Below are 57,671 nucleotides of genomic sequence, written 5' to 3' on the forward strand. Positions count from 1 at the left end.
TCCTCACCCAGGACGGCTACACCCCGGTCCCGGGCGCTACGCGGTTCCCCAACGCGAAAGCGGTCCTCGACTCCCTCATTCCCGAGAACGGCGCAACGACACGACCAATTTGATTCTTTACGCTTCCCACATGCAGCAAACGGACTACCTCACCTGGAGCATGGAGAAGGATCCCGCGCTCCGGTCGACGATCGTGGCCGTCGTCCTGCTCGACGCCTCACCCGACTGGGACCGCCTGTGCGAGATGATGGAGCGCGGCACCCGGGAGGTGCCCAGCTTCCGGCATCGCGTGGTCGAGGTGCCGTTCGGTCTCGCGCCGCCGCGATGGGTCGCGGATGCGAACTTCGACCTGTCGTGGCACATGCGCCGGGTCTCCCTTCCCGGACCGGCGAACTTCGACGACGTCCTCGAGTTCGCCCGGACCACGGCCATGGCCGCGTTCGACAAGGACCGGCCGTTGTGGGAGATGACGGTGGTCGACGGACTCGCCGGCGGTCAGGCCGCGCTGCTGATCAAGGTGCATCACGCCCTCACCGACGGAATCGGCGGTATGCAGATCACCGCGCGGCTGGTCGACTTCGACCGCGACGGCACGCCCCGCGAGCCGGCCCCGGCACCGCCCGCCCCGGAATCACCGGACAGCCTGGACCTGGCCGCCGAGGCGATCGGCTGGGACTGGTCCCAGCTCCGCGGACTCGCGGGCCGCGGGCTGGCCTCGATCTGGCCGACCACCCGGGCGGTGGTCACCAACCCGATCGGCTCCGTCCGCAACGCCGCGGGGGTTGCGGCGTCCGTCGCCCGCTACCTGCGCCCGATCCTGCGGCTCGAATCGCCGGTCATGACGGAACGCACCCTCAGCCGCCGGCTCCATGTGATCGACGTCCCGCTCGACCAACTGCGCGACGCCGCCCACCGCGGCGGCGCCACCCTCAACAGCGCCTTCCTGACCGCGGTCCTCGTCGGCCTCGCGGAATACCACCACCGCCACGGATCCGACGTCGACGAGCTGCGGGTCACGATGCCGCTGAGCATCCGCACCGAGCAGGACACCCTCGGCGGCAACCGGATCAACCTCGCGCGTTTCCCGCTTCCCGTGCGCTCCGACGATCCCCTCACGCTCATGCAGGAGGTGAACAGGATCGTCGAAGGCTGGCGCCACGAGCCGGCGGTGCCGATGGCGCAGACCCTCGCCACCCCCCTCAATCTGCTCCCCCCGGCGGTCGTCGGCGAGATGCTCAAGCACGTCGACTTCCTCGCCTCCAACGTGCCGGGTTCGCCGGTGGCGCTGTACGTGGCCGGCGCGAAGGTGGAACGGTACTACGCCTTCGGTCCCACCCTCGGCGCGGCGTTCAACGTCACTCTGATGTCGTATCTGCACACGTGCTGCGTCGGGTTCACCCTCGACACCGGGGCGGTCCCCGACCTCGACGTGTTCGACGACTGCATGCGCGACGGATTCCACGCCGTCCTCGAAGCCTGACCCGCCGGTAGGCTGGACGGTGACCGTCCAGTCCGCCGGAAGGGACCGCCGTGGAACTCCTGCTGATCGTCGCCGTCCTCGTCGCCGTCGTGGTCCTGGTGTCCGCGGCGCAGCGGAAGAAGTCGGGGCGTAGCGCCCACGAACTCGACGACGCGAAGGCCGATGCCCGGCAGGCCATCGAACGGCTCGGCGGGCAGATCTACAACCTCACCGGCACGGACGCCGCGTCCAAGCAGGCCCTCGCCGATGCGTCCGAGCGCTACAACGCCGCCGGGTCACAGATCGAGCAGGCCCGCACACCGGCGCAGGCGCGGCTCGCCAAGCAGACCGCCCTCGAGGGCCTCTACTACATCCGGGCCGCCCGCCTCGCGATGGGCATGGACCCCGGTCCCGATATCCCCACGCTCGAGGGCCAGCAGACCGCCGGCCGCGTGACCGAGAACCGCGAGATCGACTTCGAAGGACGCACGGTGGCAGCCTCACCGGCCCCGTCGTCGCGCACCCCGAACTACTTCCCGGGCGGGCGCGTCGCGGGCCGGCCCGTGCCGGCTGGCTGGTACTCGGAGCCGTGGTGGAAACCCGCCCTCGTCGCCGGGGCGTGGGGCGTCGGATCGATGCTGCTGTTCTCGGCGATGTTCTCGGGTATGGCAGGAGTGCCGTACGACGCGCAGGCCTTCGAGCAGGGCTTCGACTCCGGATACGACCAGGGTCTCGAGGCCGGCCAGGACGGCGGGGAGTACGGCGACGCCGGCGGCGACTACGGCGGTGGCGAATACGGCGGTGGTGACTACGGCGGGAGCGATTTCGGGGCCGGCGGGGACTTCGGCGGCTTCGACTTCTAGCTCACCTGACAGGCGGGGCACCAGAACAGGTTGCGGCCCTGCATGATCGAGTGCAGCACCGGCGTGGTGCACAACCGGCACGGCTCACCCGCACGCCGGTAGACATAGGTCCGGGGACGACCCTTGGCGTAGGCCGGTGCGCCGTGGTCGTGTTCGCGCCGCACGACGTGGATCGCGCCGCGTCGCACCCCCGTCCGCATCAGATCGACGAGATCCTCCCAGACGGCGTCGAATTCGGCTCGGGTGAGGTCACGGCCGGGGCGCTGCGGATGGATGCCGTGCCGGAACAGGACCTCCGCGCGGTAGATGTTGCCCACCCCCGAGATCACGGACTGGTCCATGAGCAACGAGCCGATGGCGCTGCGGGACTTGCTGATTCGTGTCCACGCCCGTTCGGGTTCGGCGTCCCGCCGCAGCGGGTCGGGACCGATCCGCGCGGCGATCGCCTGCACCTCGCCCGGGGTGAGGACCTCGCATGCGGTCGGACCGCGCAGGTCGGTGCCGTACCCGACGCCGACCATGCGCATCCGTACCTGACCGACCGGATCCGTCAGCGGTACCGGCGCCTCGGTGAACGAGCCGTACAGACCCAGGTGCACGTGCACCGTCAGGCCGTTGTCGTAGTGGTGCCACAGGTGCTTGCCCAGCGCCTCGGCGCGGAGCAGCACCCGGCCGTCGACGACCGCCGCGTCGTCGGCGAAGCGGCCCTGCGGGCTCGACACCCGCACCGAGGCACCCGCGAAACGTCGCTGGTGCAGCCGGGCGAGCCGGTGCAGGGCTGGTCCCTCCGGCACGGTCGATCAGGCTCCGTTCGTCAGGCCGGCGCGCCGGGAACTTCCGGGGCCACGCCGGACTTCTCGTACTCGCTCAGGATGTCGATGCGCCGCTGGTGCCGTTCCTCCCCCGACCACGGGGTGTCGACGAACGCGTCGACGATGGCGAGAGCCTCCTCGAGGCTGTGCATGCGCCCACCGATGCCGATGAGCTGCGCGTTGTTGTGCTCGCGGGCCAGCTTGGCGGTCTCCACGCTCCAGGCGAGGGCGCACCTGGCGCCCGGCACCTTGTTCGCGGCGATCTGCTCGCCGTTGCCGCTGCCGCCGAGGACGATGCCGAGGCTGCCCTCGTCGGCGACGACGCGGCGGGCGGCCTCGATGCAGAACGCCGGGTAGTCGTCGAGGGCGTCGTACTCGTACGCGCCGCAGTCGACAGCCTCGTGGCCGTTGGCGGCGAGATGTTCGAGGATCTGGTTCTTACGTTCGAAGCCGGCGTGGTCGGCACCCAGGTAAACGCGCATGCGTCAGATAGTAGGCAGCGCTGCTGCCGGTGCGTCCTTTGGGCGGCAGCAACCGCCCGAAGGACGCACCGGCGCCGCAGGCGCCTACTCGAAGCTCGGGTCCTCGGTGCGTGTGCGCTTGAGTTCGAAGAAGTGCGGATAGGACGCCATGGCCACCACCCCGTCCCAGATCCGGCCGGCCTCCTCGCCGCGCGGGATCCGCGAGAGCACCGGACCGAAGAACGCCACGCCGTTGACGTGGATGGTCGGCGTGCCGACGTCCGGACCGACCGCGTCCATGCCGGCGGCATGGCTGGCGCGCAGCGCCTCGTCGTAGGCGTCGGTGTCGGCGGCCTCGGCCAGGTGCGGGTCCAGTCCCAGGTCCGCGAGGGACTTGGCGATCACCGCCGGGAAGTCCTGGTTGCCCTCGTTGTGGATCTGGGTGCCCATCGCCGTGTACAGCGGCTCGAGGATCTCGTCGCCGTACTTCTGCGCCGCGGCGATCGCGACCCGCACCGGACCCCACGCCCGCGTCATCAGCTCACGGTAGACCTCGGGCAGGTCGTCCTTGCCCTCGTTGAGCACGGCCAGGCTCATGACGTGGAACTTCGCCTCGATGTCGCGGACCTGCGCCACCTCCAGGATCCAGCGCGAGGTGATCCAGCACCACGGGCACAACGGGTCGAACCAGAAGTCGGCGGTGTCCTTCGAAGTCGGGTCGCTCACGGGGTCTCCTCGCTGCAGGAATTCGGACTACGGTCCGATTCAACGTCGGCCGTCGCGCTATTCTTCCCGAACCGCGGGTTCCCGCGCCGTCGCCGACGTACCGTCGAAGGACCGGTGCCGCACGGAACGGGGATGCGCGATGTCCAACGAGAAGCTCTTCGTCATCGTCGGCGGTGGGCTCGCCGGCGCCAAGACGGCCGAGCAGTTGCGCGCCCGCGACTTCCCCGGCCGGATCCTCCTCCTGGGCGAGGAGGAACACCTCCCCTACGAGCGACCACCGCTGTCGAAGGACTACTTCGCCGGCAAGAAGCAGCTTGCGGAGTTCACCGTGCAGCACGGTGACTGGTACCGCGACCACCGGGTCGAGGTCGAACTCGGCGTCACCGTCACCGCGCTCGATCCGGCCGCCCACACGGTCACGCTGCCCGACGGTTCCACCGTGCGCTACGACAAGCTCGCCCTCGCGACGGGCTCGCGCCCGCGGCGCATCCCGCTGCCGGGCGTCGACGCCGAGGGCGTGCACGTGTTGCGCACCGTCGAGCAGTCCGACGCACTGCTTGCCGCCGTCCGCCGCGACGCGGGACCGGCGGCGCACCTGGCGATCGTCGGTGCCGGCTGGATCGGCCTCGAGATCGCCGCCGGGGCACGCGGGCACGGCGCGGACGTCACCGTCGTCGAGGCCGCCCCCCAGCCCCTGTCCGCGGCGCTCGGTGAGCAGATGGGGGCCGTCTTCGCGGATCTGCACCGCGGTCACGGCGTGGACCTGCGCACCTCGACGACGGTGTCGGAAATCCTCACCGCCGAGGACCGCGCGAGCGGGCTACGTCTCGGCGACGGCACCGAGGTCCGGGCCGACGCGGTCCTCCTCGCGGTGGGCGCACAGCCCAACGTCGAACTGGCCCGCGACGCGGGACTGGCGGTGGAGGACGGCGGCGTGCTGGTCGATGCGTCCCTGGCCACCAGCGATCCGGACATCGTCGCGGTCGGTGACATCGCCGCCGCCGAACATCCGCTGTTGCGGACCCGGATCCGGGTCGAGCACTGGGCCAACGCGCTCAACCAGCCCGACGTCGCGGCCGCCACCATGCTGGGCCGGCCCGCCTCCTACGACCGTCTGCCCTACTTCTTCACCGACCAGTACGACCTCGGCATGGAGTACGTCGGGCACGCACCCGGCGAAGCGCGGGTGATCACGCGCGGCGACGTCGACTCCCGGCAGTTCCTCGCGTTCTGGCTCGACGCGGCCGGGCGGGTCTGCGCCGGGATGAACGTCAACATCTGGGACGCGGGCGACGACATCCGCGCGCTGATCTCCTCCGGCGAATCCGTCGACCCCCACCGGCTCTCCGATCCGCAGGTGCCGCTCGCGGAGGTCGCCGGGTGAACCGGTCCCTCACATGATGGGATGGCAGGCGAGTCGCATCCCGTCGTGAGAAGGAGTTTTCCGTGGCACCACCGAATCTGACCCGCGAGCAGGCGGCCGAGCGGTCCGCGGTCCTGACCGTCGACAACTACCGCATCGAACTCGATCTGACCGACGGCGCGGGCGCTCCGGGAACCACCACGTTCCGTTCGACCACCACCGTCACGTTCGACGCCGCGGAGGGCGCGTCGACCTTCGTCGACCTGATCGCGCAGTCCGTGCACTCGGCCACCCTCAACGGCACGCCCGTCGACGTCTCCGGATACACCGAGGAGAGCGGGATCGCGCTGAGCGGACTGGCCGCGCGCAACGAACTGACCGTCGAGGCGGACTGCCTCTACACCAACACCGGCGAGGGCCTGCACCGGTTCGTCGATCCCACCGACGGCGCGGTCTACCTGTACTCGCAGTTCGAGACGGCCGACGCCAAGCGGATGTTCGCGTGCTTCGACCAGCCGGACCTGAAAGCCACGTTCGACATCTCGGTGAGCGCGCCCGCCGACTGGAAGGTGATCTCCAATGCCGCGACGGTGAACACCGTCGCCGCCGACCCCGGACGGCACGTCTTCCGCACCACGCCCCGGATGAGCACCTACCTCGTGGCGCTGATCGCCGGACCGTACACCGAGTGGACCGACACCTACACCGACGCGCACGGCACCATCCCGCTCGGCATCTACTGCCGTGCCTCCCTGGCCGAGTTCATGGACGCCGAGCGGTTGTTCACCGAGACCAAGCAGGGCTTCGGGTTCTACCACGAGAACTTCGGCCTGCCCTACGCGTTCGGGAAGTACGACCAGCTGTTCGTTCCCGAGTTCAACGCCGGCGCGATGGAGAACGCCGGCGCGGTGACGTTCCTCGAGGACTACGTGTTCCGCTCCAAGGTCACCCGCTACTCGTACGAGCGTCGCGCCGAGACGGTGCTGCACGAGATGGCACACATGTGGTTCGGCGACCTGGTGACCATGCGCTGGTGGGACGACCTGTGGCTCAACGAGTCGTTCGCGACCTTCGCCTCGGTGCTGTGCCAGTCGCGTGCCACCGAGTACACCAACGCGTGGACCACGTTCGCCAACGTCGAGAAGTCGTGGGCCTACCGCCAGGATCAGCTCCCCTCGACCCATCCGATCGCCGCGGACATCCCCGACCTCGCGGCGGTGGAGGTCAACTTCGACGGCATCACCTACGCCAAGGGCGCGTCCGTGCTCAAGCAGCTCGTCGCCTACGTCGGCGAGGAACCGTTCCTCGCGGGCCTGCGGGACTACTTCCGCGAGCACGCGTTCGCCAATGCCACGTTCGACGACCTGCTGGCGGCCCTCGAGAAGTCGTCGGGCCGGGACCTGTCGGGGTGGGGCGCGCAGTGGCTCAAGACCACCGGCCTGAACATCCTGCGCCCCGATTTCGACGTCGACGACGACGGGCGGTTCACCCGCTTCGCGGTGATCCAGGAGGGCGCCGACCCCGGCGCCGGGGAACGCCGGGTGCACCGGCTCGCGATCGGGGTGTACGACGACGACGGTTCCGGCAAGCTGCTCCGCACGCACCGCGTCGAGATCGATCTCGACGCCACCGAGCGCACCGAGGTGCCGGAGCTCGTCGGCGCCGGGCGCGGCAAGCTGGTGCTCGTCAACGACGACGACCTCACGTACTGCTCCGTGCGACTCGATCCCCGGTCGCTCGAGGTGCTGATGGACCGGATCGGCGACATCGCCGAGCCGCTGCCGCGCACCCTGGCATGGTCCGCCGCATGGGAGATGACCCGGCAGGCCGAGCTGAAGGCCCGTGAGTTCGTGGCGCTGGTCCAGCGCGGCGTCGCGACCGAGACGGAGGTCGGCGTAGTCCAGCGGCTGCTGATGCAGGCGCACACCGCGCTCGGCAGCTACGCCGATCCCGGCTGGGCGGCCGAGCGGGGCTGGAACGACTACGCGAACCGGCTGCTGGAACTGGCCCGCGAGGCGCAGCCGGGCTCGGACCATCAGCTCGCGTTCGTCAACGCGTTGACCACGGCCCGGCTCGCGCCGTGGCACACCGAGGTGCTCGGGGAACTGCTCGGCGCCGAGCCTTCCAGCGTCGGGCTGGCCGGACTGGTCGTCGACACGGATCTGCGGTGGCGGATCGTGCAGGCGCTGGCCGCGGCCGGGGAGATCGATGCGGAGGGCGTGGAGTCGCCTTTCGTCGACGCCGAGGCCGAGCGGGATCCGACGGCCGCCGGTGCCCGACAGGCGGCCACCGCGCGGGCGGCGCGCCCGCAGGAGGCCGTCAAGGAACAGGTGTGGGACACGGTGGTCGGCGACGACTCGATCCCGAACATCACCGCCCGCGCGATCATCGGCGGCTTCGCGCCGGCCGGGCAGTCGGAGCTGCTCGAGCCCTACGTCGCGCGGTACTTCGCCGACGTCCCGGGCGTGTGGGAGCGCCGCTCCAGCGAGGTCGCGCAGACCGTCGTCGTGGGCCTGTACCCGTCGTGGTCGATCAGCGAGTCGTCGGTCGCCGCGGCCGACGAGTTCCTCGCCGGTGAGCATCCGCCCGCCCTTCGCCGGCTGATCAGCGAGGGACGCGCGGGGATCGTCCGGTCGCTGAAGGCGCGGGCATTCGACGCGTCCTAGCCGCGACACGCGTGTGGCCGAATGTCACATCGTGTCGATCCGATCGACGTGATGTGACATTCGGCCACAGAGGCGACGGGAACTACGGCGCGGTGATCGCGTTCGCCATGACGCGGATCGCGCTGATGATGCCGTCGATCAGGTCGCCCTGACCGAACGACGAGATCGCGGCAGTCACGCCGAGCTGCGTGACCCGGTTGTCGACGCGGTCGGCGACGCCGCGTCCGCTGCGGATCTCGATGGAGCGCTGGTTCGGGTACACGGCGATGAGCACCGAGTTCGGCGCCTCCGGCGTGGTCGGGAACACCGCGTCGGTGGTTGCCGCCGGGTCGGTGGTGTCCGCGACGTAGACGTTGAAGCGCACCTTCGTCGCCCGGGTGGCCTCGGTGAGCGCATCGTCGAGAGCGATCATGTCGCGGTCGCGGAACGGCGGGCCCTCGAACAGGCCGTCGAGGGGGCGGGTCCGGGAGATGCGACCGCTCGCCGTCAGCGCCGCACCGTACGGGAGTTCCGCGGGAGCCACAGCCGTCCGGCTGTGCATCACGTCACCACTTGCCACTTGCCCTACCTCCGATCGGGTCGACCGGCGCGCCGGCGACGAGTTCATGATGCCCACCGTGGTGGCCGTGCGTGGTGACCTCGTCGACCGCGCTCCACAGCATCGGCTCGTGGTCCCACTTGTCCCCGAGCTTGTACTCGGCGGGCCGCGTGCCCGGAACCGGCCTCGTGAAGACGGAGAAGACCCCGAGTATCACGATGATCGCCACCGGGATGGCAACGAATATGAGGGTTGTCTCGAGAATGCTCACATCGCAAACGGTAGCCCAGCATGTCCGATCCCGGCGCGCTTGCCCCGACTTGCGGCGGCGCCGATCAGGCCGCGCCCTCGCCGAGGTACGGCAACCAGGTCGGATGCAGTTCCGGCAGCGTCGCCAGCAGCCGCCAGTGCCGGCCCTTCGGGGGCACGAGCGCGGCGCGCAGCGTCCAGCCGAGTTCGCTGAGCAGCTTGTCCGCCTTGCGGTGATTGCACGACGCGCAGCACGCCACACAGTTCTCCCACGAGTGTTCACCGCCGCGGCTGCGCGGCACCACGTGGTCGATGGTCTCGGCCTTGGCGCCGCAGTAGGCGCACCGGTTCCGGTCGCGGTGCATGAGCGCGGCGCGAGTCATCGGCACCCGCGCGTGGTACGGCACGTGCACGAAGGTCCGGAGCCGGATCACCCACGGAATCTGCACCGCCCATTCCGCGGATCGCACCAGCGGGCCGAGCGGATCCTCGTGCACGGTGTCGGCCTTGCCGCCGGCCATGAGCACGACCGCACGACGAGCGGGCAGCGCGGTGAGCGGTTCGTAGGTGGCGTTGAGCAGGAGGACGCGGCGTTTGACCCAGTCCGGGACGGCGTCGTCGCGTACGACACACAGGGAGTTGGCCCCCGGCGCTCCGTGATGGGCGTCGGCGGGCGGGAGTTGTCGATGTGCGATGCGTCGGTGCTTCATACGACCTCCGGAAGACTGCTCACAAGTGGACCACGGATCTACGCACGTCGCACGCCGATTCTGTCGACTTTCCGGGTCCCGGGGGTGAACATCCGGTGCCGGGGACGTCCGATTGGGGTGCGCACTCACGCAACCGGCACAATGGACGAGCGAGAGGGACGGTGAGCAGAACTGATGAGTGACGAGCAGACCTTCTACGACGCGGTCGGTGGCGCCGAGACTTTCCACAAGCTCACGGCGCGCTTCTACGAGGAAGTGGCCGAGGACGAGATCGTCCGCCCGCTGTACCCGGAGGAGGATCTCGGCCCGGCGGAACGGCGCATGCGGATGTTCCTCGAGCAGTACTGGGGCGGACCGCGCACCTACTCGGACGAGCGCGGGCACCCACGGCTGCGGATGCGTCACCACCCGTTCCGGATCGGCCCGCTCGAACGCGACGCCTGGCTGCGCTGCATGCACACGGCCATCGCGTCGATCGACTCCCGGACGCTCGACGACGAGCACCGCAGCCAGCTGATCGCGTACATGGAGATGGCGGCGGACTCGATGATGAACTCGCCGATCTGAGGGCGGGCGGACCGCACGGCCACGTTCGAGTCGTGACCCACCTGTCGGTTTGGCACTATGGGTGGCTGTGAGCACTCCCCCCGGCACCCCTGCACAACGCTGGTGGGCGGACGCCGTCTTCTACCAGGTGTACCCCCGCTCGTTCGCCGACTCGAACGGAGACGGCGTCGGCGACCTCGACGGGATCCGGGACAAACTCGGATACCTGGAACTGCTGGGGGTCGATGCGATCTGGCTGAACCCGGTGATGCGCTCACCGATGGCCGACCACGGTTACGACGTGTCCGACCCACGCGACGTCGATCCCCAGTTCGGCGACCTCGCCGCCCTGGACGCCCTCGTCGAGGCCGCCCACGCCCGCCGGCTCCGCGTCATGATGGACCTGGTCCCCAACCACACGAGCTCCGAACATCCCTGGTTCCGGGAGGCGCTGGCCGCCGCGCCCGACAGCCCCGAGCGGGCCCGGTACCACTTCCGCGACGGCCGCGGGCCGAACGGCGACCTGCCGCCCAACAACTGGCCGAGTGTGTTCGGCGGGCCCGCGTGGACCCGCGTGACCGACCCCGACGGCACCCCCGGACAGTGGTATCTGCACCTGTTCGCACCGGAGCAGCCGGACCTGAACTGGCGCAACGACGAGGTGTTCGAGGATCTCGAGAAGACCCTGCGGTTCTGGCTGGACCGCGGCGTCGACGGCTTCCGCATCGACGTCGCCCACGGCATGGCCAAGCCCGGCGGGCTGCCCGACTTCGACCACTGGGAACAGAACCGGCTGCTGCGGCACTTCGACGACGACCCGCGGTTCAACAACGCCGAGGTCCACGACATCCACCGCCGGATCCGCTCGGTGCTCGACGAGTATCCGGACGCCGTGGCCGTCGGCGAGATCTGGGTGCACGACCACGTGCTGTTCTCGGAGTACCTGCGCCCCGACGAACTGCACCTGGCGTTCAACTTCCATCTTGCGCTCGCGGGGTGGGAGGCCGCCGAGATCCGGGAGGCGATCGACGTGTCGCTCGCCGCGGTCGCGCCGATCGGCGGGGTCGCGACGTGGACGCTGTCCAATCACGACATCGAGCGCGAGGTGACGCGCTACGGCGGCGGCCCGCTCGGGCGCGACCGCGCGCGGGCGATGATCCTCGTCGAGCTGGCACTGCCCGGTGCGGCCTTCCTCTACAACGGTGCCGAACTCGGCCTGCCCAACGTCGACGACCTGCCCGAGGAGGCGTTGCAGGACCCGGTGTGGGAGCGGTCCGGGCACACCGATCGCGGCCGGGACGGGTGCCGGGTCCCGATGCCGTGGGAGGGCACGCAGCCGCCGTTCGGCTTCACCACCGCATCGCAGACCTGGCTGCCGCAGCCGGACAAGTGGGCCGAGCTGACCGTCGAGGCGCAGCTCGAGGACGTCTCGTCCACCCTGTCGTTGTACCGGGCGGCGCTCGAGGCGCGACGGCGGCGGCCGGAGTTCGACGGCGCCGACGTGGACTGGTACGGCAGCCCACCCGGGTGCCTGGCGTTCCGGCGCTCCGGTGGGCTGATCTGCGCCCTCAACACCACCGAGCACCCGGTGGAGATGCCACCGGGCACGGTGATCCTGTCCAGCGCGCCGCTGGTGGACGGGCAGCTGCCCGGCAACGGCGCGGCGTGGCTGATCTGACGGCACACCGGTCGCCGGCGGGCGCGGTTGCCCTCGTGCTGGCGGCGTCCGCGCTGTTCGGGACGACGGGCACCGCGCAGGCCCTCGGTTCGCGTGCGCTCGGCGCCCCGTTGGACGCCGTCGCCGTCGGGGCGGGCCGCATCGTGCTGGCCGGGACGGTGCTCGCGCTGATCGCGCGGGTCCGTAGCCCGCTGTTCCCGCCCGGCCGCCGGCTGCCGACGCTGCTCGGCGCCGGCGGCGTGGTGATGTATCAACTGGGGTTCTTCACCGCGGTGCAGACCGCGGGCGTCGCGGCGGGCACGATGATCGCGCTCGGGTCCGGACCGGCGTTCACCGGGCTGCTGCAGTGGCTGGTGTCCCGGCGCCGCCCCGGCCGCGTGTGGGCGGTGTCGACGGCGATCGCGATCGTCGGGCTCGTCCTCATCGTCGCCGGATCGGGCGACGGCGCCACCGCGGGCTCCGGTTCCGTCGCGGCCGGGACCCTGCCCGCGCTTGCGGCCGGCCTGGGCTACGCGACGTACACCGTCGCGGGTGCCGCTCTGCTCGGCCGGGGAGCCACCCCGGCCGCGGCGATGGGCGCGATGTTCGGGCTGGCGGCGGTGCCCATGGCGGCGATCCTGCTGGCCCAGTGGCCGGGCGGTCTCGACAGCGCGGCCGGCGCGACGACCGTCGTCTATCTCGCCCTCGTCCCCACGGTCTTCGCCTACCTCCTGTTCGCGCTCGGCCTGCGCACGCTGTCGCCCGCGGCGGTGACCACCCTCACGCTCGCGGAACCGGTGGTGGCGGCCGTGCTCGGGGTGCTGGTCCTCGGCGAGCGGCTCGGCCCGGTGGCTCTCGCGGGGACGGTGGTCGTGGTCGCGGCGCTGACGCTGCTGGGCCGGAATCTCGGCGGCGGTGTCAGCGCACGCTGAGGCCGAGACCTCCGCCGCGGCGGAGGTAGACGGATCCGTAGCGGGCGTCGAGCCGCAGCCACGTCGCCGACGCCCGCACGCGTACCACCTCGGCCGGATCGATCCGGTCGAGGTCGATCTCCGCCGTCGCGCGGGCACCGCCCGTGGGCACGAACCCCATGGCATTGAGCGCGAACACCAGCCGCATCGGCACCCCGGCCCGCTCGCCCCCACCGGCGACCTCGAGCACCTCCTGCGCCAGCAGCGACGACGGCGGTCCCTGTCCCTGCTCGCGACTGAGCGCGACGCCGCGCTGCGCCAGGTCCACGAGGACGCGGGCGGGGACGTCGTCGAGGTGGACGTACCCGGCATCCGGCGGCAGGGCCCCGCGCCACGCCGAGTCCATCGCCCACCCCGGGTCCATCCCGTCGCCGCCGGCGGCGACGAGGGCCGCGCGCAGCCCGTCCGCGGCGACGGTCGTGTCCGCCGGGGCGACCGTGCCGCGCAGTACCCGGGCGGCGAGGGCGTCGAACCCGGTGTTCACCCACGCCGAGAGCAGCCCGTCGCGGCGCTGCCGCAGCCGCACGACAGCGGCCTCGTCGAGCCGGACCGCCCGGGTCAGGAACGCGACGAGGTCGGTGCGGTCGGCGGGGTCCGGGACCTGCAGCCACCGTTCGGGTGACGTCCCGGCCGCAGTGAGGGGATCAGTCACGACGCCACCGCTGCAGGTACTCGCGTTCGGGGTCGGTGAGCCGGCGCAGCCGCTGGGTACCGATGTCGAACGCCGCGATCTGGGTGGAGGCGACCACCGAGGGCGTGGCGTCGGCGGGCGCGCCGCCGGGCCGGACCTCGTAGCCGATGGTGAAGTCGACCGCCCGCACCTGCTCGACCCACATCAGCACGTCCAGCGGGCTGTCCTCGTGCCGCAACTGGCCGCGGTACCGCACGTGCAGGTCGGCGATGACGGCACCCTCCCGCAGGTTCACGGTGGGCCGGCCGTCGGCGAACAGCCACGGGATGCGGGCCTCCTCGAGGAGGGTGACCATGCGCGCGTGGTTGATGTGCTGGAACGCGTCCATGTCGGACCAGCGCACCTCCACCGCGGTGTGGAAGCCGAACTGCTCGGTCGCGTCGCTCACTGCGCGGGCCCCGCGGCCCCACGGTGCTCCACCCCGGCGTGCTTCAACTGCCTACCTCCTGTCGGGTGCGCCGGCGCGCACCATGCTCCTGACCTGACGCGCCGCCACGGAGAGCGTCGCGAGGTCCAGATTTCCAGACAGGAAGATCTCCTCGAGCGCCGACCTCGCCCGCCCGAGCCGCGAGCCGTTGGTCAGCTCCCAGTCCTCGATCATCTCGCGGGTGCTCTCGCCGGGTTCGGCGGTGCCGAGCACGTCGAGGGTGAGCGTGCGCAGCGAACCGTACAGTTCGTCGCGCAGGGCGAGCCGGGCCAGCGAGTGCCACCGGTCGCCGCGCTCGAGGGCCGTGACCGCGGACAGCAGCCAGTCGATCCCCATGTGCGCGTCCATCGCGTAGTACAGCTCGGCGACCTCGGCCTCGTCGCGTTCGGCGATGTCGGCGATGTCGATGACGTCCAGCAGCGGGAACTGGTCGAGAAGGCGGAACACGTCCCACGTCAGCTCCTCCGGGGCGCCGCGCGCGAGCAGCGGCTCGGCGCGTTCCTTCAGGTCCTGTACGTGGTGGCCCTGCATCCACTCCTCCACGCGCGGCGCGAGACGCGCGAACATCGCGCGGTACCGGCTGATCTCGGCACCGACGGCCAGGGGTTGCGGCCGGTTCGACAGCAGCCACCGCGACGCCCGGTCGAGGACGCGGTGCGATTCGAGCAGCAGGTCGTCGGCGACGGCCGCGGTCGTGTCGGCCGAGCGGATGCGCGCCCACAGGCCGGGCAGGCCGAAGATCTCGGTGACGGCAGCGTAGGCGCGGATGGCGTCGGTGCTCGACGCGCCGGCCTCCTCCGAGAGCCGGTAGACGTAGGTGATCCCGCCGTTGTCGACGGTCTCGTTGGCGAGGATCGTCGCGACGATCTGCCGGCGCAGCGGGTGGGACTTGATGCCGGCGCGGAAGGGTTCGCGCAGTTGCCGCGGGAAGTAGCCGGGCAGCCGGCCGGCGAAGGTGTCACTGTCGGGCAGGTCGGTGTCGAGCAGGTCGTCGGCGAGCGCGAGCTTGACGTGGGCGAGCAGGGTGGACAGCTCCGGGGAGCTGAGTCCCTCCCCGTCGAGTCGGCGCCGCTCGATCTCGGCGTCGCCGGGCAGCGCCTCGAGGGAACGGTCGATTCCGCGTTCGGCGACGAGGTCGGCGATCAGCCGCTGGTGCACCCCGAGCATCGTGGGCGCGCCGGCGCGGGAGTATCCGAGCAGGTTGTTCTGGGAAATGTTGTCCTTCAGAACGATTCGCCCGACCTCCTCGGTCATGGATTCGAGCAGGGGGTTGCGGTCGGTGGACGCGAGGGCGCCGGCGGTGACCATCGAGTCGAGCAGGATCTTGATGTTGACCTCGTGGTCGGAACAGTCGACCCCGGCGGAGTTGTCGATCGCGTCGGTGTTGATCTTGCCGCCGGCCCGGGCGTACTCGATGCGGCCGCGCTGGGTGACGCCGAGGTTGCCGCCCTCCCCGACCACCCGGGCGCGGACGGTGGCGCCGTTGACGCGGACCGCATCGTTGCCCTTGTCGCCGACGTCGGCGTCGGTTTCGGCGGCGGCCTTGATGTAGGTCCCGATGCCCCCGTTCCACAGCAGGTCCACCGGCGCACGCAGGATGGCGCGGATCAGCTCGGGTGGCGAGAGCTCGGTGACGTCGTCGTCGAGCCCGAGCACGCTACGGGCCTGGGGGCTGAGCGGGACGGACTTGAGCGAGCGCTCCCACACCCCGCCGCCGGTGCTGATCAGGTCCGCGTCGTAGTCGGCCCACGACGAGCGCGGCAGGTCGTACAGCCGGCGCCGCTCGGCGTACGAGGCGGCGGGCTCCGGGTGGGGGTCGAGGAAGATGTGCCGATGGTCGAACGCGGCCACCAACCGGATGTGGGTGCTCAGCAGCATGCCGTTGCCGAACACGTCGCCGCTCATGTCGCCGATGCCGGCGACCGTGAAGTCCTCGCTCTGCGTGTCGACGCCCAGTTCGCGGAAGTGCCGCTTGACGCTCTCCCACGCACCGCGCGCGGTGATGCCCATCGCCTTGTGGTCGTAGCCGGCCGATCCACCGGAGGCGAAGGCGTCGCCGAGCCAGAACCCGTACTCGCGGGCGACCTCGTTGGCCAGGTCGGAGAAGGTGGCGGTGCCCTTGTCCGCGGCGACCACGAGGTACGTGTCGTCCCCGTCGCGGCGAACCACCCGCGGTGGCGGCACGGCCACGCCGCGGGCACGGTCGAGGTTGTCGGTGACGTCGAGCAGGCCCGCGATGAACCGCCGGTAGCAGGCCTCCCCCTGCGCGCGCACCGCCTGCCGGTCGGCGGCCGCATCCCCGGTCGGTGCGACGGGGCGCTTGACCACGAAGCCCCCCTTGGCACCGACGGGGACGATGACGGCGTTCTTCACGGCCTGCGCCTTGGCGAGCCCGAGGATCTCGGTCCGGAAGTCCTCGCGCCGGTCCGACCAGCGCAGGCCGCCGCGGGCAACGGGGCCGAAGCGCATGTGCACACCCTCGACGTCGGGTGCGTAGACGAACACCTCGACCTTCGGTCGCGGCTGGGGCAGTTCGTTGATGCGGGTCGGGTCGAGCTTGAACGACAGAACCCGGGCGGGTACGGCGTCAGCCCGTGCGAGCGGGACGGCCCCGTCGTCGCCCGACACGAAGTAGTTGGTGCGCACCGTCGCCCGGATGAGGCCGAGGAGACCGCGCAGGATCCGGTCGGCGTCGAGGCTGACGACGGCGTCGATCCGGCCGACCAGTTCGGCGGCGGCGTCCTGCTCGCGGTCGGCGGACGCCTCGTCGGGGTCGAACATCGCCTCGAACAGCTCGGCGAGCAGCGCGCTGGTGTCCGGGTCGGCGAGCAGCACGCCTTCGATGTGGTACTGACTGTAGGGAAAGCCGGCCTGCCGCAGGTACTTCGCGTAGGCGCGCAGCATCATGGCCTGCCGCCAGCCCAGTCCGGCCCGCAGGACCAGTTCGTTGAACCGGTCCGGCTCCGACAGCCCGTGCCACACGGCGGCGAACGCCGCGGTGACGCGGGTGATCACCTTCGGGTCGGGTTCGACGTCGACGGGCAGGACCAGCCCGAAATCGTAGATCCAGCAGCTCATCCGGTCGGCGCGGATGAGCTGGTAGGGGCGCTCGTCGAGCACCTCGACACCGAGGCTCTGCAGCACCGGCAGCACCTGGCTGAGGGTGATGCCCTCGCTGCCGATGTAGAGCGTGAAGCGCCACCGGCGCGGGTCGGCGCCGGGCGGCCGGTACAGCAGCAGGTCGATGCTGCCGTCGCGCAGGGCCTCGAGGCGGGCGATGTCGGCCAGCGCCCGGACGGCGTCGAAGTCCTCCTTGTAACCGTCGGGGAGCGCCTCCGCGTAGCGCTGCACCAGCACGGGATCGACGGTGTGGTCGGTGGCGGCCAGGTCGGCGAGGTGATCGTCCCAGCTGCGACTGGCCTCGGTGAGCAGGGCCTGGATGCGCAGCCGATTCTCCTCGGACGTGTCGATCCGCGGCAGGGCCTGTCCCGGCGGGGTCCGGATGGTCACGTGCAGCAGCGCCAGGTCGCCCTCCGTGACCCGGGCGGTGTAGTGGATGGACCCCCCGCCGTACTCGCGCATCAGGATCTGCTGCATCGCGACCCGGACCCGCGTGTTGTAGCGGTCGCGGGGCAGGTAGATCAGGCACGAGACGAAGCGGCCGTAGGGGTCGACCCGCAGGAACAGCCGCAGTTGCCGGCGCATCGCGACCACCGCGGTGACGGTCTCGTAGAGGGTGTCGGTGTCGGCGGAGAACAGTTCCACCCGGGGCAGCGCCTGCAGCACCTCGAGCATCGCCTGTCCGGTGAAGGACGACAGTTCCACGCCGGCGCGGGCCACCACCTCCCGGACCCGGCGCGCCAGCACGGGAATGTCGAGCACGTTCTCGTGCAGCGCGGTCACGGCCAGTACACCGAGGAAGCGGTGCTCGCCGACGACACGACCGTCGGGGCCGAGGACGGCGACGCCCACGAAGTACGGGTACACCGAGCGGTGCACCGTGGCAGGCAGAGACGCCTGGGTGAGCACCAGCAGCGGCCGGTCGGCGGCCTCGACGGTCGCCGACATGTCGATCACGTCGTCGGCGGCGAGGTCGGAGCGCAGCACCCCCAGACCGCTGCCGGGCACTGCGCGGGCGTGCCGCGTCCCGGAGGCGTCGGCGACGAGGTCGTAGCGCCGGTAGCCGAGGACGGTGTAGTTGCCACGCGCGAGCCAGCGCAGCAGCGCCGCCGTCTCCCGCAGATCCTCGGCGGCATGCCGCGGCGGCGGGTTCTCGGCGAGCGCGTCGAGTTCGACGGCGAGATCGCGTTCGCGGGCGAGCATCGCGGCGGTGTCGGCCCCGACCTGCCGCACGTCGGCGAGCACACCGCCGATCTCGGTGCCGACGGTGTCGAGGGTGGCCTCGGAGGTGGCCGGGTGCAGCTGGACGTGTATCCACGACTCCGCGACGAAGCCGTGCGGGGGCGTGGTGTCGGCCCCCATCTCGAGCAGGCGGCCGTCCTCGTCGCGCCGGACGGAGACGACGGGATGGACGAGTTCGCGGAGGGCGACGCCGAGCCGGGTCAGCAGCGCGATGACGGATTCGACGAGCAGTGGCATGTCGTCGGTGACGATCTGCAGGGCGGCGCCGACGCCCCACCGATCGCCGGGCCGGTAGACGCGGGTCAGGACGGCGCCGGTAGTCCGCTCACGGCCGAGGTCCAGGTGGGCGGACAGGGCCCGATCGGGGGCGTCGAGGGTGTCCGCGTAGCGGCGGTAGACGTCCTCGAGCGCGGCCGCCGTGAGCTCGCCGCGCCGGTTCGACGAAACCCCGTGGGGTGTGGCGGACTCGGCCATGGTGCTCACTCCCTCATTCGCCGCCGGAAACCGGCGGCGCCGCGGACAGGCTCTGGTTCGAGCCTATCCGCGGCGCTGGGTGTGAGGGGGAAATCCCGGCCGGGGCGGTCAGGCGACCGTCGCGGCGACGTATTCCTCGAGGACCGCCCGCTCCTCGGCGGACAGCGGCCGGGAGGACTCCGTGCGCGGGTCGAACCCGACGAGGACCGCGTCCCCGGAACCGCACGGATTGCCCTGCACGTCGGTGATCACGTGCCGCAGGGTGTACGAGCTGTTGCCCACGTGCAGTACCGAGATGGCGACGGTGATCGGGCCGGAGTCGTCCTTGAGCGGGCGCAGGAACTCCACGTCCATCTTCCGCACCACCACGGCACCGCGCGCGAACGGGCCGCTCTGCAGGAACTTGATCCGGGCTTCCTGCATGTACTCCACGAACTTCGTGTTGTTGACGTGCCCGAGACGGTCGGAGTCGGCCCAGCGGACCTCCAGCGTGCAGGTGAAGGTCTTCTGCCCCGGCTCAGTCACGGGTGAGCTTCCGGTGGGTGACACGGTGCGGACGCGCCGCGTCCGCACCGAGCCGCTCGACCTTGTTGGCCTCGTACGACTCGAAGTTGCCCTCGAACCAGAACCACTTGCCCTCCTCGACGTTGCCTTCCCACGCGAGGATGTGGGTGCAGGTGCGGTCGAGGAACCAGCGGTCGTGGGAGATCACGACGGCACAGCCCGGGAACTTCTGCAGCGCGTTCTCGAGCGAGCTCAGGGTTTCGACGTCGAGGTCGTTGGTCGGCTCGTCGAGCAGGATCAGGTTGCCGCCCTCCTTGAGGGTCAGTGCCAGGTTCAGACGGTTGCGCTCACCACCGGAGAGCACCTCGGCCTTCTTCTGCTGGTCCGGTCCCTTGAACCCGAAGGCGCTGACATACGCGCGCGAGGGCATCTCGTTCTGGCCGACCTCGATGTAGTCGAGTCCGTCCGAAACCACTTCCCACACAGTCTTGTTGGGGTTGATGTTCGCGCGGGACTGGTCGACGTAGCTCAGCTTGACGGTGTCGCCGACCCGGACGGTGCCGGAATCGGGCTTCTCGAGGCCGACGATGGTCTTGAACAGGGTGGTCTTGCCGACGCCGTTCGGACCGATCACGCCGACGATGCCGTTGCGCGGCAGCGTGAACGACAGGTCCTTGATCAGCACGCGGCCTTCGAACCCCTTGTCGAGGTGGTCGACCTCGACCACGACGTCGCCCAGGCGCGGCGGCGTCGGGATCTGGATCTCCTCGAAGTCCAGCTTGCGGAACTTCTCGGCCTCGGCGGCCATCTCCTCGTAGCGGGCCAGACGGGCCTTGTTCTTCGTCTGGCGCGCCTTGGCGCCGGACCGGACCCACTCGAGCTCCTCCCGGAGGCGCTTCTGCAGCTTCTGGTCCTTCTTGCCCTGCACCTCGAGGCGCTCGGCCTTCTTCTCCAGGTAGGTGGAGTAGTTGCCCTCGTAGGGGTGCAGCTTGCCGCGGTCGACCTCGCAGATCCACTGTGCGACGTGGTCGAGGAAGTACCGGTCGTGGGTGACGGCGAGGACGGCACCGGGGTAGCTCGCGAGGAACTGCTCGAGCCACAGCACCGACTCGGCGTCGAGGTGGTTGGTGGGCTCGTCGAGCAGCAGCAGGTCGGGCTTGCTCAGCAGCAGCTTGCACAGGGCGACGCGGCGGCGCTCACCGCCGGACAGGTGGGTGACCGGCTCGTCCGGCGGCGGGCAGCGCAGGGCGTCCATGGCCTGCTCGAGCTGCGAGTCGATGTCCCAGGCGTTGGCATGGTCGAGTTCCTCCTGGAGCTTGCCCATCTCCTCCATCAGCTCGTCGGAGTAGTCGGTCGCCATCAGCTCGGCGATCTCGTTGAACCGGTCGAGCTTGACCTTGATCTCGCCGAGACCCTCCTCCACGTTGCCGCGGACGGTCTTCTCCTCGTTGAGCGGCGGTTCCTGCAGCAGGATGCCGACGGACGCTTCCGGGTCGAGGAAGGCCTCGCCGTTGCTGGGCTGGTCCAGCCCGGCCATGATCTTGAGGATGGACGACTTGCCCGCGCCGTTCGGTCCGACCACACCGATCTTGGCACCCGGGTAGAAGCTCATGGTGACGTCGTCGAGAATGACCTTGTCACCGTGCGCCTTGCGCACCTTCTTCATCGTGTAAATGAACTCCGCCATAGGTCCAGCGTATCGGGCCGACCCGCGGACACCACATCCCGGACGACCGGCCCGGTCCGGCGAGACCCGGAAGCGGGCCGGCTACGAGGCGAACAGCCGCGCCACGAACGGGGTGGTGTCGGGCAGGGAACGGGTCATGGTCGTGTTGTGCCCGGCGACGTACATCCGGTAGTCGATGTCGGCACCCGCCGCCCGCAGGTCGGCTGCGAGCCCGGCCGACAACGGCGCGGGGACCATCGTGTCGTGGATGCCCTGGGCGAGGAACATGGGGCGGTCGTACCCGCTGGTCGGGACGCCGAGGTAGTCGGCGAACACGGCGGGAAAGCGGCCCTCGGACAGGGACCGCGCCGCCAGGTCGCCCACTCGGACGTCGCCGGCGAGCGCGTCGAGCTCGTTGTAGCAGAGCCGTTCGGCCGCATCGACGAACTCCCGCCCGGTGGTGGTCAGGTAGCTGTTCACGTCCAGGTCGGGCTGGGCCGCGCGGAGTCCGGCGAAGATGTAGGAGCTGAACGCGACCAGACCTTCGAAACCCGGATCGGGGAATCCGGGCCCGCCGAAGGGGAACAGCCGCTCGAGGTTGGACGGCGCCCCGGTGGTGACCACGCCGCGGAAGTCGAGTTCCGGCGCCCGCGACGAGGCCCGGTGCGCGGTGTGCAGCGCCGCGTGCCCGCCCTGCGACTGACCGACGACGACCCACCGCGGCGACAGCGACGGCTCGGCGGCACGGCCCGCGCGCACGATGTCGACGACGCTGTTGGCGGCGCTGTGGCCGTCGAGGTAAGTGTGGACGCCCTCGGTGCCCAGTCCCGGATAGTCGGCCGCCACGACGGCGTAGCCCTGGGCGAGCCAGTGTTCGAGGTACAGGCGCTCGACGTCGGCGCGCGGATTCCGCGACGGCGCGCAGTCGTCGCCGATACCGACGGTGCCGTGGGCGTAGGAGATCACCGGCCGGCCGCCCTCCGGGGCCGGGCCCGGAGGCAGGAACAGCACCCCGGTGCCCACGGTCGGCGCGCCGGAGCGCCACTCGGTGCGGTAGGTGAGCCTTTCGGCGACCGCGGCACCCGGCACCGACAGCTCGGCCGGCAGCGGCTCGACCGACACGATCGCGCCCGGCGCGGGGTCGGCGGCCGCGACGGACGGGGCGAGCACGCCCGCCAGCACCGCGCCGACCGCACCCAACGCCCGCCGCCACCGCCTGGTCCGGCCCATGAAGTACTCCGCTCGTCCGAGGGGCGTGCCGATTGTCGGCATTCGCCACCTCGCACGTCGGTCGCGGGCCGTCCCGCGTTACCGGACGAATCGGGCGGCCACGAACGGCGTCGTGTCCGGGAGCGCCTCGAAGAGGGTGGCGAAGTGGTCGGCCGGATAGGTGCGGTAGTCGACGGCAGCGCCGCCGGCCCACAGGTCGGCGACGAGCTTGAACGACAGCGGCGCGGGAACCATCCGGTCCCGCAACCCCTGGCCGACGAACAGCGGGCGGTCGTACCCGCGGGTCGGGACACCGAGATAGTCGGCGAGCGCGGCCCGCATCCGGTCGTCGCCCAGCGGCCGGGACAGCAGCTGCCCCACGTCCACGTCGGCGGCACGGTCCTCGAGATCCCCGTAGCAGAGGTTCTCGGCGGCGTCGACGAGATTACGTCCGACGGGCGTGAGGTAGCTGTTCACGTCAACATCGGGACGGGCCGCCCGCAGTCCGGCCATGATGTACGCGCTGAACGAGGTGAGCCCGTCGAGGTCGAGGTCGGGGAAGCCGGGCACACCGAACGGGAACAGCAGCTCGAGGTTGGATGGCGCACCGGTGGCGACCGCGCCACGGAAGTCGAGCTCCGGCGCGCGCGCCGTGGCCCGGTGCGCGGTGTGCAGCGCCGCGTGCCCGCCCTGCGACTGACCGACGACGACCCAGCGGGGCGAGAGGGACGGCTCGACTGCGCGCGCCGCCCGCACGACGTCGATCACGCTGTTCGCGGCCGTGGGCCCGTCGAGATATGTGTGCAGGCCGTCGGTGCCGAGTCCGGGGTAGTCGGCGGCCACCACGGCGTAGCCCTGCGACAGCCAGTGGGCCAGATACCGCTGTTCCCGGTCGACGCGCGGGTTGCGCGACGGGGCACAGTCGTCGCCGAGACCGACGGTGCCGTGGGCCCATGACACCACCGGCCAGCCGCCTTCGGGCGCCTCGCCGGGCGGCAGGAACAGCACCCCGGTGTCTACGGCGTCGGCACCGGACCGCCACTGGGTGCGGTAGGTGAGCCGCTCGGCGCCTGCGGCGCCCGGCACGGAGAGCTCGGCCGGCAACGGTTCCACCGACATCACCGCGCCGGGCGCCGGTTCGGCGACCGCGACGGCCGGGCACAGCCCGGCCGGGAACAACACGGTCAACGAGGCGCAGGCCGCCCACAGTGCCCGGCGCATCCCTGTCTCACGACGGAGTCGGCTCGTCCACGGATCTCGTCGGGTCTCCCCGCGTCGAGGACGGGCGGTCGGGGACGGCGTGCCTGCCGCTGCGACGGTGCGATTCGGCACCTGGCACGTCCGGCTCGGGTCAGCCCGCACGCTCGATCCGGGTCTTCAGGTGGGCCAGCATCTGCTGCATGCTGCTCTCGGTCCATTTCGGGAGATGATCCCCGAGGGAGACGTCGGCGACGAGGACGGCGACGTGCGAGGTCCCTACCAGCTTCACCTCGGTGCCGCCGTCCGCGGGCGCGAACGTGAACGTCCACAGGAACTCGATGCCCGCCCCGGGCGTCGACCGGACGACGATGCGTTCGTCGGGGACGACCTCGACGTACTCGACGTGACCCTCGAAATGCAGGCCCCGGAGTCCTGCGAACCACTGGGCGCTCGACCCGACACCGTCCGGGGTCGACCGGACCTCCCGGACCGCCATGTTCGGATGAGCGGACCACAGCTTCCCGATGTCGCGCGCGAACCCGAACACCTTCTCGACGGGGGCATCGATCGTGATGCTCTGCGCCGCATGCAAGCTCGGCGGCGCCGCCTGCGCCCGGGCATCTTCCACCCGTGCCTTCACGGTGGCGAGCATCCGCTCGATGTCACCCCCGCTCAGCTTGAACATCAACTCCTCGACGGGCACCCCGACGACCGGCACGTCGAGTGTCCATTCGCAGTCCAATGTCAGGCGCGTCGCGCCGTCCTGCGGCGCGAACGTGAAGGTCCAGACCGGGCCCATGCTGGATCGGGCCACGATGCGCTCGCCGGGGACGACCTCGGTGTACTCCACGCGCCCTTTCAGGTGCAGGCCCAGCAGCTTCTCGAACCACTCGGCACTGGTCCCGACCCCCTCCGGGGTGAGTTCGACCTCCCTCACCGCGCAGTCGGGAAAGCAGACCCACAACTTTCCGACGTCCTTCGCGAACTCGAACACCTCCGCCACGGGCGCCTCGATCGTGGTGGAGCGGCTCATCTTCGCCATCGGTCCGATCCCTTCGGGTCCCGTTTCCCCCGATGCTCCGGCGGGCGCAGCGTGAGGGCTGGATCACACGTCCCGCACGCTACGCTCCGGCGGCCCCGCCGAAGGGGGATTGATCTCGGAGCGTCGACCCGCGGGAGCCCTCGGCGAACACCGGGCCCAGCACCAGGCCGCCGGCTCTACCCGCCGAACAGGGTCGCCGCGAACGGCGTGGTGGCCGGCAGTGCGTCGAACATGGTCTCGGAATGCCCGTTGGGGTAGGTGCGGTAGTCGACGTTCGTACCCCCGGACCACAGGTCGGCGACGAGCTTGAACGACAGCGGCGCCGGCACGACCTGATCGCGCAATCCCTGGCCGAGGAACAGCGGTCGGTCGTACCCATGGGTGGGGACTCCCATGTAGTCGGCGAGGGCCGCGCGCATGCGGTCGTCGCCGAGCGGGCGGGCGAGGATCTCCCCCACTCCGATGCCGCGGACGCGGTCGCCGAGGTCGACGTAGCAGAGCCGTTCGGCGTCGTCGACGACCTCCCGCCCGATCGGGGTGAGGTAGCTGTTCACGTCCACGTCGGGCCGCGCGGCTCGCAGACCGGCCAGGACGTACGACAGGAACACGGTGGTGCCGTCGAGACCCAGATCCGGGAAGCCGGGACCGCCGAACGGGAACAGCATCTCGAGGTTCGACGGCGCGCCGGTGGCGATCATGCCGCGGAAGTCGAGTTCGGGGGCCCGCGACGTCGCCAGGAGCGCGGTGTGCAGCGCCGCGTGGCCGCCCTGCGACTGGCCGATCACGATCCACTGGTTCGACAGCGACGGCTCGGCGGCGCGGGCGGCCCGGACGACGTCGACGACGCTGTTCGCGGCGCTCGGCCCGTCGAGGTAGGTGTGGAGCCCGTCGCTGCCCAGGCCGGGATAGTCGGAGGCGACCACGGCGTAGCCCCGGGACAGCCAGTGTCCGAGGTATGCCCGGTCGCGGTCGGTGCGCGGGTTACGCGAGGGGGCGCAGTCGTCGCCGACGCCGACGGTGCCGTGGGCCCACGACACGACCGGCCAGCCACCGTCGGGCGCCTGACCCGGGGGCAGGTACAGGACACCCGAGGCGGTCGTCGCGGCACCCGACCGCCACTGGGTGCGGAAGGTCAGTCGCTCGGCCGTGGCCGCCCCCGGCACCGACAGCTCGCCGGGCAGTGACTCGATCGCGACCACCGTGCCGGGGCCGGGCTGCGCGCCGGCCGTCGCGGGCACGACCAGTCCGGCAGCCATGGCCCCGATGCACGCGAGCGCCCGCAGCCGCCACTCCCTGCCCCTCATCGCGCTCCTCCCGTCGTCGGTGCCAGGCGCTCAAGTTAACAGCCGAGCCCGAACGGACGGGACGTTTCGGACACGGCGGCGACGGGCATCTTCCGGGGATGACGACTTCCCCGGCGAGCTCGACGACCCCACAGGCCACCGCCGCCGACCGGCTCCGCGTCGCGGGCGTCGCCGTGTCGGCGATCGCCGCGGTCGCTCTCTCCTTCCTCGGATCCGGGGCCGTGGTGGGCACACCGATCTCCGAGGTGGCCGACGGGGCGCTCTCCGCCGATGCGACGGCGGTGGCGCCGGGCGGTCCGGCGTTCGCGATCTGGTCGGTGATCTACGCGGGCCTGCTGGCGCTGGCGGTGTGGCAGGCGCTGCCCGCGCACCACGCCGATCCCCGCCAACGGGCGCTCGGCTGGTGGATCGCCGCGTCGATGCTGCTCAACGCCGCGTGGATCCTCGTCGTGCAGGTCGAACTGCTCGCGCTCAGCGTCGCGGTCATCGTCGCGCTGCTGGCCGTGCTGGTCCGGATCTTCCTCGGCCTGACCCGCACCGCGCCGTCGTCCCGCGTGGAAGCCGTCGTCGTGGACGGCACGATGTTCCTGTACCTGGGCTGGGTCGCGGTAGCCACCGTCGCGAACACGGCGGCCGTACTGCGCGCCGCGGACGTCGACCCGTTCTCGCTGGGCGCCGACGCCTGGGCGGTGATCGTCCTGGTCGCGGTCGCCGCGGTGTCGGTGCTCCTGGCCGTCGCCGGGCACGGGCGGCTCGCCGTCGCCGCGGCCATGGCGTGGGGCCTGGTATGGATCGCGGTGGCCCGCAGCGGCGACACCGGCTTCACCTCCACCCCGGCCGCCGTCGCGGCGGGCGCCGCGGCGGCGGTGGCGGTGCTGTCCGCGGTGATCGTGCGGCTGCGCACCGAGACCGCGCGGCGCCGGCGCACCTAGTGGCCCTCGTGGTCCCGCCGCGCCAGCTCGGCGAACATCGCGTTGTGGGCGGCGAGATCGGCGTCGTCGTCCCGCTCGGCGGCGCGGTCCACCCGTCGCGCGGTGCGCTCGTCGCTGCGCGACCACTGCACCAGCAGCGCCAGCATCACCAGCACCAGCGGGATCTCTCCCGCCGACCAGGCGATACTGCCCCCCACCTTCTGGTCGGCGAACAGGTCGCTGTTCCAGGCCAGGCCGAGCCCGCGGTAGTAGGACTCGGCCATCACCGAGCCCATGCTCATCAGGGTCACACCGAAGAACGCATGGAACGGCAGCGAGCCGAACACCATCGCCAGCTTCGTCACCGGCGTCACGTCCCGCGGCGACGGGTCCACGCCGATCACGACCCAGTAGAACAGGTAACCGCTGATCAGGAAGTGCAGGTTCATCAGCACGTGCGCGGCATGGCTGTCGGCGTTGGCCTCGAAGATCCCGCCCAGGTACAGCGCGTAGAAGCCGCCGACGAACATCACCGACGCGACGACCGGATGGGTGAAGAACCGCGACGGCGGGCTGTGCAGGAACGCGAGGAGCCATTCCCGCGGGCCGGGGTAGCCGTCGCGGCCCGCCGGTTTGAAGGCCCGCAGCGCCAGGGTCATCGCCCCGCCGAGGGCGAGCAGCACGGGCGCCAGCATCGACATCGCCATGTGGGCGCCCATGTGCACGCTGAACATCGCCGGCGAGTACATGCCCACGCCCGACGACGTGGCGACCAGCAGCACGAAGCAGCCGGAGAACCAGGCGATCGACCGGCCGACGGGCCAGCTGTCGCCGCGCCGGCGCAGCGTCCACAGCCCGATCGCGTAGGCGACCGCGAGAACGAGGGCGATCGTGCCGAAGATCAGGTCGAACCGCCACGCGCCGAAGAAGAGGGTGCCGAGTGTCGGGGGGCCGTCCAGGTTGTAGCCGAGCTCCACCTCGAGCAGCGACGGCACCGTCGCCGGCGGGGGCGGCGGGGTGCGGCCCAGCCCCACGGCCAGGCCGACGGTGGCGGCCAGGATGACGGCCTCGACGGCCGCGAACCGGACGAGCGCGCCCCGATCGTCGGGGTTCGCCTCGAGCGCGGGCAGCGCACGGCGCCGCTGCATCCACCCGAGGACGCCCAGGACGATCAGCGCCAGCGCCTTGACCAGGACGAGCCGGCCGTAGGTGCTGGTGAGCAACTCGTCCGCGGGCAGCCGCACCGCGGCGTTGACGATGCCGCTCAGAGCCATCACCGCGAAGGCCAGCCCGGCGACGAACGAGAACCGGCGGGCCGCGAGATCGGTGTGCGCGCCGCGGCGCCACCCGTGGGCGAGCAGGGCGAACAGGCCGCCCGCCCACACCGCCGCCGCGACCAGGTGCAGCACGAGGCTGTTGGTGGCCATGTCGTGCGAGCCGCCCGACGACGAGTGCCCGGTCAGGGCCAGCGGCATCAACGTCACCAGGGACAGCAGCAGCAGGTACGGCACCCACGACCAGCGCACCGCGGCGCGGATCAGCACCGCCAGGATCAGGGCGAGCGCCGCCGTCCACGCCCACGCGAGCGCGGTGTCGATCTGCCCGATCGCACCCCACAGGTTCTCCGGCTTCAGCGCCTCGGCCAGCGGCTGCCCGGAGGTGTCGGACAGGGTCAGCGGCACCAGCACCGCCGAGCCGAACGCCCAGATCAGGGCGGCGACACCCGCGGTGCGCACGGCCCGGTAGCCGTCCACGTCGAGCACCCCGCTGCGCTGCGGCGGCACCAGGAACGCGGCGAAGAACAGCGAACCGACCGCGGCGACGGCCGCGACCTCCGCGATCGCCCGCACCGCGGGCAGCCCGTAGGTGGTCAGCGGACCGGGGTCCGGGATGCCCAGCAGCACCAGCGCCTGCGCGGCCGACAGGCCGACCACGATCGGCGCGACGACCGCGGCGACGAGCCCGAGGAGGACATACAGTGCCGACGTGTTGCGCCGCCCGGCCGGCGGCGAGGAGGTCGGCGCGGCCGACGCGAGCTCGGGTGATGCCATACCTAACAGGGTAGGACCTCGGCGAGCGCCGCTACGACGGGCCGTCGGAGACGTGCGCCACCGTCCCGGCGGCCGGATCGAGATCGAACACCGCACGCAGGGCGTCGAGGGTGTCGGCCGCCAGCAGGGCGTCGCAGTGCGGCAGCGCCGCCGCCATCGGCCCGGTCTCGGGCCGGTACCCGGGCCGGCCGGCCCGCGGGTTCAGCCAGATCAGCCGGTGCGCGCGGCGGCGCACCCGCGCGACGGCCCGGCCGAGGGCCTGCGGATCGTCGCTGTCCCACCCGTCGGAGGCGACGAACACGACGGCACCGCGCAGCAGGTTGCCGTGGTGGGAGGCGAGCAACGCCTCGAGGCTGCCGGCGATGTGGGTGCCGCCGTAGCGGTCGACGACCGTGTCGTTGGCGCGGGCGACCGCGTGCTCGGCGGAGCGGTGCGCGAGGGTCGCGGTGAGCCGGGTCAGACTCGTGGAGAAGGCGAACACCTCGGCGTCGCCGGCGCGCACCGCGGCGCGCATCAGGTGCAGGTAGATGTCGGCGTAGCCGTGCATGGAACGGCTCACGTCGCACAGCACCACGATCCGGCGCGGACGGCGGACCGGGCGGGCGCGGCGCAGGCGCACCAGTTCGAACCCGGTGTGCCGGGATGCGTCGAGGGTGGCACGCACGTCGAGGCGGCCGTGGTGGTGCGGTGTGCGGCGGCGGCCGAGGCGCCGCGGCCAGCGCACCCGGGCCTGCTCGAGCCACTGCCCCAGGGTGCGCAGGTCCTCGGGCCGCAGATCGGCGAACGGCTGGTCGGCGCGGATCTCGACGGGGCTCGGCGCCCACGGCCCGGGCCGGACCGTCTCGGGGGGTTCGCCGGATCGGCCCGGGCTGCGGGTGTGCCACGGCACGCCCGTCTGCGGCGCCGCCGGCACCGGGTTCGGCGCCGCACCCTGCACCACGGCGTCGCCGGCGCCGGCCGCCCCGCCGGGGCCGGTGCGGCGGGCGTGCGGATCGACGGCGAGCACCTGGTGGTCGAAGACCTCGGCGAACACGGCGTCGAACGCTTCGAGCGCGTCCTGCCGATCGACGAGGGCCACCCGCGCGGTCCAGTACAGCCGGCTGCGGGTGCGCGGCGGGTGCAGCCGCAGCGCCCGCACCAAGGTCCCGGCGGCGGTCGCGGCGACGGGCACGCCGGCGCGGCGCAACCGGTCGGTGAGCGCCACGGTGAACGCGGCGAGGTCGACGCCGCGCAGCAGCAGCGCGTTGCTCACGCCCGGTACTCCTCGTACTCGGCACGGATCGTGGTCCGGTCGTCGGGGGTCTTGGCGAGCGCGGTCAGCGTCGCCACCGCGCCCGGGTGGACCAGATCCCCCACCCCGAGCGCGACGAGCGCGGACACCCAGTCGATGGTCTCGGCGATGCCCGGCGCCTTGTCCAGGTCCAGCCGGCGCACGGAGGCGACGAAGTCGGCGGCCGATTCGACGAGCGCGAGGTTCGCGGCGGGGACGGTGCGGCGCAGGATCGCGACGGCGCGGTCCCGGCCCGGATAGTCGATCCAGTGGTAGAGGCAGCGCCGGCGCAGTGCGTCGTGCAGGTCGCGGCTGCGGTTGGAAGTGAGCACGACGATCGGGGGCCGCACGGCGGTGAGAGTGCCCAGTTCGGGGATCGTGACGGAGAACTCGCCGAGGAACTCGAGCAGCAGCGCCTCGAACTCGTCGTCGGCCCGGTCGATCTCGTCGATGAGCAGGACCGGCGCAGTCGGGCCGCGGTGCCGCACACAGCGCAGCACCGGCCGCTCGAGCAGGAACTCCTCGGTGTAGAGGTCGGCCTCGCTCAGGCTCTCGCCCCGGGTCTCGGCGAGCCGGATCGCGAGCAGTTGCCGCTGGTAGTTCCAGTCGTAGAGGGCCTCGCTCGCGGCGAGGCCCTCGTAGCACTGCAGCCGGATCAGCTCGGTGCCCACGGCGGCGGCGAGGGCCTTGGCGGCGGTGGTCTTGCCGACGCCGGGCTCGCCCTCGAGCAGCAGCGGCCGGCCGAGCTCCACCGCGAGGTACAGGGCGGTGGCGGTGCCCTCGTCGAGCAGGTAGTCCTGGTCGTCGAACCGGCGCACGACGTCGTCGACGCCGCCGAACACGCTCATCGGCCGGCTCCCGTCACGAACACGCGGCGTGTTCCTTCTGGTAGGCGCGGCGGCAGCCCGGGCAGCAGAACCACACGTCCGTGCCGTCGTCGGTCAGGTGCGGGGTGTCGGCGGTGACGGTGACGGTCATCCCGCACACGGGGTCCACCGCGGTGTGCGGCGGCGCGGCCGGCGCGACGGGCGCACCGAGGCTTTCGCGGCGGATCGCCTGCACCAGTTCGGCGACGATCGACAGCCCGATCTCCGCGGCGGTGCGCGCACCGATGTCGAGACCCGCGGGGGTATGCACGCGCGCCCGTTCGTCCGGGCGCACCTCGGCCTGCGCGAGCACGTCGGCGCCGCGCCGCCGGCTGGCGACGAGGCCCACGTAGCCGATCCCGGCGTCGAGGGCGGCGCGGATGACCCCGGGTTCCTCCCCGCCGAGGCTCGCGACGACGACGGCAGTGGCGTCGGCGTCGGGCGCGGCGCCCGGCTCGAGGCGGTCGACCACGAAGTCGAGCCGCGCGGCGAGGTCCGCGACGGCCTCGGCCACCGGCGTCGACCCCGAGACCACGAGCATCGGGGCGGGCAGCCGCGGCTCGAGGAAGATCTCCGTCGCACCGCCGGACAGGCACGGGTTGACCGCGACGGTCGCCCCCGGAGCGTCCGGGAAGGTCTGCGTCGCGCCGGGCAGGACCCGCAGCAGGACGCTCTCCCCCGTGGTCAGGGCCTGCCGCGCGGCGTCACGCACCGAGGTCTCCGTGCACTGGCCGCCGACGAAGCCCTCGATCGTGCCGTCGTCGAGTACCAGCGCGCAGTCGCCGGGCCGGGCGGACGTCGGCCGCTGGGCGCGCACCACGGTGGCACGGACGAACGCCCGGCGCCGGCGGGTCAGTTCCGCGGCACGCACCGTCAGATCCATGTGGCTCTCCCTGGTTCGGGCCGGTGGTCAGATCGGCGGGGTAGGCCGGCCCTGCATCGCCTCCCACACCCGCGACGGGGTCAGCGGCATGTCGGCGTGCCGCACCCCGAAGGGGCGCAGCGCGTCGACGACGGCGTTGACCACCGCGGGCGGCGAGCCGACCGTCGCGGACTCGCCGATGCCCTTGGCGCCGATCGGGTGGTGCGGCGACGGGGTGACGGTGAAGCCGGTCTCGAAGTGCGGCACCTCCATCGCCGTGGGGATGAGGTAGTCCATGAGCGAGCCGCCGAGGCAGTTGCCGTCCTCGTCGAACTCGATCATCTCCATCAGTGCCATGCCGATGCCGTCGACGAGTCCGCCGTGGACCTGGCCCTCGATGATCATCGGGTTGATGCGGGTGCCGCAGTCGTCGACGGCGAGGAACCGGCGCACCGTCACCTCACCCGTGCCGGGATCGATGTCGACGACGCAGAAGTACGCCCCGTACGGGTAGGTGAGGTTCTCGGGGTTGTAGCAGATCTGGGCCTCGAGTCCGCCCTCGACACCCTCGGGCAGATCGCCGGCGCCGTGCGCCCGCATCGCGATGTCCTGGATGGTCACCGACGCGGTCGGATCGCCCTTGACGTGGAAGGAGCCCTTGGTCCAGTCGAGGTCGGCGACGGACACCTCGAGCATGCCGGAGGCGATGATCCGGGCCTTGTCGCGCACCTTGCGCGCGACGAGGGCGGCGGCCGCGCCGGAGACCGGGGTGGATCGGCTGCCGTAGGTGCCGAGACCGAACGGGGTGTTGTCGGTGTCGCCGTGCACGACGTCGATGTCCTCGGGTGGGATGCCGAGTTCCTCGGCGACGATCTGCGCGAACGTCGTCTCGTGGCCCTGGCCCTGGGTCTGCACGGACAGCCGCACCACCGCCTTGCCGGTGGGGTGCACGCGCAGCTCGCAGCCGTCGGCCATGCCGAGACCGAGGATGTCCATGTCCTTGCGCGGGCCGGCGCCGACGGCCTCGGTGAAGAACGCCACGCCGATGCCCATCAGTTCGCCCCGCGCGCGGCGCTCGGCCTGCTCGCGGCGCAGTTCGTCGTAGCCGACCATCTCCACGGCCTTGCGCAGGGTGGTTTCGTAGTCGCCGGAGTCGTATTTCCATCCGGTCTTGCTCGTGTACGGGAACTGTTCGGGGCGAAGGAGGTTCCGCAGCCGCAGCTGCACCGGATCCAGCTCGAGGTCGTAGGCGAGGCAGTCCACGAGCCGCTCGACGAGGTAGACGGCCTCGGTGATGCGGAACGAGCACGCATAGGCCACGCCGCCGGGCGCCTTGTTGGTGTAGACGGCGGTCATGTGACAGTAGGCGGCCTCGATGTCGTAGCTGCCGGTGAACACCCCGAAGAACCCGGCCGGGTACTTCACCGGGGCGGCGGTGCCGTTGAACGCACCGTGGTCGGCGAGGACCTGGGTGCGGATCGCGAGGATCTTCCCCTCGCGGGTCGCGGCGATCTCACCGACCATCACGTAGTCGCGGGCGAAGCCGGTGCTCACCAGGTTCTCGCTGCGGTCCTCCATCCACTTGACCGGCTTGCCCGTGACGAGGGAGGCGACGATCGCGCAGACGTACCCGGGATAGATGGGCACCTTGTTGCCGAACCCGCCGCCGATGTCCGGGGCGATCACGCGGATCTTGTGTTCGGGCAGACCCGCGACGAGGGCGTAGAGGGTGCGGTGGGCGTGCGGCGCCTGGCTCGTCGACCACAGCGTGAGCTTGCCGGTGATCCGGTCGTAATCGGCCACGGCACCGCAGGTTTCCATCGGTGCCGGGTGCACCCGGGGATAGACCATCTCCTGCCGGGCGATCACGTCGGCCTTCGCGAACGCGGCCTCGGTGGCGGCGGCGTCCCCGGTTTCCCAGTCGAAGCAGTGGTTGTCGGTCTTGCCCTCGAGGTCGGTGCGGATCACCGGGGCCTCGGGCGCGAGGGCGCGACGGACGTCGACGACCGGGTCGAGGATGTCGTACTCGACGTCGATGAGTTCGAGGGCGTCGCGCGCGGAGTACCGGTCCTCGGCGACGACGAAGGCGACCTCCTGGCCCTGGAAGCGGACCTTGTCGGTGGCGAGGACGGCCTGGACGTCATTGGACAGGGTCGGCATCCAGGCCAGGCCCTTGTCCGCGAGATCGGCGCCGGTGACGACGGCCCGCACCTTCGGGTGGGCCTGCGCGGCGCTGGTGTCGATGCCGAGGATCTTCGCGTGCGCGACCGGGGAGCGCAGGATCGCCAGGTGCAGCATGCCGGGCAGTTGCACGTCGTCGACGAAGCGGCCGTGGCCGCGGATGAAGCGCGGGTCCTCCTTGCGCAGCATGCGGCCGTGACCGCACGGCTTCTCGTCGTTGTCGACGGTGTCGAGCAGTTCGGGGGTCGGGTCGACGGCGGTCATGACGGCGCCTTCTCGGTGGCGGGGTGCTCGGCGGCCCAGCGGATGGACCGCACGATGGTGGTGTAGCCGGTGCAGCGGCAGATCTGCCCGGAGATCGCCTCGCGGATGGTCTGCTCGTCGGGGTCCGGGTTGCGGTCGAGCAGGGCCCGGGCGGTGATCATCATGCCGGGGGTGCAGAAGCCGCACTGCAGCCCGTGGCAGCGCATGAAGCCCTCCTGGACGGGGTCGAGCACGCCGTCGCGCTCGAGTCCCTCGACGGTGCGCACGTCGTGGCCGCTCGCCATGGCGGCGAGCATGGTGCACGACTTGACGGGCTCGCCGTCGACCGCGACGACGCAGGTGCCGCAGTTGCTGGTGTCGCAGCCCCAGTGCGTGCCGGTCAGGCCGAGGTGATCGCGCAGGAAGTGGACGAGCAGCAGCCGCGGTTCCACCTCGGCACTGACCTCGTCTCCGTTGACGGTCATCGAAACACGCATCGGGTCAACCCCTTTCGGAGGTGGTGAGCCGCTCGACGGCGCGGCGCAGGGTACGCACCGTGAGCTCCGTGGCGAGGTGGCGTTTGTAGTCGACGGTGCCGCGCTGGTCCGCGACCGGGTCGCTGGCGGCGGCGGCGAGTTCGCCGGCCTCGCGGTAGAGATCCTCGGACGGCGTCGCGCCGCGCAGGCGGTCGGAGATGCCGGCCAGGGCCCGCGGATCCGCCCGTAGAGCGGTGAGACCGACGCGGGCGTCGTCGATGGCACCGTCGCTCATCCACACGGCGGCGCCGGCCGCGGCGATCGCCCAGTCCCCCGTTCGCCGCTCGACCTTGGCGTAGGCGCTCGACCCGCGGCCCCGTCGCGGCAGCCGGACCTCGACGAGCAGTTCGTTGGGGGCGGCCGTCGTCTCGTAGGGGCCGAGATGGAACTCCTCCATCGTCAGCGTCCGGCTGCCGTGCGGACCGCGCAGCACGACCGAGGCATCGAGGACCTGGCACACGGTGGACAGGTCCTCGGCGGGGTCGGCCTGGCACAGCGACCCGCCGATCGTGCCGCGGTTGCGCACGACGGGATCGGCGATGACGCGTTCGGCGTCGCGGAAGATCGGGAAGATCTCGGCGAGCGCCTCGTTTTCGAGGAGTTCGCGGTGCCGCGCCAGCGCGCCGATCCGCACGACGTCGGGCTCGACGGCGATGTAGCCGAGCTCGCCGGCCAGGTCGTTGATGTCGATCAGGCATTCGGGGGCGGCGAGCCGGAGTTTCATCATCGGCAGGAGACTGTGCCCGCCCGCGACGACCCGGGCTTCCTCGCCGCGTTCGTCGAGGAGTGCGATGGCGTGATCGATGCCGGTGGCGCGCTCGTATTCGAAAGCCGAAGGTACTTGCATGTGGCATACCTCACATTTCAGCTACCTACGGAGTGTATGCCCGCGCTCGCGGCGCGACGGGCGGATTCGTCGCCCGATCGGGGCGACCGGCCCGAACGAGCGCACCCGGCCGAACGGCGGCGAGGGCCTCGGTCGGGCCCGATCCGGCGAGCGGTTAAGATTTTGGCCGCGCCTCCGTAGCTCAGCTGGATAGAGCAAGAGCCTTCTAATCTCTAGGTCGCAGGTTCGAGTCCTGCCGGGGGCACCACCCTCCACTCAGCGCCCGGGAGCACTGCACGGAGATCTCGCGTCCTCGCGGGGCCGGCCGCGCCCCACCTTCGGCGCGGCAGTTCAGGCGAGACCGGTGAGATGCTCGGCAATCGTCCAGAACCGTCCGGCCTGGGCGACGTCGTGGGACTGCGCGCTGGAGTCGATTTCGTGACACTCGCCGAAGAACTTTCCGCCCACCCCGTCGAGCGACGGGTCGACCGCCGTGAACACCAGCGAATCGGTGGCTGCGTCGACGGACGTGGCGAAGGGCATGTGCGGCAACACGTGCGCCATGAACAGCCGCATCAGACCGCGAGTGCTTGCAGCCGCAGTGGTGGGCACGAAACCGGGACACACGGCGTTCGCGGTGATCGGCCGCCCGGCGAGGCGGCGCTGGAGCTCGTAGGTGAACCACAGCACCGCCAGCTTGGAATTCTTGTATGCCCGATCGGGGTTGTAGCCGTGCTCGAGCTGGACGTCGGCGAAGTCGAAGTCCACCGGCGCTCCGCGGGATCCGGGTAGGTGCAGCCGCGAGCCGACGGTGACGACACGCGCCGATGCGCTGCGCTCGAGTGCGGGCATGAGCAGGGCGGTGAGCAGGAACGGGGCCAGGACGTTGACCGCGAGGGTCTCCTCGTACCCGTCGACGGTGAGCCGGCGTTCCCTGCTCGTCTGCAGGATGCCGGCGACGTGCAGCAGCACGTCGATCGGTTCGCCCCGCTCGGCTTCCGCGGCGGCGAAGGACCGGACCCGCTCCAGAGAAGACAGATCTACCCAGCGCGGCTCGAGCCGAGCGTCGGGATCCGTCCGCCGTATCGCCGCGGCAGCGTCCTCCGCGGCAGCTCGGGTACGCGCGGTGAGCAGGACCCGATGCCCCCGGGCGGCGAGCTTCTCGGCCGTGGCCCGGCCGAGCCCCCGACCTCCCCCGGTGACGAGCACCGTCCTGCTCATGTCCCCGGTTCCTCCGTTCCTGCACCGGGCACCGACGGGCCGGAGACGAACGACCGGCCGGCAGCGTGCACTCGCTCGCCGAGCCGGGCGAGGATCGGGCGTTGCCCCTTCACGAGCTTGATGTCCGCGACGGCGAGCGGAAACCAGCGAGCGTCGTCCACCTCGGGAAAGCTCTGCACCTTTCCGGACCGCGGCGGCCACTCCAGGTCGAAGGTGTTGCTGCCGACGAAGGCCGGATCGTCGGCGGTCTCACCGGCGTAGACGGTGACGATCTTGCGGGAGGGCTGCTTGAACCGCCCGAGCATCTCGTAGTTCACCTGGGGCGCGGGCATCCCGCATTCTTCCTCGAACTCTCGCAAGGCCACCGCGAACGGGTCTTCGTCGTCGCCATAGACCCCCTTGGGGATCGACCAGGCCGCCTCGTCCTTGCCGACCCAGTACGGCCCGCCCGGGTGCACGATCCACACCTCGAGCACGCCTTCGGCGTCGATCCGGTACAGCAGAAGGCCGGCGCTGGTGACTGCCATCGCTCCCCCTTTTCGTCGCCGTGCGCTCCCGCCCCACACGGTAGTTCTTCCGGGCACACTGGTACCGGTATCCGCGCCACCCGTCCGACCGGAAGGACCCGCCCGTGACCGATACGACCGGCGACCGCGCCGTCACCGCGCGCGCGAACGGCCCCACCGTCGTGCTCGACCTCCCGGAGGGAATCGGCGTTGCGCTCGACGTCGCACAGGCTCGGGCACTGCACGAGCAGCTCCGGGAGGCGATCGAGAAGGCCGAGCAGCTCGAGGACTGAGACCCGATACATACGTACCGGTTCACGCGAACGCCTGCACACCGGACGCCCGCCGGTGATCATCGAGGGGCGGATTCCGGCGGAGTCCAGTTCACGACAGGGTGCCGGGACCGTTCCCGAACCGAAGGAGTCCTCGTGTCGAAGAACGTCGCCCGCCGGGCTGCAGCACTCGCCGGTCTTGTCGTCGTCCCGTTCGTCCTCGGGGCCACCGTGGGAGCCGGAACCGCCGCCGCCGCACCGTGGCGCATCGGTCCGTTCTACCGCGCCGAGTTCGCGGGGCCGGAGGGCAATGCAGTCTGCCCCAAGGCCGAGGCGTTCGACCGGTCCATCGGCGCCGTAGTCCTCGTGTCCTGTTCGTGGGATCCCGCGGCGAACGCCTGGTTCTACGTCGTCTTCAACCCGAGGACCTGGTCGTAGCCGGCGCCGATCGCTCGAGCGCCGCGGCGAAACGGACTGCACGCCGCCGATCCCGTCATAGAATGGGGAACCCCTTGTGGGCCTGTCCTGCAACGGTGCGGAGGGACAGACTGCCATGCACTCATCATCCGAGCCGAGCCGATGACCACCCCCACGGTCGAACCGCGCCCCCGTGATCGCCGGCTGTCGGAAATCCCGGACGCCTTGGCATCTCGTCACCAGGCGACCGCCATCCTGCGCACCCGGCGCTACGCCGTGTTCCTGGACTTCGACGGCACCCTCGCCCACCTCGTGAGCGACCCCACCGCTGCCACCCTGGTCGAGGGCGCGGCGAAAGAGCTTGCCCGGCTGGCCCGCTATTGCCCCGTCGGCGTGATCAGCGGCCGCGACGTGGCCGACGTGCAGGCACGGGTCGGCGTGCCCGGGCTCTGGTATGCGGGCAACCACGGTTTCGAACTCGTCGGTCCGGACGGCGAGTACCACCGGAACGATGCCGCCGTCCCCGCGGTGCCCGACCTCGAGCGGGTCGCCGTCGCCCTGCGGGACCGCCTGGCCGGCGTGCCCGGCGTTCTGGTGGAGCACAAGCGTTTCGCCGTGGCGGTTCATCACCGCAACGTCGCCGAGGACCGGATCGGGGAGGTCGTCGCGGCGGTGCACGATGCGGCCGACCGGGACGGCCGGCTCCGCGTCACGAACGGACGCCAGGTCACCGAGCTCCGCCCCGATGTGGACTGGGACAAGGGGCGGGCGGTGGCCTGGGTGCTCGATCACCTCCGCGGCGCGGACGACCCGATGCCGGTCTACATCGGCGACGACCTGCTCGGCGACGACGCGTTCGGCACCCTGACATCGACCGGGATCGGCATCGTCGTGCGCTACAGCGGGGAAGGCGATCGGCGGTCGACGGCACAATTCGCGGTCGACGGTCCGGACCGGGTCCGTGAGTTACTGGAGCGGCTGGCGGATCTGCTCGGCAGCGACCCGGGGATCGCGCCGCCCCCCGACGACGCCTGGACGATGTTCTTCGAGGGCTACGACCCGCTCACCGAGAAGCTGCGCGAGGCCCTCTGCACCGTCGGGAACGGTTTCTTCGCCACCCGAGGCTGCGCGCCCGAATCCCGCGCGGACGGCGTGCACTACCCCGGCACCTATGTGGCCGGCATCTTCAACCGTCTCCAGGACGAGGTGGCGGGGAGCGCCATCGACCACGAAAGCCTGGTGAACCTGCCGAACTGGTTGCCGGTGACCTTCCGGGTCGACGGCGGGCAGTGGTTCGACCTCGACACCGCCGAGCTGCTCGACTACCGCCAGTACCTCGACCTCCGCCGCGCCGTCCTCATCCGGCGGTTCCGATTCCGCGACGCCGCGGGGCGCACTACTTCGGTGCGGCAGCGGCGATTGGTTGCCATGAATCTCCCGCACGCCTGCGCCCTCGAGACGACGATCGTGGCCGAGGACTGGTCGGGCCGGCTCGAGATCCGCTCGCTGCTGGACGGCGCAGTCCGGAACTCCCTCGTCGAGCGCTATCGCGACCTCGCCGACGAGCACCTCGAGCCGCTGCAGACCACCGCACTGTCCGCCGACTCGGTGCTGCTGGCGGTGCAGACCAACCAATCGCGGATACCGGTGGCGATGGCGGCCCGGAACACCGTGTGGTGCGACGGGGAGCCCGTTGCCGGCGAGTACCGGCTGGTCGACGGCGACGACCGGATCGGACACGACATCACCGTCGACGTCGAGGCGGACCGGCCCGTGACGCTGGAGAAGATGGTGGCGGTGTTCACCGGGCGCGATCAGGCAGTGTCCGAGCCGGCCGACGAAGCCGCCCGCTGGCTTCCCCGGCTCGGCCGGTTCGACGAGCTGCTCGACGGTCATGTGCTCGCCTGGGGGTATCTGTGGGACCACCTGGGCATCGAGTACGAGGGTCCGGGCCACGGCCATGCCCTGCGCGTCCTCCGGTTCCATCTTCTGCACCTGCTGCAGACGGTCTCCGCGAACACCGCCGACCTCGACGTGGGCGTGCCGGCACGGGGGTTGCACGGAGAGGCGTACCGCGGGCACGTCTTCTGGGACGAGCTGTTCGTGTTCCCGGTGTTGAACCTGCGGCTGCCCACGCTGACCCGGTCGTTGCTGCGCTACCGCTACCGTCGCCTGCGGGAGGCCCGCCGGATGGCGCGCGAAGCCGGTCACCGGGGTGCGATGTTCCCGTGGCAGTCGGGCAGCGACGGCCGCGAGGAAAGCCCGCAGCTGCACCTCAATCCCAGATCCGGCCGCTGGAACCCGGACCCCAGCCGGCGCCAGCACCACACCGGCATCGCGATCGCCCACAACGTGTGGCAGTACTACCAGGTGACCGGCGATCTGGAGTTCCTGATCGAGTACGGCGCCGAGATGCTCGTGGAGATCGCCCGCTTCTACGCCGATCTCGCGTCCTACGACGAGGATCGCGGACGGTACAGCATCCGCGGCGTCATCGGCCCCGACGAGTTCCATTCCGGCTACCCCGACGCACCGTACGACGGAATCGACAACAACGCGTACACCAACGTCATGTCGGTCTGGGTGATCCTGCGCGCCCTCGAGGCGCTCGAGCTGATCCCGCTGCAGATCCGCTCGTACCTGACCCAGGCCCTGGGACTGCACGCACAGGAGACCGCGCGCTGGGAGGACGTCACCCGCAGAATGTTCGTCCCGTTCCACGATCGTGTCCTCAGCCAGTTCGAGGGCTACGAGCGCCTCGCCGAACTGGACTGGGACGGCTACCGGCGGCGCTACGGCGACATCCAGCGCCTCGACCGGATCCTCGAGGCCGAGGGCGACGACGTCAACCGCTACCAGGCGTCGAAGCAGGCCGACGTGCTGATGCTGTTCTATCTGCTGTCCTCCGACGAACTGCGGGAACTGCTCGAACGGCTCGGCTACCGGTTCCCCAACGAGGACATCCCGCGGACCATCGACTACTACATGGCGCGCACCTCGCACGGCTCCACCCTGAGCGGGGTCGTCCACTCCTGGGTGCTGGCACGAGCACACCGGGACGAGGCCGTGGACTTCTTCTACCAGGCGCTGAAAGCCGACATCGCCGATATCCAGGGCGGCACCACGATGGAGGGCATCCACCTGGCGGCCATGGCCGGCAGCGTCGATCTGTTGCAGCGGTGCGTCCCCGGCCTCGAGACCCGGGGTGACCGGCTGGTGTTCGCCCCGCAGTGGCCCGAACCACTCGGCGCCCTCGAATTCCCCATCTTCTACCGGGGGCACCGCCTTCGCCTGCGCATCAGCGGCACAGAGGTGCAGGTGAGCGCCGGTCCCGGGATGCAGGCACCGATCGAGATCGAATGCCGCGGCCGCATCGCACAACTGCACCCGGGAGGCACGGTTCGTCTGAGCTAGTGCGACGACGAACCCGCGACAGAGGGCAGGGCGTCGGGCCTCCGCCGGCACCGCGTCGGCATCGGCCGTCCGGCGTCGCTGGGGACCTACGGCCCTGGAACGAGCACGGTTCCGCGGTTCACGATGAGAGGGAGCCCGCTCCCGCGGGCCGGATCGGGAGGATGGGCCGTGGATTCTGCTGCCTCGTACGTCCGGAAGCAGGCCGTCGTCACCGGCCTGGTGAACGTCGTCGTCAATCCACTGCTGGCGTGGGCGGGCAAGCGCGGCACGTCCTTCGTGCCGCTGTGGTCCGCGGACGGGATCGTCGTCGACATCGCGCTGACCGCGATCATCCTCTCCGTGCTCGTCTCCTGGTTCTCCGCCGCCGGGGTGCGACGGGCGCTGCGTGGCGGGCTCGACGCGACCACCGCCGACACCCCGCAGGCCGCTCGGTGGCTGTCGCGGTTGCCGTCCGGCACCTGGTCTCTGGGCCTGTCGCTCGGGGTGGCCGCGGCGGCCGTCTCCGTGCTCGCGATCTGGGTGCTGCACCTGCTCGGTGTGTCCGGGCTGTCGACGGGATGGTTCCTGGTGCTGAAGGCCGTCTACGGCGGTGTCCTCGGCTACCTCGTCGCGCGCTGGGTGATGGTTCGGCAACTGTCGGCGAATCGGACGGCGCAGCTCCCGAGGAGCGACAATGCCGGACGGTGAATCCACCGCGACCGACCGGCAGCTGCCGGTCTTCGAGCAGCGGGTCGTACGCGCGCGGGTGGTCGACGCCCCCGCCGGGGACACGTTCGCCGCGATCCGCCGCGTCGACTTCATGCGGTCCCCGGTGATCGCCGCCCCCAATCTGGCCCGGACGGCCTTCGACGCCGTGCGCGCGCCGCGGCGTCGGGAGGTGCGAGCGCACCGCTCGGTCCGCCTCGGGGACCTGATCGGTCCGCAGGGCGGCTTCGAGGTGGTCGCCGAGGAACCGGGGCGCGAACTCGTGCTCGGCTTCGTCGGCCGGTGGTGGGAGCCGGGTTACGGCCGCGTCGACTGGGATCCCGGTGCGCCCCTGTCGAGTATCTCGGTTCCCGAATGCGGGGTCGGCACATGGAGTTTCACCGCCCTGCCGTACGACGCGCAGACCTGCGTCCTGCTCACCGAGATCCGGGTGCACGGCACCGACGAAAAGGCCCGCAGACTCTTCCGCCGCTACTGGAGGGCGGTCGGGCCGTTCGTGCGGGCCATGGCACGGCCGACTCTGTCGATGATCGCGGCCGAGGCCCGGCGCTGACCGACGGCTCCACCGCGAACGTCGCACCGGCAGAACCGGATACGAGCGTCCGCCGCCGTCCGCCCGGACCGGTCATGCCGAGCCGTCCGCCCGTTCGGTCTCGGGCGCGAGGGTGAAGTAGTTCTCCTCCTCCTGCACGAAGTGCAGCCGCAGCAGCGCGTACAGCCCGTACAGGCAGGCGAGCAGGTCGTCGCACTGGTCCGGCCTCAGCCCGCCGGCGGCGTCGGCCTGCGCCAGGTGCGTGCGCAGGCGGCGGCTGAGCCGGTCGATCTCGGCATGCATCCGGCTCATCGTCGCGGTCGCCTCCCCGCTGCCGAGCGGCGCCGCGAGCGCCGGGTACAGCTCGCTGTCCTCGGCCCGCTCGTGCGGCAGCAGCGTGTCGAACAGGAACGCGTCGACGCGGCGCAGCGCCGCGTGGGCGGCGGGCAGATCGCCGGACGCGAGCAGTTGCGCGGCGTCGCGCAGGATCGACAGCTCGTCGCGCAGGACGTCGTGTTCGGCCGAGAACCTGTGCAGCATCGCCTCGGTGCCGTCGGGCAGGACCAGCTCCCGGTCCCGGTCGCCGCGCAGGGCGCGCAGGGCGTTGAGGATCACCGCGACGTCGATGCCCTCCTGCAGCAGCGCACCCAGCGCGGGAGGCAGGTATCCGAACGCGGCGAAGCCCATGGCGACCAGCGACAGGCCCATGCCGACGGTGGCGCTCTGCACGGCGATGCGCCGCGAGCGGCGGGCGATCTCCATGGCATCGGCGAGCCGGTCGAGACGGTCGGTGGTGAGCACGATGTCCGCCGCCTCCGAGCTCGCCGTGGATCCGCGGGCGCCCATCGCGACGCCGACGGTCGCGGCGGCGAGGGCGGGCGCGTCGTTGACGCCGTCGCCGACCATCACCGTCACCGCCGACTCCCGCTCGGCACGCACACCGTTCACCTTGTCCGCCGGGGTCTGCTCGGCATAGACCCCGTCGAGGCCGAGGACGGAGCCGATCTCCTCGGCCGGTTCGCGCCGGTCGCCGGTGAGCATGACCAGCCGGTCCAGCCCGGCCGAGCGCAGCCGCCGCAGGGTGCGGGCGGCGTCGCGGCGCAGCGGATCCACGAGCAGCAGGGCGCCGGCCAGGTCGCCGTCGACGGTGACCCAGGCGACGACGGCACCGTCGAGCGCGGCACGGCTGAGCACCGCCCGGGCCCAGCCCGGCGCGTCGGCGGGCAGCGGCAGGCTGCCGACGGTGACGCGCCGGCCGTCGACGGTCGCGGCCACGCCGGTGCCGGCCTGCTCGGCGACGTCGGTGGGCAGCGACAGGGTCAGCCCGCGCATCTTCGCCTCCTGCACGAGGGCCTCGGCGAGCACGTGCGGGGAGAGCTGGTCGGCGGAGGCCGCCAGGCGCAGCAGCTCGGCGCCGTCGCCCCCGGGTGCGGTGACGATGTCGGCGCCGGCGGGCCGGCCGCTGGTGAGCGTGCCCGTCTTGTCCATCACCAGCGTCGTCGCGTGACCGAGGTTCTCGAGTGCGCCGCCGCTGCGGATCACCACCCCCAGGCGCGAAGCGCGGGAGAGACCGGAGACGATCGCGACGGGCGCGGCGAGCAGCAGAGGGCACGGGGTGGCCACCACCAGCACGGCGACGGCACGGGTCGCCGACCCGCTGAGCAGCCACGCGAGCCCCGCCACCGTCAGCGACAGCGGCAGGAACCACCCGGCCACCCGGTCCGCGATCCGCACCACCGGGGCGCTCTCGGCGGCGGCCTCGCGGGCCAGGCGCACGATGCCGGCGTAGGTGCTGTCCTCGGCGGTGGCGCGGGCGTGGATCTCGAAGGCGCCGCCGGCGGCGACGACGCCGCTGCGCACCGCTTCCCCGGTGCGGCGCTGCACGTGCATCGGCTCGCCGGTGAGGACGGACTCGTCGAGCACCGCGAGTTCGGAGGTGACCCAGCCGTCGACCGGCACCACCTCGCCCGGCCCGACGACCAGGGTGTCCCCGGGTACGACGTCGCCGAGCGGCACCACCTGCACCTCGTCGCCGACGCGGCGGCGCGCGGTGTGCGGGGCGTGCTCGAGCAGGGCCCGCAGGTCCTTGGTGGCGCGGCGTTCCGCGGCGGCGTCGAGGGCCTGCCCGGAGGCGAGCATCACGCCGATGAGCGCCCCGGCGACGTACTCGCCGACCAGCAGGGTGCCGACCAGGGAGAGCACCGCGATCAGGTCCACCCCGACGCGGCCGCGGCGCAGCGCGTCGATCACCCACCAGGTCGCGGGCACGATCGCGACGACGGTGCCGGCGATCCAGCAGGCGTCGGCGACGGCGTGGGCGTCGAGAAGCCAGGCGATTCCCCCGGCCGTCAGGGCGGTGAGGGTGACGGCGAGCAGCGCGGGTTCGAAGGCGCGCCGCAGCCGTTCCCGCCGCGTGGATTCCGGTTGTGTCGCCACTGCCGCACTCCCCCGTTCCGCACCGGTGCCGATGTCACCTCCCACCGTGCCACCACCGCCGTCGGCCGGGTAGGGACGGAGGTCCGTCGACGGGTCCGTCCCCGGGGGTCGCCGTCTCGTCAGATCCCGCGCCCCGGGTTGAGAATCCCGCTCGGGTCGAACGCCGCCTTGATGCGCTGCATGAGCGCACGCTCGACGGTGCCGACCTGTGTTTCGAGGTACGGCTGTTTGAGCACCCCGATGCCGTGCTCTCCGCTGATCGAACCGCCGAGCGCCAGGCATTCGGCGACCATCTCGTCGAACGCCTGCCGGGCGCGCCCCGCGACGACCTCGTCGGCGGCGTCGAACACGATGGTGGGATGCAGGTTTCCGTCCGCCGCGTGCCCGAACGTGCCGATGAGCAGCTCGTGCCGCGCGGCGATCGCCTCGATCGCCGCGAGCATCTCGGGCAGCCGGGGCACGGGGACGGCGAGGTCGTCGAGCAGGGTGCTGCCACACCGTTCGAGCGCGGTGAGCGCGACCCGCCGCGCGGCCATGAACTCCTCCCCCTCCACCGGGTCGGCGGTGTCGTACACCTCGGTGGCGCCCGCCGCGGTACAGGCCCGCGCACACACCTGGGCCTCGGCGGCGGCGTCGCGCCCGTCGCACTGGACGAGCAGCAGCGCGCCGGCCGTGTCGTCGAGTCCCATGTGCGTCATGTCGTTGACGGCGGCGATGGTGGTGCGGTCCATCAGTTCGACGAGGCACGGCTCGGCCTGCTCGCGGATCGCCAGCACCGCGGCGACGGCCTGCGCGGTTTCCGGGAAGCTCGCGACCACCGTGGCCGCCGCGGTGGCGGCGGCGCGCAGCCGCACGGTGGCCTCGACGATGACGGCGAGGGTGCCCTCGGATCCGACGAGCAGTTGCGTGAGGTTCAGTCCCGCCACGTTCTTCCGGGTGACGGCGCCGGTGTGGATGATCCGCCCGTCGGCGAGCACCGCCTTGATGCGGGCGACATGGTCGGCCGTGACCCCGTACTTCGCGCAGCAGGTGCCGCCGGCGTTGGTGGCGAGGTTGCCGCCGATGGTGGAGACGGCGCGGCTGCCGGGGTCCGGCACGTACCACAGCCCCCGCTCGGCGGCCGCGGCGGCGAGATCGCCGTTGATCACCCCGGGTTGCACTGTGGCGGTGCGCGATTCGGTGTCGATCTCGAGGATGGCGTTCATCTTCTCGACGCTGAGCACGATGCCGCCGTCGAAGGCGTTGGCCGCACCCGCGAGACCGGTGCCGGCGCCGCGGGTGACGACGGGGATGCCGTGCCGGTGCGCGATCGTCAGGGTGGCGACGACGTCGTCGGTGTCCCGCGCCCGGACCAGGGCGAGCGGCATCCCGGCCGGCGTGAGCAGCGACTGGTCGCGCCGATAGGCGAGCATCCGGTCCGGATCGGTGACGACGGCGTCGCCGACGGCGTCGACGAGCGCGGCAACGACCTGCTCGGTGTCGGGGACAGGAGTCACGACGCTGGTGTTCACGGAACCATCCAATCGAGAACGGGGGTGGACTGCAGGTAGATGACGACGGTGAGGAACACGAGCAACCCGAGGCTCCAGCCGATCAGGCGGCGCAGGATGACGCCCTCCGCCCCGGCCAGGCCGACCGCGGCCACCGCGACCGACAGGTTCTGCGGCGAGAGCATCTTGCCGAGCACACCCGCGGACGAATTGGCCGCCGCCATGAGCACCGGGTCGAGCCCGGCCTGCTGTGCGGCGGTCATCTGCATGACACCGAACAGCGAGTTCGAGGACGTGTCGGATCCGGTGATGGCCACGCCGATCCAGCCGATCAGCGGCGAGACGAGGGCGAACACTCCGCCCGCGGACGCGAGCGCCATGCCGAGGCCGGCGGTCTGGCCGGACAGGTTCATCACGAAGGCCAACGCGAGCACCGAGGTGACGGTGACGATGGTCCAGCGCAGCTGCACGAGGGTGTCGGCATAGGCGCGGACGGCACGGCGTACCCCGATCCCGTACATCGCGGCCGTGACGGCCCCGGCGAGCAGCAACAGGGTGCCGGTGGCCTTGAGGTGGTCGAGCTTGAACGTCTGCGCGCCCAGCGGCTTGCCGTCGACATCGAGGATGTCGAGTCCGGGCCAGCGGAACGACACGGTGCCGATCTCGGTGAGCCACGTCTTGACGAAGGGGATCTGGGCCACGGTGAAGATCGCGATGATCGTCAGGTACGGGGCGAGGGCCAGCAGCGTGCGCCGCGTCCGGCTGTATCCGTCGAAACGCGACGGCGGGGCGGCGATGCCGACCCCGGTGCCGGCGCCGACCGGTGCGGTGAGGGCGGAGTCGGTCGTGGCGACCAGGCGCTCCCCCGGCTGCCACACCTTCAGCATGCCCAGCACCGCGCCGACGGTGACGATCGCGGCGACGACGTCGGTGAGCTCGACGGTGAGGTAGTTCGCGGTGACGAACTGGGCGAGGCCGAAGGTCAGGCCCGCGACGACCGCGACGGGCCAGGTCTGCCGAACACCGCGGCGGCCGTCGACGAGGAACACCATCACCATCGGCACGACGGCCGCGACGAACGGCGTCTGCCGGCCGGCCATCGCGGACAGCTCGTCCAGCGGCAGCCCGGTGACCCCGGCGAGCGCGAGGATCGGGGCGCCCATCGCGCCGAAGGCCACGGGCGCGGTGTTCGCGAGCAGGGACGTGCACGCGGCTTTGAGCGGTGCCATGCCCGCAGCCATGAGCATCGCCGCGGAGATCGCGACGGGGGCGCCGAATCCGGCGAGCGACTCGAGCAGCGCGCCGAAGCAGAAGGCGATGAGGATGGCCAGGATGCGCTGGTCGTCCGAGATGGACCGGACGACCCGGCCGAGCTCCTCGAACCAGCCGGTGACGACCGTGAGCTTGTAGACGAACAGGGCGTTGACGAGGATCCACAAGATCGGGAACAGGCCGTAGAAGGCTCCCTCGGCGGTCGCGGCCGCGGCCTGACCGAGCGGCATGCCCCACCCGACGACCGCCGTGAGCACCGCGAGCGCCAGACCGACGAGGGCCGCGCGGTGCGCCTTCCACCTGAAGACGCCGAGCATGACGAACATCGCGGCCAGCGGGATCGCCGCGACCACCGCCGACCAGGCGAGCGAGCCGCCGATCGGGTCGAGTGTCTGTTGGTACATAGCGCGCCTCTCGTTGTGATGCCTGTCACCGATCTCCGAAATTGTCAGACAAGTACACATTCCTGTCAAGAATGCATGTGCGGCGTCGTGCAAGAATGCTGGTGTTCGCGCAGGTCCTGCGGGGGTGCGAGGAGCCGGAAGGGGCGGAGCATTGGTCGGACGCGTCGAGGCCCTGTCGATCGTCGACGCCCTCGCCCTGGAACTGCGCCGGCGCGTGTTCGCCGGGGAGCTGACGCACGAGGACGCTCTCACCGAAGCCGAGGTGTCCCGCGCCTACGAGGTCGCCAGGCCGACTGCCAAGGCCGCCATCGAGAAGCTCGTCGGCGAGGGCCTGCTGCAGCGCAGCGCCCACAAGACCGCCCGCGTGCCCCAGCTGGGCCCCGACGACGTGCGCGACATCTACCGCACCCGCGCGCACCTGGAATCCGTGGTGCTGCGCGCGCTCGCCGCGACCCGGGCGGCGCCTCCGGCGGCGTCGGCCGCCAACGCCGAGATCTCGGCCATGACCGAGGCGGACCCGCTCACCGTCGTCGAACCCGACATGCGCTTCCACACCGCCCTGGTGGACGCGCTGGGCAGCCCGCGCACCAGCCGCATGTTCGGCTCGCTCGTGTCCGAGGTGCGGCTGTGCATGGTGCAGGTGCAGGGCAAGCAGCTGCTCACCACCACGAGCATCGCCGCCGAACACCAGCAGATCCTCGACGCCGTCCTGGCCGGCGACGGCGATGCGGCGGTCGAGGTGATCACCCGGCACCTCGGACGCGCACGCGAACGCCTCGTCGCCGCGCTCGGCGGCAGCCCGGGTCCGGAAGCCACCCTCCCGGAGCCTGCGTAACCGCCTCCCCCGCCGCACCGGGCAGCCGCCGCATGCACGTGGGTGGTCGCCACCCCTCTACGGGACCTCTCGTGCCTGCGCCTAGAATCAACGTGTTAACGCCATGTAACAGTCTCCTCACAGTCAGGTAGGTGAGCGTGTCGACCGCGGACCGCATTGCAGAGATCTACGAACAGGTGCAGGCGCGCAACGCCGGTGAACCCGAGTTCCATCAGGCAGCCGCCGAGGTGTTCGAGTCCCTGCATGTCGTCCTCGAACGTCACCCCCGCTATTTCGAAGCCGGCCTCATCGAACGGCTGACCGAGCCCGAGCGGCAGATCATCTTCCGGGTGCCGTGGGTCGACGACCAGGGCAACGTACACGTCAACCGCGGCTTCCGGGTCCAGTACAACAGCGTGCTCGGCCCGTACAAGGGCGGCCTGCGCTTCCACCCGAGCGTCAACCTCGGCATCGTGAAGTTCCTGGGCTTCGAGCAGATCTTCAAGAACGCCCTCACCGGCCTGCCCATCGGCGGCGGCAAGGGCGGCTCGGACTTCGACCCCAAGGGTCGCTCGGAGCAGGAGATCATGCGCTTCTGCCAGTCCTTCATGACCGAGCTGCACCGCCATATCGGCGAGTACACCGACGTCCCGGCCGGCGACATCGGCGTCGGCGGACGCGAGATCGGCTACCTGTTCGGCCAGTACAAGCGCCTGACCAACTCCTACGAGTCGGGCGTGCTCACCGGCAAGGGCCTGACCTGGGGCGGTTCGCAGGTGCGCCGGGAGGCCACCGGGTACGGCGTCGCCTACTTCGTGGCGGAGATGGCCAAGTCCGTGAACTCCTCCCTCGAGGGCCGCAAGGTCGTCGTGTCCGGTTCGGGCAACGTGGCGATCTACGCGATCGAGAAGGTGCACCAGCTCGGCGGCATCGCCATCGCCTGCTCCGACTCCTCCGGCTACATCGTCGATCAGAACGGCATCGACCTCGAGCTGCTCAAGGAGATCAAGGAGGTCCGGCGCGGCCGCATCTCCGAGTACGTCGACGAGCGTCCCGACGCGCAGTACTTCCCGGGTGGGTCGATCTGGGACGTGCCGTGCGACGTCGCCATCCCCTGCGCCACCCAGAACGAGTTGGACGAGACCGCCGCGAAGACCCTGGTCAACAACGGCGTGCGCGTCGTCGCCGAGGGCGCGAACATGCCCACCACCCCCGGTGGCATCGCGGTGTTCCGCGAGGCGGGCGTCGCGTTCGCCCCGGGCAAGGCGGCGAACGCCGGCGGTGTGGCGACCTCGGCCCTCGAGATGCAGCAGAACGCCTCGCGCGACTCGTGGCACTTCGACTACACCGACGAGCGCCTCGCCGGCATCATGCGCGACATCCACCAGAACTGCGTGGACACCGCCGCCGAGTACGGCAAGCCCGGTGACTACATCCACGGCGCCAACATCGCCGGCTTCGTGAAGGTCGCCGACGCGATGTTCGCGCTCGGCGTCATCTGATCCGAACCCCGGCCGAGCGCGAGGGGCGGGCACCGGATTCCGGTGCCCGCCCCTCGCTGTCTCTGTAGCTCTCCACCGACCCGGTGTTCTGTGCCGGCTGTTCTTCGCCTACCCGCCGGACGGCTCGGACGGCGGCTCTGCGACGCGCTCGTCGTCGGCGCTCGCCTTGCGGGCGGCCTCCCGCATCTCGATGCCGTCGCTGATCCAGTCCCCGATCTCCCGGGTGACCTCGCGGACCGCGCCGGTGATGATGCCGGCGATGTTGCCGACGTGCGTGGCCGCGGACTCGGTCACCTCTTGGAACGTGTCCTTGTTGCGTTCGAACCTACCCACCATGGCGGTGCCCCCTTCAGGCGCTGTCGTGGGCGAGGGTACCCGTGACCGGCACGCTGCGCTCGATGAGCACCGACGTCGTGGGCTCCTCCGTGACCCAGCTCGGCGGCAGGGCCAGCTTCACGATCTTGCGCCACACCGAACCGACCTGGGCGAGCAGGCCGCCGGTGTTGTAGGGCAACCCGTGCCGTTCGCACAGTTCCCGCACCTGCGGCGCCAGCTCCGGGTACCGGTGCGCCGGCAGATCCGGGAACAGGTGGTGCTCGATCTGGTGCGAGAGATTGCCCGACATGATGTGGAACAACGGCGTGCCGGTGATGTTCGCGCTGCCGAGCAGCTGACGCACGTACCACTCGCCGCGGGTCTCGTGCGCGGTCTCCTCCTCGGTGAAGGACTGCACCCCGGACGGGAAGTGCCCGCAGAAGATGATGGAGAACGCCCACACGTTGCGGACGAGGTTGGCGGCAGCGTTGCCGAGCAGCGTCGGCACGAACATCGGCCCCGACAGCAGCGGGAACGCCACGTAGTCCTTGACCACCTGACCGCGCGCCTTGCGCCACCACCCCCGGGCGAGCGGGATCACGTCGCGCCAGCTGCGTGTGCCGGCGACGACGTTCTCGACCTCGGCGTCGTGCAGCATCACGCCCCACTCGAACAGCAGCATCAGTGCCGTCGCGTAGACGGGGTTGCCGAGGTAGTAGGGGTGCCAGCGCTGCGCCGGGTCCATCCGCAGGATGCCGTAGCCGACGTCGCGATCCATCCCGAGGATGTTGGTGTAGGTGTGGTGCAGGAAGTTGTGCGAGTGCCGCCACTGGTCGGCGGGACATACGTTGTCCCACTCGAAGTTGCGGGAGTTCAGTTCCGGCTCGCGCATCCAGTCGTACTGGCCGTGCATCACATTGTGGCCGATCTCCATGTTGTCGAGGATCTTCGACACGCTCAGCGCGGCCACGCCCGCCACCCATGCCGGCGGCAGGAAGCCCACGAACAACAGTGCACGGCCGGCGATCTCGAAGCGCCGCTGCGCCTCGACGATGCGGTAGATGTACTCGCGGTCGGCCGCGCCGAGCGAGGCGACGGTGCGCTCGCGCAGGGCGTCGAGTTCGCGGCCGATCTCCTCGACCTGCTCGCGGCGCAGCACGACCGGCGAGGGATCGGGATCGCGACGGCCGGACAGGAACGCCGGCAGCGGCATGGACAGGGGGATGGACAAACCGAACATGGTGTCCTCCAATTGTTTCGAGTGGGTCAGAGGTCGAAGACCGCGTCGCCGACGGGGACGTTCACGCAGATCTGCACCTCGGCGCCGGCCTCGTCGTCGGTCTCGCCGGTGCGCACGTCGCGGGTGCAGCCGGACAGCCGGGTCGCGGTGCAGGAGTGGCAGATTCCCATGCGGCAGCCGTGCTGCGGGGTGAGCCCGGCTGCCTCGGCCTGCTCGAGGGCGGTGACGCCGCTGTTCTCGGCGCGAACCCCGGACGCGGCGAAGGTGACGGTGCCGCTCGCGTCGTCGTCGCGCACGACGACGGGCGGGATGAACTCCTCGGTGCGCAGCAGGTGCGCGGCGTCGGCGTCGCCGTAGACCGCCCGCACGCTGTCGACGAGCCCGGCCGGGCCGCAGACGTAGGCGGGTGCGCCGGCGAACCACGGGGCGACCTGCTCGAGGTGACTCCGGTCGAAGTGGCCCCGCAACGCACCGTCGTCCGCCCGGGTGTAGGCGAAGGCCACGTCGACGCCGGTACGGGCGCCGGCCAGGGCCTCCATCTCATCACGGTGCGGCACGTGCGCGGCGGTGGGCGCGTAGTGCAGGAAGGCGACGGTCCCGGAGTAGCCCTCGTCGGCGAGGGTGCGCAGCATCGACAGCACCGGAGTGATGCCGCTGCCGCCGCTGACGAGCACCAGTCGCTCCGGCCGCACCGCGGGCAGGCAGAACTCGCCGGCGGCCGCTGCGAGGTCGACGACGTCGCCCGCGGTGGCGTGCTCGTGCAGGTGCCGCGAGACGACGCCGTCCGGTCGCACCCCGACCGTGAGCTGGATGCGCCCGTCGGCTCGATGCTGGGAACTCACCGGCGAGTAGCTGCGGCTGTGCCGCACGCCGTCCACCACCACGCCGAGTTGCAGGTGCTGACCGGCCCGGAACTCCAGCGGCCGGCCCGGGCGCAGCTCGAGTGTCACCGCACCCGGGACACTTCGGTCAACGTGCGTGATCCGGGCACGCGTGTGCTGCACGGCCAGGAGCGGATCGGCCAGTTCGAGGTACCGATCCGGGTGGTGCGGCGCGGAGAGTACGTGCAGCGCCTTGATCAGGGCTTTCCGTCCGATCGACGGCCCCGGCCCGCGGCGGGCGCGGTAGAGCAGGGTCATGGCGTCGCTCCTCTCGAGCGAGTGTCCAAATTCAGTGCACAAATGTGCACTGAACCCAGTGTGCCAGGATCGCCCGGTGGGCTGTCAACGTTGTTGTGGCGGCCGTCACCACGGTCCCCGACCGCCGCCGCGTCGCACTGCCTAGACTCGGAGCCGTGTCCGCAGCCCCCGTCCCCGAACCCGCGACGCGGGCTGCGCGCAAGGAGCGCACCCGCCAGGCCCTGCTCGACGCGGCGCTCGAACTCTCGGCCGATCGCAGCTTCGCGACGGTGAGCCTGCGCGAGGTGGCCCGCCGAGCCGGGATCGTGCCGACGGCGTTCTACCGCCACTTCGGCTCGATGGAGGAACTCGGCGTCGCTCTCGCCGCCGACACCATGCGCATGCTCCGCAAGCTGCTGCGCGAGGCCCGGCGCACGCGCGGCCCGTCCTCTGCGCGGGCGTCGCTCGAGACCCTGGTGCGGCAGGTCCGCGCCCACGAACAGGCGTTCCGATTCCTGGCCCGGGAGCGCTACGGCGGCCAGCCGGCCGTCGCGCGCACCGTCACCGTCGAGTTGCGGCTGATCACGGGTGAGCTCTCCGTCGATCTCTCCCGCATGCCCGGCATGGCGGACTGGGACGTCGACGACCTGGAGATGGCGGCCGATCTGCTGGTCACCGCCATGCTCGAGGTGGTGCTCGAACTGCTCGACGTGGACCGGCCCGGCGGGCCGGCGGAGGCCGAGGTCCTCGCCCGCGCCGAAAAGCAGATGCGCCTCATCGTTCTCGGCATGGGCGCGTGGAAACCTTCCCGCCGCTGACGGCAACCCGTACGGTGGGCGCCATGTTCGAGACCACTCACGTCACCCTCGAAGACCTCACCTTCGACGTTCACGTCACCGGTCCCGCCGACGGCACGCCCGTCGTGCTCCTGCACGGATTCCCGGAGACCGCCCGCAGCTGGGAGGCCGTGGCGCCGCAGCTCGCAGAGGCGGGCCTGCGAGTGCTGATGCCGGACCAACGGGGATACTCCCCCGGTGCCCGCCCGGACGGCGTGCCGGCGTACACCATCGACCTGCTGGTCGGTGACGTGATCGGGCTGCTCGACGCGACCGGCATCGGGCGGGCCCACCTGGTGGGGCACGACTGGGGCGCCGCCGTGGCCTGGCAGGTCGCGGCGCGGCACCCCGACCGCATCAGCACCCTGACCGCGGTGTCCGTGCCGCACCTCGCGGCCTACGGCTGGGCCCTGCGCGAGGACGCCGATCAGCAGGCCCGCGCCGCCTACATCAAGCTGCTCCGGCAGGAGGGGAAGGCCGAGCACGTCCTGCTCGAGGACGACGCCCGTCGCCTGCGCGTGATGTACGGCGACCGGGTGAGCCCCGCGTCGATCGACGAGTACGTGCGGGTGCTGTCCGAGCCCGGCGCCCTGACCGCCGCGCTCAACTGGTACCGCGCGATGACCCGGGAGTTCTCCGGACTGGCACCGGTGCGGGTGCCCACCACCTACGTGTGGAGCACCGAGGATTCGGCCCTCGGCCGGGCGGGCGCGGAGCGCTGCGGCGAGTTCGTCGACGCGCCTTACGAATTCGTCGTCCTCGACGACGTCAGCCACTGGGTGCCGGAGGAGGCGCCGGACGCGCTGGCGAAGGCGATCCTCGCCCGGATCGGCGACCGGCCGTAAGAGCATGTCCACAGGAGGAGCCGTGACCACTGCAGCGTGCCGCCGTAGGCGTCGCCGGCTCGGCGCGGTCGCGGCCGCCTCCCTCACCGTCCTCGCCACGGCCTGCACCGATCCCGGGTCGCCCGCCGATTCCGATCCCGCCCCCGGCCCCGCCTACAGCTCCTATGTGGCCCTGGGTGACTCGTTCACGGCGGGCCCGATGATCCCGCCCCAGATCGACTCGGCGTGCGCGCGCTCGGGGAGCAACTACCCCCATGCGGTGGCCGGGACGCTGGGCATCGACAACTTCCGCGACGCGTCGTGCAGTTCCGCGACGACAGCGAACCTGGCTGGGCCCCAAGTGGTTTCGTCGGGCGTCACCGTCGCTGCGCAGTACGATGCGCTCACCCCCGACACCGAGCTGGTCACCGTCGGGATCGGCGGCAACGACATCGGCCTGGTCGCCCTGGCCGGATCGTGTCTCGCGCTCGACCGCTCGTCCGGCAGGGCCGCGGCGCCGGCCGGACCCCTGTGCGCGACCGCGAACGTCCGCGACGGCCGCGACCTCGTGGACCGCGCGATCGACGACTTCGCCCCCACCTACGGCGCGATCGTGCAGGAGATCCGCAACCGCGCCCCGGACGCGCGCATCCTGCTCGTCGGCTACCCGACCGGGATCCGGGACGGCGGATGCTATCCCGATCAGCCGATCCTGCCGGACGACGCGACGTACCTGCAGGCGAAGATCGACCGGCTCAACGCGGCGATGGAACAGCAGGCCGACGCCGCGGGCGTCGACTACGTCGACCTGCGCGAGTCCACCGTCGGGCACGACGCGTGCCAGCCCTCCGCGCAGCGCTGGACCGAAGGCCTGTTCCCGTCCCAGCCGGCGGCGCCGCTGCATCCCAACGCCGACGGCCACCGCAACGCCGCCGAACAGGTCCTGGTCACGATCGCGGAGTAGCCGCGGGGTCGATCGCCGACCGGCACAGGGCCGAGAGTTCGTCGACCACGGCGTCGAGCGGCGCCGAGCTGCGCTGCGCCTGGGCGAGCACCAGCGCACCCTCGAGCGCGCCGACGACGAGCACCGCCAACGACCGTGCGCGTTCCGGACCCACCCCGTCGGCGACGAGCGTGCCGGCGAGCAGGCCGCACCAGTGCTCGAACGCCTCCCCGGCGACGTCGCGGGCGCCGCGTTCGGTGCCCAGGGCCGCCGCGACGATCGGGCAGCCGACCGTGTAGTCGCCGTCCTCGAGGCCGCGACGCCACAGGTCGGCGAGAGCCTGCAGGGCGCCGGGGGTGTCCGAGGAGTCCAGCACCCGCGCCATCCCCTGACCCAGGTGGTCGGCGGCGCTGCGGGTGGCCTCCTCGACGAGCTGCGACTTTCCGCCCGGGAAATGGTGGTAGACCGACCCGCGCGGCGCACCGCTGTGGGCGAGCACGTCGGCGAAGGAGGTCGCCGCGACGCCCCGCTCGCGGATGAGCCGGATCGCGCTGCGGATCATCGCGGCGCGAGGGCCGGTGGTCGGGTCGGGTCGCCTCGCCATGTCCCTGCTCCGCTCTTGCCGTCGGTTTCTATGTATGTTGTCATACTTAGATCCGGTTCGTGCCGGAACGGACCCGTTCTTCCCGAGGAGTCGTCGTGACCGAGATCGCCGCCCCGCCCCACCCCTTCGACGCCGCCGTGGCGCTCGAGCCCACGGAGGACGGTCATACGCGGGGGCGGACCAGCCCGGAGTACACGAACATGGTCGGCCCGTTCGGCGGCGTCACCGCCGCCGCCCTGCTGCGGGCCGTCCAGCAGCACCCGGACCGGCTCGGCGATCCCATCTCCCTCACCGTCAACTACGCCGGCCCGGTTGCCGACGGCGGGTTCGACATCACCGTGCGGGCGGTCCGCACCAACCGCACCAACCAGCACTGGCTGCTCGAGCTGACGCAGGACGGCGTGGTCACCACCACCGCCACCGCGGTGTTCGGCACCCGCCGCGACACCTGGTCGGACACCGAGCTCGACATGCCGGCGGTCCCGTCGGTGGATGCGGTTCCCGCCCGGACCTTCCCGGACTTCATCGCGTGGGCCCGGAACTACGAGATGCGGTTCGTCGAAGGCGCGGTGCCCCAGCAGGACGCCGGCGAACACCCCGACTCCACCACGACGCTGTGGGTGCGCGACACCCCGGCCCGACCGCTCGACTTCCCGGCGCTGACGGCGCTGTGCGACGTGTTCTACCCGAGGGTGTTCCTGCGGCGCGGCCGGTACATGCCGGCCGGGACCGTGTCCCTGACCGTGTACTTCCACGCCGACGCCGGGCAGCTCGAGGCACAGGGCGACGACTTCGTCCTGGGCACGGCGCGCACCCACCGCTTCTCGCAGGGCTACTTCGACCAGGCCGCCCAGCTGTGGGGCCGCGACGGCACGCTGCTCGCCACGACCCACCAGCTCGTCTACTTCAAGGACTGACTCTCCGGGGCCCGCACCGCGAGCAGCGCCGCCAGCCCCGCGCCGAGCACGACGAGCAGGCCGGCGATCCCGGCCCGGTCCGCGTCGAACGTCCAGGCGAAGAGCCCGAACAGGGTCGGGGCCAGGAACGACACGGCGCGGCCCGACGTCGCGTAGAGCCCGAACATCTGGCCCTCCCGCCCGGCCGGGGTGATGCGCGCGAGAAAGGTGCGGGCCGACGACTGCGCGGGCCCGACGAACAGG

At 71.4% G+C, this 57,671-nt stretch carries 51 protein-coding genes and 1 tRNA gene (1 of these 52 running past the window's edge); 20 read left to right on the forward strand and 32 right to left on the reverse strand.

Features of this window, described 5'->3' with window-relative positions; translation table 11 throughout:
• Positions 1–130: 130 nt before the first annotated feature.
• Together G6038_RS07660 and G6038_RS07665 are read left to right on the forward strand one after the other, a co-directional pair.
• On the forward strand, positions 131–1,480 hold the full coding sequence (locus tag G6038_RS07660; RefSeq protein WP_206024423.1) for a wax ester/triacylglycerol synthase domain-containing protein: 1,350 nt from the start codon (positions 131–133) through the stop codon (positions 1,478–1,480).
• Between the two features lie 50 nt (positions 1,481–1,530).
• Entirely contained in the window at positions 1,531–2,322 is a 792-nt protein-coding gene (locus tag G6038_RS07665) for a DUF1542 domain-containing protein (protein ID WP_165037108.1), read from the forward strand.
• Here the strand turns inward: G6038_RS07665 and G6038_RS07670 are convergent.
• From G6038_RS07670 to G6038_RS07680, 3 genes are all read right to left on the reverse strand, one after another.
• A complete protein-coding gene (locus tag G6038_RS07670) occupies positions 2,319–3,116 on the reverse strand; it encodes an Fpg/Nei family DNA glycosylase (RefSeq protein WP_165037109.1) in 798 nt (265 codons plus the stop codon). The genes G6038_RS07665 and G6038_RS07670 overlap by 4 nt on opposite strands.
• 20 nt (positions 3,117–3,136) lie before the next feature.
• Positions 3,137–3,616, reverse strand: coding sequence for a ribose-5-phosphate isomerase (locus tag G6038_RS07675; protein WP_165037110.1), 480 nt, complete (start codon positions 3,614–3,616; stop codon positions 3,137–3,139).
• Between the two features lie 84 nt (positions 3,617–3,700).
• Positions 3,701–4,321, reverse strand: coding sequence for a DsbA family protein (locus G6038_RS07680; protein ID WP_165037111.1), 621 nt, complete (start codon positions 4,319–4,321; stop codon positions 3,701–3,703).
• A 139-nt stretch (positions 4,322–4,460) separates the two neighbouring features.
• Between G6038_RS07680 and G6038_RS07685 the strand changes: the two genes are divergently transcribed.
• Both G6038_RS07685 and pepN read left to right on the forward strand, forming a co-directional pair.
• On the forward strand, positions 4,461–5,705 hold the full coding sequence (locus G6038_RS07685; RefSeq protein ID WP_165037112.1) for an FAD-dependent oxidoreductase: 1,245 nt from the start codon (positions 4,461–4,463) through the stop codon (positions 5,703–5,705).
• Between the two features lie 62 nt (positions 5,706–5,767).
• Positions 5,768–8,350 (forward strand): aminopeptidase N, encoded by a 2,583-nt coding sequence (pepN, locus tag G6038_RS07690; protein WP_165037113.1) that lies wholly within the window; start codon positions 5,768–5,770, stop codon positions 8,348–8,350.
• Between the two features lie 82 nt (positions 8,351–8,432).
• Here pepN and G6038_RS07695 read toward each other — a convergent pair whose 3' ends face one another.
• The 3 genes from G6038_RS07695 to G6038_RS07705 form a co-directional block, all read right to left on the reverse strand.
• Positions 8,433–8,909 (reverse strand): DUF5130 family protein, encoded by a 477-nt coding sequence (locus G6038_RS07695; protein ID WP_346772771.1) that lies wholly within the window; start codon positions 8,907–8,909, stop codon positions 8,433–8,435.
• Complete coding sequence (locus G6038_RS07700; RefSeq protein WP_165037114.1) at positions 8,896–9,159, reverse strand: hypothetical protein; 264 nt, start codon at positions 9,157–9,159, stop codon at positions 8,896–8,898. Before G6038_RS07700 ends, G6038_RS07695 begins: the two co-directional genes overlap by 14 nt.
• A 64-nt stretch (positions 9,160–9,223) precedes the next feature.
• Positions 9,224–9,847, reverse strand: a complete 624-nt coding sequence (locus G6038_RS07705; protein WP_165037115.1) for an HNH endonuclease — start codon at positions 9,845–9,847, stop codon at positions 9,224–9,226.
• A 174-nt stretch (positions 9,848–10,021) separates the two neighbouring features.
• Between G6038_RS07705 and G6038_RS07710 the strand changes: the two genes are divergently transcribed.
• The 3 genes from G6038_RS07710 (at position 10,022) to G6038_RS07720 (ending at position 12,982) form a co-directional block, all read left to right on the forward strand.
• Positions 10,022–10,414 carry a globin gene (locus G6038_RS07710; RefSeq protein ID WP_165037116.1) on the forward strand — a complete coding sequence of 131 codons (393 nt, stop codon included), beginning with the start codon at positions 10,022–10,024 and terminating at the stop codon, positions 10,412–10,414.
• Positions 10,415–10,481: 67 nt separating this feature from the next.
• The gene (locus G6038_RS07715) at positions 10,482–12,071 is read left to right on the forward strand and encodes a glycoside hydrolase family 13 protein (protein ID WP_165037117.1); all 1,590 of its coding nucleotides are present in this window, start codon (positions 10,482–10,484) and stop codon (positions 12,069–12,071) included.
• Complete coding sequence (locus G6038_RS07720) at positions 12,059–12,982, forward strand: EamA family transporter (protein WP_165037118.1); 924 nt, start codon at positions 12,059–12,061, stop codon at positions 12,980–12,982. The genes G6038_RS07715 and G6038_RS07720 overlap by 13 nt, the downstream gene beginning before the upstream one ends.
• Here G6038_RS07720 and G6038_RS07725 read toward each other — a convergent pair.
• From G6038_RS07725 to G6038_RS07765, 9 genes are all read right to left on the reverse strand, one after another.
• On the reverse strand, positions 12,969–13,673 hold the full coding sequence (locus G6038_RS07725) for a hypothetical protein (RefSeq protein ID WP_165037119.1): 705 nt from the start codon (positions 13,671–13,673) through the stop codon (positions 12,969–12,971). The genes G6038_RS07720 and G6038_RS07725 overlap by 14 nt on opposite strands.
• Entirely contained in the window at positions 13,666–14,100 is a 435-nt protein-coding gene (locus tag G6038_RS07730) for a thioesterase family protein (RefSeq protein ID WP_165037120.1), read from the reverse strand. The genes G6038_RS07725 and G6038_RS07730 overlap by 8 nt, the downstream gene beginning before the upstream one ends.
• 51 nt (positions 14,101–14,151) lie before the next feature.
• A complete protein-coding gene (locus G6038_RS07735; protein WP_206024425.1) occupies positions 14,152–18,975 on the reverse strand; it encodes an NAD-glutamate dehydrogenase in 4,824 nt (1,607 codons plus the stop codon).
• 108 nt (positions 18,976–19,083) lie between these two features.
• Positions 19,084–19,500, reverse strand: a complete 417-nt coding sequence (locus tag G6038_RS07740) for a thioesterase family protein (protein ID WP_165037122.1) — start codon at positions 19,498–19,500, stop codon at positions 19,084–19,086.
• On the reverse strand, positions 19,493–21,166 hold the full coding sequence (gene ettA, locus G6038_RS07745; protein WP_165037123.1) for an energy-dependent translational throttle protein EttA: 1,674 nt from the start codon (positions 21,164–21,166) through the stop codon (positions 19,493–19,495). Before ettA ends, G6038_RS07740 begins: the two co-directional genes overlap by 8 nt.
• Before the next feature lie 81 nt (positions 21,167–21,247).
• Positions 21,248–22,375, reverse strand: coding sequence for a lipase family protein (locus tag G6038_RS07750; protein WP_165037193.1), 1,128 nt, complete (start codon positions 22,373–22,375; stop codon positions 21,248–21,250).
• Between the two features lie 78 nt (positions 22,376–22,453).
• The gene (locus G6038_RS07755; protein ID WP_165037124.1) at positions 22,454–23,575 is read right to left on the reverse strand and encodes a lipase family protein; all 1,122 of its coding nucleotides are present in this window, start codon (positions 23,573–23,575) and stop codon (positions 22,454–22,456) included.
• A gap of 130 nt (positions 23,576–23,705) precedes the next feature.
• Entirely contained in the window at positions 23,706–24,596 is an 891-nt protein-coding gene (locus tag G6038_RS07760) for an SRPBCC family protein (RefSeq protein ID WP_165037125.1), read from the reverse strand.
• A 176-nt stretch (positions 24,597–24,772) separates the two neighbouring features.
• Positions 24,773–25,900: a lipase family protein gene (locus G6038_RS07765; protein WP_165037126.1), complete on the reverse strand. Its 1,128-nt coding sequence runs from the start codon at positions 25,898–25,900 to the stop codon at positions 24,773–24,775.
• Between the two features lie 98 nt (positions 25,901–25,998).
• Between G6038_RS07765 and G6038_RS07770 the strand changes: the two genes are divergently transcribed.
• A complete protein-coding gene (locus G6038_RS07770; RefSeq protein ID WP_165037127.1) occupies positions 25,999–26,832 on the forward strand; it encodes a tryptophan-rich sensory protein in 834 nt (277 codons plus the stop codon).
• On the opposite strand, the gene G6038_RS07775 is transcribed toward G6038_RS07770, so the two are convergent.
• From G6038_RS07775 to G6038_RS07805, 7 genes are read right to left on the reverse strand one after another with little or no spacing between them, the layout of a single operon-like run.
• Positions 26,829–28,862, reverse strand: a complete 2,034-nt coding sequence (locus tag G6038_RS07775) for a cytochrome c oxidase assembly protein (RefSeq protein ID WP_165037128.1) — start codon at positions 28,860–28,862, stop codon at positions 26,829–26,831. The genes G6038_RS07770 and G6038_RS07775 overlap by 4 nt on opposite strands.
• 31 nt (positions 28,863–28,893) lie before the next feature.
• A complete protein-coding gene (locus G6038_RS07780; RefSeq protein ID WP_165037129.1) occupies positions 28,894–30,114 on the reverse strand; it encodes a VWA domain-containing protein in 1,221 nt (406 codons plus the stop codon).
• Positions 30,111–30,980, reverse strand: coding sequence for a MoxR family ATPase (locus tag G6038_RS07785; RefSeq protein ID WP_165037130.1), 870 nt, complete (start codon positions 30,978–30,980; stop codon positions 30,111–30,113). The genes G6038_RS07780 and G6038_RS07785 overlap by 4 nt, the downstream gene beginning before the upstream one ends.
• 13 nt (positions 30,981–30,993) lie before the next feature.
• Positions 30,994–31,881 (reverse strand): XdhC family protein, encoded by an 888-nt coding sequence (locus G6038_RS07790; protein WP_165037131.1) that lies wholly within the window; start codon positions 31,879–31,881, stop codon positions 30,994–30,996.
• Positions 31,882–31,908: 27 nt separating this feature from the next.
• Complete coding sequence (locus tag G6038_RS07795) at positions 31,909–34,305, reverse strand: aerobic carbon-monoxide dehydrogenase large subunit (RefSeq protein WP_165037132.1); 2,397 nt, start codon at positions 34,303–34,305, stop codon at positions 31,909–31,911.
• Positions 34,302–34,781 carry a (2Fe-2S)-binding protein gene (locus G6038_RS07800; protein WP_165037133.1) on the reverse strand — a complete coding sequence of 160 codons (480 nt, stop codon included), beginning with the start codon at positions 34,779–34,781 and terminating at the stop codon, positions 34,302–34,304. The genes G6038_RS07795 and G6038_RS07800 overlap by 4 nt, the downstream gene beginning before the upstream one ends.
• A 4-nt stretch (positions 34,782–34,785) precedes the next feature.
• The gene (locus G6038_RS07805; RefSeq protein ID WP_165037134.1) at positions 34,786–35,667 is read right to left on the reverse strand and encodes a xanthine dehydrogenase family protein subunit M; all 882 of its coding nucleotides are present in this window, start codon (positions 35,665–35,667) and stop codon (positions 34,786–34,788) included.
• Positions 35,668–35,837: 170 nt separating this feature from the next.
• Between G6038_RS07805 and G6038_RS07810 the strand changes: the two genes are divergently transcribed.
• Positions 35,838–35,914, forward strand: a tRNA-Arg gene (locus tag G6038_RS07810).
• An 83-nt stretch (positions 35,915–35,997) separates the two neighbouring features.
• Here the strand turns inward: G6038_RS07810 and G6038_RS07815 are convergent.
• Positions 35,998–36,867, reverse strand: a complete 870-nt coding sequence (locus G6038_RS07815; protein ID WP_165037135.1) for an SDR family NAD(P)-dependent oxidoreductase — start codon at positions 36,865–36,867, stop codon at positions 35,998–36,000.
• Entirely contained in the window at positions 36,864–37,394 is a 531-nt protein-coding gene (locus tag G6038_RS07820; protein WP_165037136.1) for an NUDIX domain-containing protein, read from the reverse strand. The genes G6038_RS07815 and G6038_RS07820 overlap by 4 nt, the downstream gene beginning before the upstream one ends.
• A 104-nt stretch (positions 37,395–37,498) precedes the next feature.
• Here G6038_RS07820 and G6038_RS07825 point away from each other — a divergent pair, with 104 nt between their 5' ends.
• The 5 genes from G6038_RS07825 (at position 37,499) to G6038_RS07845 (ending at position 42,734) form a co-directional block, all read left to right on the forward strand.
• The gene (locus G6038_RS07825; protein WP_165037137.1) at positions 37,499–37,666 is read left to right on the forward strand and encodes a hypothetical protein; all 168 of its coding nucleotides are present in this window, start codon (positions 37,499–37,501) and stop codon (positions 37,664–37,666) included.
• Positions 37,667–37,801: 135 nt separating this feature from the next.
• The gene (locus G6038_RS07830) at positions 37,802–38,083 is read left to right on the forward strand and encodes a hypothetical protein (protein WP_165037138.1); all 282 of its coding nucleotides are present in this window, start codon (positions 37,802–37,804) and stop codon (positions 38,081–38,083) included.
• A gap of 141 nt (positions 38,084–38,224) precedes the next feature.
• Entirely contained in the window at positions 38,225–41,476 is a 3,252-nt protein-coding gene (gene otsB / locus G6038_RS07835; RefSeq protein WP_165037139.1) for a trehalose-phosphatase, read from the forward strand.
• Between the two features lie 168 nt (positions 41,477–41,644).
• On the forward strand, positions 41,645–42,163 hold the full coding sequence (locus G6038_RS07840; protein WP_165037140.1) for a hypothetical protein: 519 nt from the start codon (positions 41,645–41,647) through the stop codon (positions 42,161–42,163).
• Positions 42,150–42,734: a hypothetical protein gene (locus G6038_RS07845; RefSeq protein ID WP_165037141.1), complete on the forward strand. Its 585-nt coding sequence runs from the start codon at positions 42,150–42,152 to the stop codon at positions 42,732–42,734. Before G6038_RS07840 ends, G6038_RS07845 begins: the two co-directional genes overlap by 14 nt.
• 72 nt (positions 42,735–42,806) lie before the next feature.
• Here the strand turns inward: G6038_RS07845 and G6038_RS07850 are convergent, their stop codons facing one another.
• From G6038_RS07850 to G6038_RS07860, 3 genes are all read right to left on the reverse strand, one after another.
• Positions 42,807–45,149 carry a heavy metal translocating P-type ATPase gene (locus G6038_RS07850; protein WP_165037142.1) on the reverse strand — a complete coding sequence of 781 codons (2,343 nt, stop codon included), beginning with the start codon at positions 45,147–45,149 and terminating at the stop codon, positions 42,807–42,809.
• Between the two features lie 119 nt (positions 45,150–45,268).
• Entirely contained in the window at positions 45,269–46,660 is a 1,392-nt protein-coding gene (locus G6038_RS07855) for an FAD-linked oxidase C-terminal domain-containing protein (RefSeq protein WP_165037143.1), read from the reverse strand.
• Positions 46,657–48,315 (reverse strand): L-lactate permease, encoded by a 1,659-nt coding sequence (locus G6038_RS07860; RefSeq protein ID WP_165037144.1) that lies wholly within the window; start codon positions 48,313–48,315, stop codon positions 46,657–46,659. Before G6038_RS07860 ends, G6038_RS07855 begins: the two co-directional genes overlap by 4 nt.
• Positions 48,316–48,466: 151 nt before the next feature.
• Here G6038_RS07860 and G6038_RS07865 point away from each other — a divergent pair, with 151 nt between their 5' ends.
• The gene (locus tag G6038_RS07865; RefSeq protein WP_165037145.1) at positions 48,467–49,150 is read left to right on the forward strand and encodes a GntR family transcriptional regulator; all 684 of its coding nucleotides are present in this window, start codon (positions 48,467–48,469) and stop codon (positions 49,148–49,150) included.
• A 137-nt stretch (positions 49,151–49,287) separates the two neighbouring features.
• Positions 49,288–50,631 carry an NADP-specific glutamate dehydrogenase gene (gene gdhA, locus G6038_RS07870; RefSeq protein WP_165037194.1) on the forward strand — a complete coding sequence of 448 codons (1,344 nt, stop codon included), beginning with the start codon at positions 49,288–49,290 and terminating at the stop codon, positions 50,629–50,631.
• A 108-nt stretch (positions 50,632–50,739) separates the two neighbouring features.
• On the opposite strand, the gene G6038_RS07875 is transcribed toward gdhA, so the two are convergent.
• Genes G6038_RS07875 through G6038_RS07885 form a run of 3 tightly spaced genes read right to left on the reverse strand, consistent with a single transcriptional unit; the run spans position 50,740 to position 53,325 of the window.
• Positions 50,740–50,967: a hypothetical protein gene (locus G6038_RS07875; RefSeq protein ID WP_165037146.1), complete on the reverse strand. Its 228-nt coding sequence runs from the start codon at positions 50,965–50,967 to the stop codon at positions 50,740–50,742.
• Between the two features lie 13 nt (positions 50,968–50,980).
• The gene (locus G6038_RS07880) at positions 50,981–52,186 is read right to left on the reverse strand and encodes an acyl-CoA desaturase (protein WP_165037147.1); all 1,206 of its coding nucleotides are present in this window, start codon (positions 52,184–52,186) and stop codon (positions 50,981–50,983) included.
• Between the two features lie 26 nt (positions 52,187–52,212).
• Positions 52,213–53,325, reverse strand: a complete 1,113-nt coding sequence (locus G6038_RS07885) for a ferredoxin reductase (RefSeq protein ID WP_165037148.1) — start codon at positions 53,323–53,325, stop codon at positions 52,213–52,215.
• A gap of 95 nt (positions 53,326–53,420) precedes the next feature.
• On the opposite strand from G6038_RS07885, the gene G6038_RS07890 reads away from it, so the two are divergent.
• Genes G6038_RS07890 through G6038_RS07900 form a run of 3 tightly spaced genes read left to right on the forward strand, consistent with a single transcriptional unit; the run spans position 53,421 to position 55,928 of the window.
• Positions 53,421–54,122: a TetR family transcriptional regulator gene (locus tag G6038_RS07890; RefSeq protein ID WP_165037149.1), complete on the forward strand. Its 702-nt coding sequence runs from the start codon at positions 53,421–53,423 to the stop codon at positions 54,120–54,122.
• A gap of 23 nt (positions 54,123–54,145) precedes the next feature.
• Complete coding sequence (locus tag G6038_RS07895; RefSeq protein ID WP_165037150.1) at positions 54,146–54,985, forward strand: alpha/beta hydrolase; 840 nt, start codon at positions 54,146–54,148, stop codon at positions 54,983–54,985.
• Between the two features lie 22 nt (positions 54,986–55,007).
• Positions 55,008–55,928 carry an SGNH/GDSL hydrolase family protein gene (locus G6038_RS07900; protein ID WP_346772772.1) on the forward strand — a complete coding sequence of 307 codons (921 nt, stop codon included), beginning with the start codon at positions 55,008–55,010 and terminating at the stop codon, positions 55,926–55,928.
• On the opposite strand, the gene G6038_RS07905 is transcribed toward G6038_RS07900, so the two are convergent.
• Positions 55,912–56,511 carry a TetR/AcrR family transcriptional regulator gene (locus G6038_RS07905; protein ID WP_165037152.1) on the reverse strand — a complete coding sequence of 200 codons (600 nt, stop codon included), beginning with the start codon at positions 56,509–56,511 and terminating at the stop codon, positions 55,912–55,914. The two genes, G6038_RS07900 and G6038_RS07905, sit on opposite strands and share 17 nt — an antisense overlap.
• Before the next feature lie 95 nt (positions 56,512–56,606).
• Here G6038_RS07905 and G6038_RS07910 point away from each other — a divergent pair, with 95 nt between their 5' ends.
• Positions 56,607–57,428, forward strand: coding sequence for a thioesterase family protein (locus tag G6038_RS07910; protein WP_165037153.1), 822 nt, complete (start codon positions 56,607–56,609; stop codon positions 57,426–57,428).
• Here the strand turns inward: G6038_RS07910 and G6038_RS07915 are convergent.
• On the reverse strand, positions 57,413–57,671 hold the end of the coding sequence (locus G6038_RS07915; RefSeq protein WP_165037154.1) for an MFS transporter. 1,073 nt of this gene lie beyond the right edge of the window; the window shows 259 of its 1,332 coding nt (coding positions 1,074–1,332); its start codon lies off the right edge, out of view; it ends in the stop codon at positions 57,413–57,415. The genes G6038_RS07910 and G6038_RS07915 overlap by 16 nt on opposite strands.

The sequence above is a fragment of the Rhodococcus sp. 14C212 genome (genome assembly GCF_011058195.1).
Classification (GTDB): domain Bacteria; phylum Actinomycetota; class Actinomycetes; order Mycobacteriales; family Mycobacteriaceae; genus Rhodococcus; species Rhodococcus aetherivorans.

Bases quoted from the DNA above. Each gene is read 5' to 3' on its own strand.
- G6038_RS07845 (WP_165037141.1), top strand. From the start codon at position 42,150: ATGCCGGACGGTGAATCCACCGCGACCGACCGGCAGCTGCCGGTCTTC.
- ettA (WP_165037123.1), bottom strand. From the start codon at position 21,166: ATGGCGGAGTTCATTTACACGATGAAGAAGGTGCGCAAGGCGCACGGT.
- G6038_RS07755 (WP_165037124.1), bottom strand. From the start codon at position 23,575: ATGCGCCGGGCACTGTGGGCGGCCTGCGCCTCGTTGACCGTGTTGTTC.
- G6038_RS07860 (WP_165037144.1), bottom strand. From the start codon at position 48,315: ATGTACCAACAGACACTCGACCCGATCGGCGGCTCGCTCGCCTGGTCG.
- otsB (WP_165037139.1), top strand. From the start codon at position 38,225: ATGACCACCCCCACGGTCGAACCGCGCCCCCGTGATCGCCGGCTGTCG.
- G6038_RS07685 (WP_165037112.1), top strand. From the start codon at position 4,461: ATGTCCAACGAGAAGCTCTTCGTCATCGTCGGCGGTGGGCTCGCCGGC.
- G6038_RS07775 (WP_165037128.1), bottom strand. From the start codon at position 28,862: ATGGCATCACCCGAGCTCGCGTCGGCCGCGCCGACCTCCTCGCCGCCG.
- G6038_RS07895 (WP_165037150.1), top strand. From the start codon at position 54,146: ATGTTCGAGACCACTCACGTCACCCTCGAAGACCTCACCTTCGACGTT.
- G6038_RS07785 (WP_165037130.1), bottom strand. From the start codon at position 30,980: ATGAGCGTGTTCGGCGGCGTCGACGACGTCGTGCGCCGGTTCGACGAC.
- G6038_RS07875 (WP_165037146.1), bottom strand. From the start codon at position 50,967: ATGGTGGGTAGGTTCGAACGCAACAAGGACACGTTCCAAGAGGTGACC.
- G6038_RS07820 (WP_165037136.1), bottom strand. From the start codon at position 37,394: ATGGCAGTCACCAGCGCCGGCCTTCTGCTGTACCGGATCGACGCCGAA.
- G6038_RS07735 (WP_206024425.1), bottom strand. From the start codon at position 18,975: ATGGCCGAGTCCGCCACACCCCACGGGGTTTCGTCGAACCGGCGCGGC.
- G6038_RS07705 (WP_165037115.1), bottom strand. From the start codon at position 9,847: ATGAAGCACCGACGCATCGCACATCGACAACTCCCGCCCGCCGACGCC.
- G6038_RS07795 (WP_165037132.1), bottom strand. From the start codon at position 34,305: ATGACCGCCGTCGACCCGACCCCCGAACTGCTCGACACCGTCGACAAC.
- G6038_RS07815 (WP_165037135.1), bottom strand. From the start codon at position 36,867: ATGAGCAGGACGGTGCTCGTCACCGGGGGAGGTCGGGGGCTCGGCCGG.
- G6038_RS07710 (WP_165037116.1), top strand. From the start codon at position 10,022: ATGAGTGACGAGCAGACCTTCTACGACGCGGTCGGTGGCGCCGAGACT.
- G6038_RS07750 (WP_165037193.1), bottom strand. From the start codon at position 22,375: ATGGGCCGGACCAGGCGGTGGCGGCGGGCGTTGGGTGCGGTCGGCGCG.
- G6038_RS07800 (WP_165037133.1), bottom strand. From the start codon at position 34,781: ATGCGTGTTTCGATGACCGTCAACGGAGACGAGGTCAGTGCCGAGGTG.
- G6038_RS07660 (WP_206024423.1), top strand. From the start codon at position 131: ATGCAGCAAACGGACTACCTCACCTGGAGCATGGAGAAGGATCCCGCG.
- G6038_RS07760 (WP_165037125.1), bottom strand. From the start codon at position 24,596: ATGGCGAAGATGAGCCGCTCCACCACGATCGAGGCGCCCGTGGCGGAG.
- G6038_RS07905 (WP_165037152.1), bottom strand. From the start codon at position 56,511: ATGGCGAGGCGACCCGACCCGACCACCGGCCCTCGCGCCGCGATGATC.
- G6038_RS07880 (WP_165037147.1), bottom strand. From the start codon at position 52,186: ATGTTCGGTTTGTCCATCCCCCTGTCCATGCCGCTGCCGGCGTTCCTG.
- G6038_RS07770 (WP_165037127.1), top strand. From the start codon at position 25,999: ATGACGACTTCCCCGGCGAGCTCGACGACCCCACAGGCCACCGCCGCC.
- G6038_RS07765 (WP_165037126.1), bottom strand. From the start codon at position 25,900: ATGAGGGGCAGGGAGTGGCGGCTGCGGGCGCTCGCGTGCATCGGGGCC.
- G6038_RS07790 (WP_165037131.1), bottom strand. From the start codon at position 31,881: ATGGATCTGACGGTGCGTGCCGCGGAACTGACCCGCCGGCGCCGGGCG.
- G6038_RS07885 (WP_165037148.1), bottom strand. From the start codon at position 53,325: ATGACCCTGCTCTACCGCGCCCGCCGCGGGCCGGGGCCGTCGATCGGA.
- G6038_RS07675 (WP_165037110.1), bottom strand. From the start codon at position 3,616: ATGCGCGTTTACCTGGGTGCCGACCACGCCGGCTTCGAACGTAAGAAC.
- G6038_RS07805 (WP_165037134.1), bottom strand. From the start codon at position 35,667: ATGCAAGTACCTTCGGCTTTCGAATACGAGCGCGCCACCGGCATCGAT.